Source organism: Mycobacterium sp. NPDC006124, from assembly GCF_040614235.1.
Lineage (GTDB): Bacteria > Actinomycetota > Actinomycetes > Mycobacteriales > Mycobacteriaceae > Mycobacterium.
In genome coordinates, this window is record NZ_JBEXUA010000023.1 from 1 (window position 1) to 43,122 (window position 43,122).

At 68.3% G+C, this 43,122-nt stretch carries 39 protein-coding genes, 1 tRNA gene and 1 rRNA gene; 33 read left to right on the plus strand and 8 right to left on the minus strand.

Annotated features, from left to right (window positions below; translation table 11 throughout):
- The 21 genes from rrf to ABZ195_RS27210 all read left to right on the plus strand — a co-directional run.
- Window positions 1–87 (plus strand): 5S ribosomal RNA (gene rrf / locus ABZ195_RS27110); the annotation flags it as partial.
- Between the two features lie 142 nt (window positions 88–229).
- Window positions 230–1,096, plus strand: a complete 867-nt coding sequence (locus tag ABZ195_RS27115) for a tetratricopeptide repeat protein (RefSeq protein WP_355222990.1) — start codon at window positions 230–232, stop codon at window positions 1,094–1,096.
- Window position 1,097: 1 nt separating this feature from the next.
- A complete protein-coding gene (locus ABZ195_RS27120) occupies window positions 1,098–2,120 on the plus strand; it encodes an HAD-IIA family hydrolase (RefSeq protein ID WP_355222991.1) in 1,023 nt (340 codons plus the stop codon).
- 8 nt (window positions 2,121–2,128) lie between these two features.
- Window positions 2,129–2,296: a hypothetical protein gene (locus tag ABZ195_RS27125; protein WP_355222992.1), complete on the plus strand. Its 168-nt coding sequence runs from the start codon at window positions 2,129–2,131 to the stop codon at window positions 2,294–2,296.
- 7 nt (window positions 2,297–2,303) lie between these two features.
- The gene (locus ABZ195_RS27130; protein ID WP_355222993.1) at window positions 2,304–3,113 is read left to right on the plus strand and encodes a TlyA family RNA methyltransferase; all 810 of its coding nucleotides are present in this window, start codon (window positions 2,304–2,306) and stop codon (window positions 3,111–3,113) included.
- Complete coding sequence (locus tag ABZ195_RS27135) at window positions 3,110–4,042, plus strand: NAD kinase (RefSeq protein ID WP_355222994.1); 933 nt, start codon at window positions 3,110–3,112, stop codon at window positions 4,040–4,042. The genes ABZ195_RS27130 and ABZ195_RS27135 overlap by 4 nt, the downstream gene beginning before the upstream one ends.
- Entirely contained in the window at window positions 4,032–5,792 is a 1,761-nt protein-coding gene (recN, locus tag ABZ195_RS27140; protein WP_355222995.1) for a DNA repair protein RecN, read from the plus strand. The genes ABZ195_RS27135 and recN overlap by 11 nt, the downstream gene beginning before the upstream one ends.
- A 105-nt stretch (window positions 5,793–5,897) precedes the next feature.
- Entirely contained in the window at window positions 5,898–7,082 is a 1,185-nt protein-coding gene (gene steA, locus ABZ195_RS27145; protein ID WP_355222996.1) for a putative cytokinetic ring protein SteA, read from the plus strand.
- Between the two features lie 30 nt (window positions 7,083–7,112).
- On the plus strand, window positions 7,113–8,054 hold the full coding sequence (locus ABZ195_RS27150) for a copper transporter (RefSeq protein ID WP_355222997.1): 942 nt from the start codon (window positions 7,113–7,115) through the stop codon (window positions 8,052–8,054).
- Between the two features lie 108 nt (window positions 8,055–8,162).
- Complete coding sequence (locus tag ABZ195_RS27155; RefSeq protein WP_355222998.1) at window positions 8,163–9,911, plus strand: CTP synthase; 1,749 nt, start codon at window positions 8,163–8,165, stop codon at window positions 9,909–9,911.
- On the plus strand, window positions 9,904–10,527 hold the full coding sequence (locus ABZ195_RS27160) for an NUDIX hydrolase (protein WP_355222999.1): 624 nt from the start codon (window positions 9,904–9,906) through the stop codon (window positions 10,525–10,527). The genes ABZ195_RS27155 and ABZ195_RS27160 overlap by 8 nt, the downstream gene beginning before the upstream one ends.
- Window positions 10,524–11,474, plus strand: a complete 951-nt coding sequence (gene xerD, locus ABZ195_RS27165; RefSeq protein WP_355223000.1) for a site-specific tyrosine recombinase XerD — start codon at window positions 10,524–10,526, stop codon at window positions 11,472–11,474. Before ABZ195_RS27160 ends, xerD begins: the two co-directional genes overlap by 4 nt.
- A gap of 2 nt (window positions 11,475–11,476) precedes the next feature.
- Window positions 11,477–12,646, plus strand: coding sequence for an NAD(P)/FAD-dependent oxidoreductase (locus ABZ195_RS27170; RefSeq protein WP_355223001.1), 1,170 nt, complete (start codon window positions 11,477–11,479; stop codon window positions 12,644–12,646).
- Window positions 12,647–12,744: 98 nt separating this feature from the next.
- Complete coding sequence (locus ABZ195_RS27175) at window positions 12,745–13,644, plus strand: ParA family protein (RefSeq protein ID WP_355223002.1); 900 nt, start codon at window positions 12,745–12,747, stop codon at window positions 13,642–13,644.
- A complete protein-coding gene (locus ABZ195_RS27180; RefSeq protein WP_355223003.1) occupies window positions 13,641–14,453 on the plus strand; it encodes a segregation/condensation protein A in 813 nt (270 codons plus the stop codon). The genes ABZ195_RS27175 and ABZ195_RS27180 overlap by 4 nt, the downstream gene beginning before the upstream one ends.
- A 10-nt stretch (window positions 14,454–14,463) precedes the next feature.
- The gene (gene scpB, locus ABZ195_RS27185; protein ID WP_355223004.1) at window positions 14,464–15,159 is read left to right on the plus strand and encodes an SMC-Scp complex subunit ScpB; all 696 of its coding nucleotides are present in this window, start codon (window positions 14,464–14,466) and stop codon (window positions 15,157–15,159) included.
- Between the two features lies 1 nt (window position 15,160).
- On the plus strand, window positions 15,161–15,907 hold the full coding sequence (locus ABZ195_RS27190; protein ID WP_355223005.1) for a pseudouridine synthase: 747 nt from the start codon (window positions 15,161–15,163) through the stop codon (window positions 15,905–15,907).
- Complete coding sequence (cmk, locus tag ABZ195_RS27195) at window positions 15,904–16,590, plus strand: (d)CMP kinase (protein ID WP_355223006.1); 687 nt, start codon at window positions 15,904–15,906, stop codon at window positions 16,588–16,590. Before ABZ195_RS27190 ends, cmk begins: the two co-directional genes overlap by 4 nt.
- Window positions 16,587–18,017 carry a ribosome biogenesis GTPase Der gene (der, locus tag ABZ195_RS27200; RefSeq protein WP_355223007.1) on the plus strand — a complete coding sequence of 477 codons (1,431 nt, stop codon included), beginning with the start codon at window positions 16,587–16,589 and terminating at the stop codon, window positions 18,015–18,017. Before cmk ends, der begins: the two co-directional genes overlap by 4 nt.
- A gap of 221 nt (window positions 18,018–18,238) precedes the next feature.
- Window positions 18,239–19,156 carry a sulfite exporter TauE/SafE family protein gene (locus tag ABZ195_RS27205; RefSeq protein ID WP_355223008.1) on the plus strand — a complete coding sequence of 306 codons (918 nt, stop codon included), beginning with the start codon at window positions 18,239–18,241 and terminating at the stop codon, window positions 19,154–19,156.
- Window positions 19,157–19,191: 35 nt separating this feature from the next.
- Entirely contained in the window at window positions 19,192–19,965 is a 774-nt protein-coding gene (locus ABZ195_RS27210; protein ID WP_355223009.1) for a sulfite exporter TauE/SafE family protein, read from the plus strand.
- Here ABZ195_RS27210 and mgrA read toward each other — a convergent pair.
- Entirely contained in the window at window positions 19,962–21,032 is a 1,071-nt protein-coding gene (mgrA, locus tag ABZ195_RS27215) for an L-glyceraldehyde 3-phosphate reductase (RefSeq protein ID WP_355223010.1), read from the minus strand. The genes ABZ195_RS27210 and mgrA overlap by 4 nt on opposite strands.
- A 23-nt stretch (window positions 21,033–21,055) precedes the next feature.
- Window positions 21,056–22,552 (minus strand): cryptochrome/photolyase family protein, encoded by a 1,497-nt coding sequence (locus ABZ195_RS27220; RefSeq protein ID WP_355223011.1) that lies wholly within the window; start codon window positions 22,550–22,552, stop codon window positions 21,056–21,058.
- 100 nt (window positions 22,553–22,652) lie between these two features.
- Between ABZ195_RS27220 and ABZ195_RS27225 the strand changes: the two genes are divergently transcribed.
- From ABZ195_RS27225 to ABZ195_RS27240, 4 genes are all read left to right on the plus strand, one after another.
- A tRNA-Pro gene (locus ABZ195_RS27225) sits at window positions 22,653–22,726 on the plus strand.
- Window positions 22,727–22,852: 126 nt separating this feature from the next.
- On the plus strand, window positions 22,853–23,404 hold the full coding sequence (locus tag ABZ195_RS27230) for a YceI family protein (protein ID WP_355223012.1): 552 nt from the start codon (window positions 22,853–22,855) through the stop codon (window positions 23,402–23,404).
- A 374-nt stretch (window positions 23,405–23,778) separates the two neighbouring features.
- Window positions 23,779–24,939, plus strand: a complete 1,161-nt coding sequence (locus tag ABZ195_RS27235; RefSeq protein ID WP_355223027.1) for a GDSL-type esterase/lipase family protein — start codon at window positions 23,779–23,781, stop codon at window positions 24,937–24,939.
- 104 nt (window positions 24,940–25,043) lie between these two features.
- Window positions 25,044–26,414, plus strand: coding sequence for a phosphatase PAP2 family protein (locus ABZ195_RS27240; protein ID WP_355223013.1), 1,371 nt, complete (start codon window positions 25,044–25,046; stop codon window positions 26,412–26,414).
- A gap of 15 nt (window positions 26,415–26,429) precedes the next feature.
- Here ABZ195_RS27240 and ABZ195_RS27245 read toward each other — a convergent pair whose 3' ends face one another.
- Window positions 26,430–26,924, minus strand: a complete 495-nt coding sequence (locus tag ABZ195_RS27245; protein WP_355223014.1) for an LppP/LprE family lipoprotein — start codon at window positions 26,922–26,924, stop codon at window positions 26,430–26,432.
- Window positions 26,925–27,021: 97 nt separating this feature from the next.
- Between ABZ195_RS27245 and ABZ195_RS27250 the strand changes: the two genes are divergently transcribed.
- Together ABZ195_RS27250 and ABZ195_RS27255 are read left to right on the plus strand one after the other, a co-directional pair.
- Window positions 27,022–27,666 (plus strand): GntR family transcriptional regulator, encoded by a 645-nt coding sequence (locus ABZ195_RS27250; protein WP_355223015.1) that lies wholly within the window; start codon window positions 27,022–27,024, stop codon window positions 27,664–27,666.
- A complete protein-coding gene (locus ABZ195_RS27255; protein WP_355223016.1) occupies window positions 27,663–28,895 on the plus strand; it encodes an MFS transporter in 1,233 nt (410 codons plus the stop codon). Before ABZ195_RS27250 ends, ABZ195_RS27255 begins: the two co-directional genes overlap by 4 nt.
- Window positions 28,896–28,904: 9 nt before the next feature.
- On the opposite strand, the gene ABZ195_RS27260 is transcribed toward ABZ195_RS27255, so the two are convergent.
- A complete protein-coding gene (locus ABZ195_RS27260; RefSeq protein WP_355223017.1) occupies window positions 28,905–29,045 on the minus strand; it encodes a hypothetical protein in 141 nt (46 codons plus the stop codon).
- 707 nt (window positions 29,046–29,752) lie between these two features.
- Between ABZ195_RS27260 and ABZ195_RS27265 the strand changes: the two genes are divergently transcribed.
- The gene (locus tag ABZ195_RS27265; protein WP_355223018.1) at window positions 29,753–31,180 is read left to right on the plus strand and encodes a hypothetical protein; all 1,428 of its coding nucleotides are present in this window, start codon (window positions 29,753–29,755) and stop codon (window positions 31,178–31,180) included.
- A gap of 92 nt (window positions 31,181–31,272) precedes the next feature.
- Window positions 31,273–32,046 (plus strand): DUF4239 domain-containing protein, encoded by a 774-nt coding sequence (locus ABZ195_RS27270; RefSeq protein ID WP_355223019.1) that lies wholly within the window; start codon window positions 31,273–31,275, stop codon window positions 32,044–32,046.
- Window positions 32,047–32,050: 4 nt separating this feature from the next.
- Here the strand turns inward: ABZ195_RS27270 and ABZ195_RS27275 are convergent, their stop codons facing one another.
- On the minus strand, window positions 32,051–32,959 hold the full coding sequence (locus ABZ195_RS27275) for a hypothetical protein (protein ID WP_355223020.1): 909 nt from the start codon (window positions 32,957–32,959) through the stop codon (window positions 32,051–32,053).
- Window positions 32,960–33,050: 91 nt separating this feature from the next.
- Between ABZ195_RS27275 and ABZ195_RS27280 the strand changes: the two genes are divergently transcribed.
- Complete coding sequence (locus ABZ195_RS27280) at window positions 33,051–34,385, plus strand: acyltransferase (RefSeq protein ID WP_355223021.1); 1,335 nt, start codon at window positions 33,051–33,053, stop codon at window positions 34,383–34,385.
- On the opposite strand, the gene ABZ195_RS27285 is transcribed toward ABZ195_RS27280, so the two are convergent.
- A complete protein-coding gene (locus ABZ195_RS27285; RefSeq protein WP_355223022.1) occupies window positions 34,333–35,781 on the minus strand; it encodes an FAD-binding oxidoreductase in 1,449 nt (482 codons plus the stop codon). The genes ABZ195_RS27280 and ABZ195_RS27285 overlap by 53 nt on opposite strands.
- A gap of 68 nt (window positions 35,782–35,849) precedes the next feature.
- Here ABZ195_RS27285 and ABZ195_RS27290 point away from each other — a divergent pair, with 68 nt between their 5' ends.
- Window positions 35,850–38,201, plus strand: coding sequence for a Tex family protein (locus ABZ195_RS27290; RefSeq protein WP_355223023.1), 2,352 nt, complete (start codon window positions 35,850–35,852; stop codon window positions 38,199–38,201).
- 634 nt (window positions 38,202–38,835) lie between these two features.
- Here the strand turns inward: ABZ195_RS27290 and ABZ195_RS27295 are convergent.
- Window positions 38,836–39,384, minus strand: coding sequence for a DUF6308 family protein (locus ABZ195_RS27295; protein WP_355223024.1), 549 nt, complete (start codon window positions 39,382–39,384; stop codon window positions 38,836–38,838).
- Window positions 39,385–39,438: 54 nt separating this feature from the next.
- Window positions 39,439–40,665 (minus strand): helix-turn-helix transcriptional regulator, encoded by a 1,227-nt coding sequence (locus tag ABZ195_RS27300; protein WP_355223025.1) that lies wholly within the window; start codon window positions 40,663–40,665, stop codon window positions 39,439–39,441.
- Between the two features lie 750 nt (window positions 40,666–41,415).
- Here ABZ195_RS27300 and ABZ195_RS27305 point away from each other — a divergent pair.
- Window positions 41,416–42,279, plus strand: a complete 864-nt coding sequence (locus ABZ195_RS27305) for an AAA family ATPase (RefSeq protein WP_355223028.1) — start codon at window positions 41,416–41,418, stop codon at window positions 42,277–42,279.
- Complete coding sequence (locus ABZ195_RS27310) at window positions 42,276–42,746, plus strand: hypothetical protein (RefSeq protein ID WP_355223026.1); 471 nt, start codon at window positions 42,276–42,278, stop codon at window positions 42,744–42,746. The genes ABZ195_RS27305 and ABZ195_RS27310 overlap by 4 nt, the downstream gene beginning before the upstream one ends.
- Window positions 42,747–43,122: the final 376 nt, after the last annotated feature.

A 43,122-nucleotide genomic window follows, 5' to 3' on the forward strand; every position in this document is an offset into this window, starting at 1 on the left:
GCCCGGTCCCATCCCGAACCCGGAAGCTAAGCCTACCAGCGCCAATGATACTGCCCCATCGGGTGGAAAAGTAGGACACCGCCGAACACCCATTAGGAATTACCCCCCACGTTCGCGTGGGGGGTAATTCTCTTTTCGCGACCATGCCATTCCATTTGGCATTCTTCGCGCATCGGGAAATGTCGCCGTATCCTCTTGCGGTACGGCGAATAGAACAGGGAAGGCAGACGTGGCTCAGGACACGCAACGCGGAGGCGACGACAAACGGCCTCGGCGTACTCCCAGCGGCGGCGCACCCAGGCACGGGTCGACCGACTCCCGTCGAGGCTCGGCAACCGGTTCCGGATTCGGCGACCGTCGAGGCGCCCCCCGCACCGGCGGTCCCGACCGTCCGCGGCGGCCGGCGTCGGCCACGGAGGATCCGCGCTCCGACAAGGACGCACCCCCCATCCCACCCGACGTCGAGGCCAAGCAACTCGCGCCCGACGTCCGCGGTGAATTGATGACCCTGGACAAGGCCACCGCCGACTACGTCGCCAAGCATCTCGTGGCCGCCGGTGACCTCCTCGACGAAGACCCCGAGCTTGCGTTGAAACACGCACAGGCGGCGCGGACCCGATCGGGCCGCATCGCCGCGGTCCGCGAAGCCGTCGGCATCGCGGCCTATCACTGCGGGGACTGGGCCCAAGCGCTCTCGGAGTTCCGGACCGCGCGGCGCATGGGCAGCAAGTCTCCTCTGCTGGCGCTGATCGCCGACTGCGAGCGCGGCGTCGGCCGACCGCAACGCGCCATCGACCTTTCGCACACCCCGGAGGCCGAAGAGCTCACCGGCGACGACGCCGACGAGCTGCGTATCGTCGTCGCCGGCGCCCGCTCGGACCTTGGCCAGCACGAGCAGGCCCTCGCGGTGCTGTCGTCACCTCCGCTGGATCCGGAGCGTACGGGTCTGACGGCAACCAGACTCTTCTACGCCTACGCCGACACCCTGTTGGCGCTCGGCCGCAACGACGAAGCGCTGCAGTGGTTCATCCACGCCGAGGCTGCGGACGTCGAGGGCGTCACCGACGCCGACGAGAGAATTACGGAGCTCAGCTGACGTGACGACACTTGCCCAGCACCACGATTGTCTACTGCTGGATCTGGATGGCACCGTCTTCCGCGGACAGCAACCCACCGACGGTTCCGTCGAGACGCTCAGTGGCATCGAACCCCGCACCCTCTTCGTCACCAACAACGCCTCCCGGGGTCCCGACGAGGTCGCCAAGAACCTGGTGGCGATGGGTTTCGCGGCCAAGGCCGACGACGTCGTCACCAGCGCGCAGAGTGCGGCGCGTTTGCTCGCGACCCAAATGTCCACGGGGGACAAGGTTCTCGTCATCGGCACCGAGTCCTTGGCCGAAGAGGTTCGCAAGGTCGGCCTCGAACCCGTCCGGAAGTTCGCCGACGAACCCGCCGCGGTGGTGCAGGGCCATTCCCCCCAGACGGGGTGGGCCGACCTGGCCGAGGGGGCGCTGGCGATCCGCGCCGGCGCGCTATGGGTGGCGGCCAACGTCGACCGGACCCTGCCCTCGGAACAGGGACTGTTGCCCGGCAACGGGTCGATGGTCGCGGCGCTCGAGACCGCGACCGACCAACGACCCCAGGTGGCGGGCAAGCCCCAGCCGCCGCTGCTGCTCGACGCGCTCGCCCGTGGCGACTTCGAACGTCCGTTGGTGATCGGCGACCGACTGGACACCGACATCGCCGGCGCCAACGCCGCCGGGCTGCCCAGCATGCTGGTGTTGACGGGCGTCAGCTCGGTCACCGACATGATCTACGCCGACGCCGCCGAACGCCCCAACTACCTGGCGGCGGACCTGCGTTCGCTCAATGCCGACAGCGGCACGCTGCGGGTCGCCCCGCACCCGTCGTGGCGCGTCGAGGTTGGTCCGCAGGACGTGACCGTCTACTGGACCGGCCGTGACGCGGAGGACCCGTTGAGCATCGTGCGCGCGGTGGCCAGCACCGTCTGGGGCTCGAGCGTCGACGGCGTCCGGTTCGCCATCCTCGGTGGCGACCACACGGCTCACGAGGCGCTGGAGCGCTGCTCGCTGGCGGGGCCGTCCGATCAGCTAGCGTGAACGCCGAGATGACGACCGATCCCGATCAGATCCGAGCCAGGGTCGAGGCCCTACTCGCCGAGCTTCCCGATCCTGCTGCCGACGACTCCGAACACGTCGATGTCGAGGGCATCGCGGCACGCCTGGAAGAGGCTCACGACCTGCTGGTCCGGGCGCTGGAATCCGTCGAGAGGTAAGCATCAGGTGACTCGGCGCGCTCGCGTTGATGCCGAGCTGGTCCGGCGTGGCCTCGCCCGGTCCCGCCAGCAGGCGGCGGAGATGATCGACGCTGGTCGGGTGCGCATCGACGGCATGCCCGCCGCAAAACCCGCGACCGCCGTCACCGTCGACGCGAAGCTCACCGTCACCGGGGCCGACGAACGCACTTGGGTCTCGCGGGGCGCCCACAAACTCATCGGCGCCCTGGACGCCTTCGACGTCACGGTGGCCGGCCGGCGATGCTTGGACGCCGGCGCGTCGACCGGCGGCTTCACCCAGGTGCTCCTGGATCGGGGCGCCGCCGAAGTGGTGGCCGCCGACGTCGGCTACGGCCAGCTCGCGTGGTCGTTGCGCTCCGATGACCGCGTGGTGGTGATGGAGCGGACCAACGTCCGCGCGCTCACCGCCGAGGCCATCGGTGGGCCGGTCGACCTGATCGTCGCGGACCTGTCGTTCATTTCCCTGGCGACGGTGCTGCCCGCGCTGGTGTCCTGCGCGTCGGACGACGCCGATATCGTTCCCATGGTGAAGCCACAGTTCGAGGTCGGCAAGGCGCGGGTAGGGCCTGGCGGTGTCGTGTCGGATCCCGAGGTCAGGGCCGACGCGGTCCGCTCAGTCGCGCAACGGGCGGCCGAACTCGGGTGGCATGCCGTCGACGTCACGTCCAGCCCGCTGCCCGGACCGTCGGGCAACGTCGAATTCTTCCTGCGCCTTCGCGCGCAGACCGACCGCCCACTCCTGGGCGAGTACCTGGAGCACGCCGTACGTCGAGCGATCGAAGAAGGGCCACAATGACCGGCGAACGCCAGGTGCTGCTCGTCGTCCACACCGGCCGCGACGAGGCCACTGAGACCGCTCGTCGAGTGGAGAAGGTGCTCAGCGAGAACGGGATTGGGCTCCGCGTGCTCGCCGCCGAGCAAGTGGACCACCAGCCGTTGCACAGCGCGGCGGAGATCAAGGACGCCATCGGCCCCGAGATCCAGGTCGTCGACGCCGACGAGCGCGCGGCCGAGGGATGCGAGATGGTGCTCGTGCTCGGCGGTGACGGCACGTTCCTACGGGCGGCCGAACTCGCCCGCAACGTCGAGATCCCGGTGCTCGGGGTCAACCTCGGTCGCATCGGCTTCCTCGCCGAGGCCGAGGCCGGCGCCATCGACACCGTGCTGGAGCAGGTGATCACGCGCAACTACAGCGTCGAGGATCGCATGACCCTCGACATCGTCGTGCGCGTGGACGGCCAGATCAAGCAGCGAGGCTGGGCCCTCAACGAGGCCAGCCTCGAGAAGGGGCCCCGGTTGGGCGTTCTCGGCGTCGTGCTCGAGGTCGACGGCCGGCCCGTCTCGACCTTCGGCTGCGACGGCGTGCTGGTGTCCACTCCGACCGGGTCGACCGCCTATGCGTTCTCCGCCGGTGGCCCCATCCTGTGGCCCGACCTCGAGTCGATCCTGGTGGTGCCCAACAACGCGCACGCCCTGTTCGCCCGGCCCATGGTCACCAGTCCGAACGCGTCGATCGCCATCGAGGTCGAGGCCAGCGGATACGACGCCGTGGTCTTCTGCGACGGCCGACGCAAGATGGAGGTGCCCGCTGGCGGACGTCTCGAGGTCACGCGGTGCGGCACCCCGCTGAAGTGGATCCGGTTGGACAGCGCACCCTTCACCGACCGACTGGTACGCAAGTTCCAATTGCCGGTCGCCGGCTGGCGGGGGCACAGTGCTCGCTGAGATCAGGATCACCGAACTCGGAGCCATCAGGGCCGCCACCGCCGAATTCGACCGCGGGCTCACGGTGTTGACGGGCGAGACCGGAGCCGGCAAGACCATGGTCGTCACGGGTCTGCATCTGCTGGGCGGCGCCCGGGCCGACGCCAGCCGCGTGCGGACCGGGTCCGAACGCGCGGTGGTGGAAGGCCGGTTCACGACCACCGAACTCGAGGGCACGGTCGCCGAGCGGATCGACGAGATCCTGGACTCCTCCGGTGCCGACCGCGACGACGACGGCAGCGTCATCGCCGCCCGCTCGGTCAGCCGCGACGGCCCGTCGCGCGCCTATCTCGGCGGACGCAGCGTGCCGGCCAAGTCCTTGAGCACCTTCACCACCGAACTCCTTGCGCTGCACGGCCAGAACGATCAGCTTCGACTCATGCGCTCCGACGAGCAGCGCACGGCGCTGGACCGGTTCGCCGACGTCGACGCACCGTTGGCGCGATACCGAACGCACCGTGAGGAGTGGCTGACCCTGCGCCGGGACGTGGCCGACCGCCGGCGGCGGGCGCGCGAGCTGGCGCTGGAGGCCGACCGATTGCAGTTCGGGCTCGGTGAGATCGACGCCGTCGCCCCACAGCTCGGTGAGGACGACGCGCTGGTTGCCGACATCCGCAGGCTCTCGGAGCTGGACGCGTTGCGCGACGCGGCGCAGGTCGCCCGCGTCGCGCTGTCCGGCGAGCTCGACGATCCCGCGCAGGGGTTCTCGGCGATCGACGGCATCGGTCAGGCCAAGTCGGCGTTGCAAGCCACCGACGACGCGGCCCTACGCGCCCTCGGTGACCGGCTCGGCGAAGCCCTCGCGGTCGTCGGCGACGTCTCCGGTGAGCTCGGCGACTATTTGGCCGAATTACCCAGCGACGCAAGCACTCTGGAGGGAAAGCTGGCCCGCCAGGGCGAGCTGCGCAATCTGACCCGCAAGTACGCCGCCGACGTCGACGGCGTGCTGGACTGGGCCGACGACGCGCGCAGCCGGCTGGCCCAGCTCGACGTGTCGGAGGAGGGTTTGGCGGTGCTGCAGCAGCGCGTCGACGCCCTCGAGACCAAGGTCGTGGCCGCGTCCGCCGAGGTCACCAAGGTCCGGACCAAGGCCGCCAAGGCAATGGCCAAGGCGGTGACGGCCGAGCTCGCCGGCCTGGCGATGTCGGGTGCGGGGTTCAGCATCGCGGTCAGCCCGCTGCTGGCCAGGAGCGACGACTCGGCGCCGCTGACACTGCCCACCGGAGAGGTGGTGCATGCCGGCCATGACGGCGTCGACGCCGTCGAGTTCGGCTTCATGCCGCATTCCGGCTCGGAGGCGCTGCCGCTGGCCAAGAGTGCCTCCGGCGGTGAGCTGTCGCGCGTCATGCTGGCCCTCGAGGTGGTGCTGGCCGCGTCGGCGGAGGGCACCACGATGGTGTTCGACGAAGTCGACGCGGGCGTCGGCGGCCGAGCCGCGGTGCAGATCGGCCGGCGGTTGGCGCGCCTGGCGCGCACCCACCAGGTGATCGTGGTGACCCATCTGCCGCAGGTGGCCGCGTATGCCGACGTTCACCTCGTCGTCGACAGTGGTTCCGGGAAGGGCAAGTCGAGCGAGGTGCGCCGCCTCGAGGACGAGGACCGGGTCGGTGAGCTGGCCCGCATGCTGGCCGGGCTGGGGGAGTCCGACAGCGGCCGCGCGCACGCACGCGAGCTGTTGGAGGGGGCGCAGAAGGAAGCGGCGGAGTCCTAGCGGCGAGACGCGATCGTGTTGCAGATGTGACGGAAAGAGACTTCTGAGGCTGGTGGTACGGCGCGCCTCCACCTCAACTTGAGGGTTCGCCGACAGAATCCCCCCATGAAGATGTCAGCGCTCCTCTCGCGTAATGCCGGCTCACGACCCGGTGTGACCGGCACGGCCCGCGTCGATCGCGACATCGACCGCCTGCTGCGACGTGTCGGCCCCGGTGACGTCGTCGTCATGGATGCCCTGGACCTCGACCGCATCACGGCCGACGCCCTCGTCGACGCCAACATCGCCGCGGTCGTCAACGCGTCGCCGTCGATCTCCGGCCGCTACCCCAACCTCGGTCCCGAGGTGTTGGTCGCCAACGGCGTCGTGCTGATCGACGAGGCGGGCCCGGAGATCTTCAAGAAGATCAAGGACGGCAGCAAGGTTCGCTTGCACAACGGCGGTGTCTACTCCGGTGACCGCCGCCTCGCGCTGGGCACCGAGCGCACCGACGAGGAAATCCACGACCTCATGCACGAGGCGAAGAGCGGTCTGGTCTCGCACCTCGAGGCGTTCGCGGGCAACACCATCGAGTTCATCCGCAGCGAGAGCCCGCTGCTGATCGACGGTATGGGGATCCCGGACATCGACGTCGACCTGCATCGCAGGCACGTCGTCATCGTCGCCGACGAGGCCGACGCGGCCGAGGATCTCAAGGCCCTCAAGCCGTTCATCAAGGAGTACCAACCGGTGCTCGTCGGCGTCGGCTCCGGTGCCGACGTGCTGCGTCGTGCGGGCCACCGGCCCGCCTTGATCGTCGGCGATCCCGAGGAGATGAGCGTCGAGGTGCTGCGGTCCGGCGCGCAGGTGGTGCTGCCCGCCGACGCCGACGGTCATGCCAAGGGCCTCGAGCGCATCCAGGACCTTGGCGTGGGAGCCATGACGTTCCCCGCTGCCGGGTCGGCCGCCGACCTCGCCATGCTGCTGTGCGACCACCACGGCGCGTCGCTGATCGTGACCGCCGGCCACAACGCCAGCATCGAGGAGTTCTTCGACCGCTCGCGACAGCAGAGCAATCCGTCGATGTTCCTGACTCGCCTCAAGGTCGGCGAAAAACTGGTCGACGCCAAGGCCGTCGCGACGCTCTACCGCAGCCGCGTGTCCGGCGGCGCCATCGCCCTGCTCGTGCTGGCCATGTTGATCGCCGTCATCGCCGCCCTCTGGGTGTCGCGCGCCGACACCGTCGTCATCGAATGGGTCACCCAGTACTGGAACCAGTTCTCCCTGTGGGTGCAGGGCCTGGTCACCTGACCCACCGGTCAGCCACTTCTCGGAGGTTTCGTGATTTCCCTGCGCTCACATGCCATTTCGCTGGCGGCGGTCTTCCTTGCCTTGGCGATCGGTGTGGCTCTGGGGTCGGGTTTGTTGTCCAACACGCTGCTGGCCGGCCTCAAGGACGACAAGGCCCAGATGCAGAACCAAATCAACGGGCTCACCGACGAGAAGAACGTGCTCAACGAAAAACTGAGTGCGGCAAACGACTTCGACGCTCAAATGTCGCCACGGATCATCCGTGACGCGTTGAAGGGCAAGTCGGTGATGATGTTCCGGACTCCCGACGCCGTCGACGACGACGTCACCGCCCTCTCACGCCTGATCGGGGAGGCCGGCGGCGTGGTCAGCGGGACGATCGGCCTGACCCAGGAGTTCGTGGACGCCAACTCCTCGGAGAAACTGCTGTCGGTGGTCAACTCGCCCATCGTGCCCGCCGGCCGCCAGCTGAGCACCACCTCGGTCGACCAGGGCTCGCAGGCGGGCGACCTGCTTGGGATCGCATTGCTCAACGGGAAGGACCCGGCCGCCGCGGCCGTCGACGACGCGCAGCGCGACGCGGTGTTGACCGCGCTCCGCGACACCGGCTTCCTCACCTACGGCACCGAGCGCATCGGGTCCGCCGACACGGCCCTGATCGTCACCGGGGGCGGGCTGGCCGACGACGCGGGCAACCAGGGCTCGACCGTCGCGCGCTTCGCCGCAGGTCTGGCGCCCCACGGCGTCGGCACCCTGGTCGCCGGACGCGACGGCTCGGCGATCGGAACGGGCGCCGTCTCGGTGGTCCGGTCCGACACCAGCCTCGCCAGTGCCGTCGCCACGGTCGACGACGTCGAGCGGTCCTCGGGCCGCATCACCGCGGTGCTGGGCCTGCAGGAGATGGTCGGCGGCGGCCGGCCCGGGCAGTACGGCATCGGTCGTGGCGCGTCGTCGGTGACCCTGGCCCAGTAACACCCGGCGGTCGGTGGCGGCGCGTCAGACGCCACGCGTCGCCGTCGGTGTTAGGGTGAGTTTCCGTGGGTCGGCAGGCCCCAAGCCACTCGCCACGGAGGTCGCCACTTGCTCAGCCGAACGAATTCGTTACGTAGGCACCCACAGACCACGACCAAGCATCTGTTCGTCAGTGGCGGGGTCGCGTCATCGCTCGGCAAGGGTCTCACCGCCAGCAGCCTCGGTCAGTTGCTCACCGCACGTGGCATCCAGGTGACGATGCAAAAGCTCGATCCGTACCTCAACGTCGACCCGGGCACCATGAACCCGTTCCAGCACGGCGAGGTCTTCGTCACCGAGGACGGCGCCGAGACCGACCTGGACGTCGGTCACTACGAGCGCTTCCTGGACCGCAATCTGTCGGGATCGGCGAATGTGACCACCGGCCAGGTGTATTCGACGGTGATCGCGAAGGAACGCCGCGGTGAATACCTCGGCGACACCGTGCAGGTCATCCCGCACATCACCGACGAGATCAAGCGCCGCATCCTGGCGATGGCCGAGCCCGACGAGGACGGCGACCGTCCCGACGTCGTCATCACCGAGATCGGCGGCACCGTCGGCGACATCGAGTCCCTGCCGTTCCTGGAGGCCGCCCGTCAGGTCCGCCACGAGGTGGGCCGCGAGAACGTGTTCTTCCTGCACGTGTCGCTGGTGCCCTACCTCGCGCCCTCCGGCGAGCTGAAGACCAAGCCGACGCAACACTCCGTGGCGGCACTGCGCAGCATTGGCATCAGCCCCGACGCCCTGATCCTGCGCTGTGACCGGGACGTGCCCGAGCCGCTGAAGAACAAGATCGCGCTGATGTGCGACGTCGACGTGGACGGTGTGATCTCGACCCCCGACGCGCCGTCGATCTACGACATCCCCAAGGTGCTGCACCGCGAGGAACTCGACGCCTACGTGGTGCGCCGGCTCAACCTCCCCTTCCGCGACGTCGACTGGACCGAGTGGGACGACCTGCTGCGCCGCGTGCACGAGCCCCAGGAGACCGTGCGAATCGCGTTGGTGGGCAAGTACATCGATCTGTCCGATGCCTACCTGTCGGTGGCCGAGGCGCTTCGTGCCGGCGGCTTCCGGCACCACGCCAAGGTCGAGATCCAGTGGGTTGCCTCCGACGACTGCGAGACCGATCCCCGTGCGGCGCTGGCGCTGGGCGACGTCCACGGGGTGCTGATCCCCGGAGGGTTCGGCATCCGCGGCATCGAGGGCAAGCTCGGAGCGATCAAGTTCGCGCGCAAGCACGGCATCCCGGTGCTCGGACTGTGCCTGGGCTTGCAGTGCATCGTCATCGAAGCGGCCCGGTCCGTCGGCATCGACGACGCCAACTCCGCGGAGTTCGACCCAGAGACACCCGATCCGGTGGTCTCCACCATGGCCGACCAGCAAGACATCGTGGCGGGGGAGGCCGACCTCGGCGGCACCATGCGCCTCGGTGCCTATCCCGCGGTGCTGGAGGAGGATTCGATCGTGGCCCGCGCGTATGAGTCGACGAAGGTCTCCGAGCGCCACCGGCACCGCTACGAGGTCAACAACGCCTACCGCGACCGCATCGCCGAGAGCGGTCTGCGGTTCTCGGGCACCTCACCCGACGGTCACCTCGTCGAGTTCGTCGAATACGCCCCGGCCGTGCACCCGTTCATCGTCGGCACCCAGGCCCATCCTGAGCTGAAGAGCCGGCCCACCCGCCCGCATCCGCTGTTCGTGGCCTTCGTCGGCGCGGCCTTGGAGTACAAGGCCGCCGAACGTCTGCCGGTAGAGCTCGCGACCCAACGGGCCAACGGCGCCGAGCTGTCAGAGCACGCACACCGTGGCTGACCACGAGTTCACCACCGTCGAGTCCGAGACGCTCTATGTCGGGAAGATCTTCGCGCTGCGCGCCGACGAGGTGGCCATGCCCGGCGGCCGGACGGCGCGCCGCGAGGTCGTCGAACACTACGGCGCCGTCGGCATCGTCGCGCTCGACGAGAACGGCAACGTCGCACTCATCCACCAGTACCGGCATCCGGTGGGGCGACGGTTGTGGGAGCTGCCGGCCGGACTCCTCGACGTCGGCGGTGAGGCGCCGCATCTGAGCGCCGCCCGGGAACTCGAGGAGGAGGCCGGGCTGGCCGCCACCGAGTGGACCGTCCTGGTCGACGTCATCTCGGCGGCGGGCTTCAGCGACGAATCCGTCCGCATCTATCTCGCGACGGGTCTGACCGACGTCGGCCGGCCCGAGGCCCACGACGAGGAGGCCGACCTCGAATTGCAGTGGTTCCCGCTGACCGAGGCCGTCGACATGGTGCTGACCGGCACCGTCGTCAATTCCCTTGCCGTGGCGGGCATCCTGGCCGCCAGCACCGTCGACCGCGACGGCCGCCGGCCGCGCTCCGTCGATGCTCCGTGGCGCGACAAGCCGACCAGGTTCGCCGCCCGGCAGGCCAACGGGTGACCACCGCCGTTGGTGCCCTCGACGGCCAACTCCAGGGGTACCTGGACCACCTGACCATCGAACGCGGAGTGGCCGCCAACACGCTGAGCTCGTACCGGCGAGACCTGCGGCGCTACCTGGCCCACCTGGCCGCCCGAAACATCGACGACGTCGCCGACGTCACCGAGGAGCACGTCACCGACTTCCTGGTGTCCCTGCGCGTCGGCGACGAGGACCTGGGCACCACGCCGCTGTCGGCGGTGTCGGCGGCGCGCACCCTCATCGCGGTCCGCGGATTCCACCGGTTCGCCACCGCCGAGGGATTGACCGCCGCCGACGTCGCCCGTGCCGTCAAGCCTCCGACACCCACCCGACGCCTGCCCAAGAGCATCAGCGTCGACGACGTCGTGGCGCTGCTCGAGGGTGCGGGGGGTGACGGTGAGACCGACGGTCCGCTGTCGTTGCGCAACCGCGCCCTGCTCGAGGTGCTGTACTCCACCGGCGCGCGGATCTCCGAGGCCGTCGGTCTCGACGTAGACGACATCGACGTGCAGTCGCGGTCGGTGCTGCTGCGCGGCAAGGGCGGCAAGCAACGGCTGGTGCCCATCGGCCGACCAGCGGTCAGCGCACTGGACGCCTACCTGGTCCGCGGTCGCCCCGAACTGGCCCGCCGCGGCAAGGGTGCCGCGGGCGCCATCTTCCTCAACGCTCGCGGCGGCCGCCTGTCTCGGCAGAGCGCCTGGCAGGTGCTGCAGGACGCCGCCGAACGGGCCGGCATCTCCGCGTCGGTGTCACCGCACACGCTGCGGCACTCGTTCGCCACGCATCTGCTCGAGGGTGGTGCCGACGTGCGCGTGGTGCAGGAGCTGCTCGGCCACGCCTCGGTCACCACCACACAGATCTACACGCTCGTCACGGTGTCGGCGCTGCGGGAGGTCTGGGCCGGTGCGCACCCTCGAGCGCGCTGACCGTGACCGCACCCGAGAACTCCGTCGTCGTCGTGGGCGCCGGCACCGCGGGCCTCGCGGCCGCCCTGTGCCTGAGCGATCTGTCGATCCCCTCGGTGGTACTCGAACGCGGCGACGCGGTCGGGGCGGCGTGGCGGTCGCGATACGACGCGTTGCGGCTCAACACCGGCCGCCGGTACTCGCATCTGCCAAAGCGGCCCTACGCCAAGGGAACTCCGCTGTATCCGACCCGCGACCAGGTCGTCGCCCACCTCGAGGCGCACGCCGGGGAACGCGGCATCGAGATGCGGCTCGACACCCCCGTCGAACGGATCGTCCGCCGCAAGCCCAGCGGCTGGGGCGTGCTCACCCCCGACGGCATCGTCGGCACCGCGCACGTCGTGGTCGCGACCGGCTACCTCCGCAGCCCGGTCCTGCCGGACTGGCCGGGGTCCGCGTCGTTCCCCGGAGCGGTGCTGCACTCGTCGACCTACCGCAATCCCGGGCCGTTCCTGGGCAAGCGCGTCGTGGTGGTGGGCGGCGGTTCGTCGGGGCTGGAGATCGCGCACGACCTCGCCGCCGGGGGCGCGGCCAAGGTGTGGCTTTCCATCCGCACCCCACCGAACCTGCTGCCGCGACGAGGGCCGGGCGGTCGGTCCAACGACCTGGTCTCCCGACCGCTCTACCACCTGCCGCCCCGACTGGCCGACGCGCTGGCGCGGCGCGCGCGGTTGGGCGCCTTCGGCGACCTGGGCGACGTCGGCCTGCCAATCCCGGCCGAGGGACCGTTCAGCCGCGCCCACCGCCTCGACGCCTCGCCGACGGTCGTGGACGCGGAGGTGGTCGAGGCCATCCGTGACGGCGCCGTCGAGGTCGTCGCCGCGGTCACCGCGTTCGACGGGCCGTCGGTGGTGCTGACCGACCGCACCCGCCTCGACGCCGACGTGGTGGTCGCGGCCACCGGCTATCGACCGGGGCTGGAGTCGCTCGTCGGCCAGCTCGGGGTGCTCACCGACGCCGGCAGGCCCAGGGTTGGCGGCGACGTCGCGGCCGAGCCGGGGTTGTGGTTCCTCGGAATGTGGTCGCGGCCCTCGTTGATCGGGTACACGTCAACGCAGGCGGAGCGAATGGCGGCGAGGATCGCCAGAGCCGTCGCCGAGTCGAACCGCGTCAAGCGGAACAAGCTCTTCTAGCCGGCCGCGCGGGTCTGGCGTACGCAGCGTTCCCATCCCGTTAAACTCCAAGCGATGTTCGCCAAGCCCGAAGGATGCCTGACCGGCGGCGGTCCCGAGTGACCGACGACGCTGGTACCGCCGACGGCCCAGGCGCCTCGGACGCGGCAGGCGGCTCCGACGCGGTCGGCCTCACGGGCCGCCCACCCCGGCCCATCCCCGAGCCCAAGCCGCGAAGCGTGCACGGCCCGGCCAAGGTCATCGCGATGTGCAACCAGAAGGGCGGCGTCGGCAAGACGACCTCGACCATCAATCTCGGTGCCAGCCTCGCCGAGTACGGCCGCCGGGTGTTGCTCGTCGACCTCGACCCGCAGGGCGCGCTGTCGGCCGGCCTCGGAGTGCCGCACTACGAACTCGACCACACCGTGCACAACCTGCTGATCGAGCCGCGGGTGTCGGTGGAGGACGTGCTGATCAAGACCCGCGTCAAGGGTCTGGACCTGCTGCCCAGCAACATCGACCTCTCCGCGGCGGAGATTCAGCTGGTCAACGAGGTGGGGCGGGAGCATTCGCTGTCGCGGGCCCTGCACCCGGTGCTGGACCGCTACGACTACGTGCTGATCGACTGCCAGCCGTCACTGGGCCTGCTGACGGTCAACGGTCTGGCCTGCGCGGACAGCGTCATCATCCCCACCGAGTGCGAGTACTTCTCGCTGCGCGGGCTGGCGTTGCTCACCGACACCGTGACCAAGGTCAAGGAACGACTCAACCCGAAGCTCGACATCGGCGGGATCCTGATCACCCGCTACGACCCGCGCACCGTCAACTCGCGCGAGGTGATGGCGCGGGTCCTGCAACAGTTCGGCGATCTGGTGTTCGACACCGTCATCACCAGGACCGTCCGCTTCCCCGAGACCAGCGTCGCCGGCGAGCCCATCACCAGCTGGGCGCCCAAATCGACTGGTGCACAAGCCTATCGGTCGCTGGCGCGTGAGGTCGTCGACCGGTTCGGCGCGTGAGCTCGCCGGTTCCGCAGGAGTCGTCGAAGGCGGGCTTTCAGGTCCGGCTGACCAACTTCGAGGGACCGTTCGACCTGCTGCTGCAGCTGATCTTCGCCCACCGGATGGACGTGACCGAAGTCGCGCTGCACCGGGTGACCGACGACTTCATCGCCTACACCAAGCACATCGGTCGCCAGATGGAACTCGACGAGACCACGGCATTCCTCGTGATTGCCGCCACCCTCCTGGACCTCAAGGCGGCCCGGTTGCTGCCCGCCGGCGAGGTGCAGGACGAGGAGGATCTGGCGCTGCTCGAGGTTCGCGACCTGCTGTTCGCCCGGCTGCTGCAGTACCGCGCGTTCAAGCACGTGGCGGTGATGTTCGGCGAACTCGAGGCCGCCGCGCTGCGAAGCTACCCGCGCTCGGTGTCACTCGAAGACCAGTACTCGGACCTGTTACCCGAGGTCATGCTGGGTGTGGACGCCGACAGCTTCGCACAGATCGCCGCGACGGCGTTCACGCCGCGGCCCGTCCCGACGGTCGGCCTGAGCCACCTGCACGTCCAGGGGGTGTCGGTGCCCGAGCAGGCGCGGCTGTTGCTGGGGATGCTCGAAGACCGCGGAATCGGCGAATGGGCGTCGTTCTCGGACCTGGTCGCCGACTGCGAGGCGACCATCGAAATCGTTGGCCGGTTCATGGCGCTGTTGGAGTTGTTCCGGGCCAACGCGGTAACATTCGACCAGCCAGAACCGCTTGGAGTGCTGCAGGTTTCGTGGACCGGGGATCGCCCGACCAGCGAATACCTGGCGACGGCGGTGGAAGAGTGAGAAAACGTAGATGACCGACGACCACCCCGAAGCCGACCATGCCTCCGATCTGGGGGTCGACCTCGCGCTGGAACCCGCGCTGGAGGACGACCAACTCGGCGCCGTCTTGGAGGCGCTGCTGCTGGTCGTCGATGCACCCGTGACCGTCGATGCCCTGTCCACCGCGGTCGACCAGCCAGCGCACCGGGTGGCGGCCACGCTGCGCGTGATGGCCGACGAGCTCACCGCCCGCGAGAGCGGCATCGACCTGCGCGAGGCCGGCGGCGGGTGGCGGATGTACACCCGGGCGCAGTACGCGCCGTACGTCGAGCGACTCCTGCTCGACGGCACCCGCTCGAAGCTGACCCGCGCTGCGCTGGAGACGCTGGCCGTGGTGGCCTACCGGCAGCCGGTGAGCCGCGTGCGGGTGAGCGCCGTGCGTGGCGTCAACTGCGACGCGGTGATGCGCACGCTGCTGGCCCGCGGTTTGATCACCGAGGCCGGTACCGACTCCGATACCGGCGCAACGACTTTCGCGACCACTGAGCTGTTCCTCGAACGACTGGGACTCTCCACGCTGGCCGATCTGCCCGACATCGCCCCACTCCTGCCAGACGTCGACGTCATCGACGACATCACCGAGTCCTTGGCCGACGAACCCCGGTTCGTGAAACTCGGTGTGGTACCCAACAATCAATCGCTGGCCTTCGACGTGGACAAGGACTGACATGGCCGACGAAGACGAAGGCACCCGACTGCAGAAGGTGCTGTCTCAGGCGGGAGTGGCATCGCGTCGCGTCGCCGAACGCATGATCCGCGACGGCCGGGTCGAGGTCGACGGACACGTCGTGACCGAGATGGGCACGCGCGTGGACGCCGACAACGCCGAGATCCGCGTCGACGGCGTGAAGATCCGCCGCGACGACACGATGGTCTACCTCGCGATCAACAAGGAACGCGGGATGCACTCGACGATGTCCGACGACCAGGGCAGGCCCTGTGTCGGCGATCTGGTCGAGTACCGGGTGCGCGGTCACAAGAAGCTCTTCCACGTGGGCCGCCTAGACGCCGACACCGAGGGATTGCTGATCCTGACCAACGACGGCGAGTTGGCACACCGCCTGATGCACCCCTCCTACGAGGTGCCCAAGACCTACCTGGCCACCGTCGTCGGATCGGTGCCGCGGGGTCTGGGCAAGAAGCTCAAGGAGGGCATCGAACTCGACGACGGTCCGATCCACGTCGACGACTTCGCCATGGTCGACGCGGTGCCCGGCAAGTCGCTGGTCTCGGTGACGCTGCACGAGGGCCGCAAGCGAATCGTGCGGCGAATGCTGGCCGCGGTCGGCTTTCCCGTCACCGACCTGGTGCGCACCGACATCGGCACGGTGACCCTCGGCGAGCAGAAGCCGGGCAGCATCAGGGTGCTCACCAGCAAAGAGGTCGGCGAACTCTACAAGGCGGTGGGAATGTGAGTGCCCCCCTGACCATTGCCGTCGACGGTCCGGCGGGCACCGGAAAGTCCTCGGTGTCAAGAGGTTTGGCAAGGGCCCTTGGCGCGCGCTATCTGAACACCGGTGCGATGTACCGGATCGTGACGCTGGCCGTGCTACGAGCCGGTCTGGATCCCGACGACGCCGCGGCCGTGGCCGAGTTGGCCTCCGGCGTCGACCTCGCCGTCGGCTTCGACCCCGACGAGGACCTGTACTTCCTTGGGGGAGAGGACGTCTCGGTCGAGATCCGCGGCGACGCGGTGACCAAGGCCGTCTCGGCGGTCTCTGCGGTCCCCGAGGTGCGCACCCGACTGGTCGAGCGGCAACGCGAACTGGCCGACGGCACCGTCGCCGTGGTCGTCGAGGGCCGCGACATCGGCACGGTCGTGCTGCCCCACGCCGACCTGAAGGTCTACCTGACCGCCTCGCCGGAGGAGCGGGCCCGGCGCCGCAACGACCAGAACGTCGACGCCGGTCTGCCCGGTGACTACGACGCGGTACTGGCCGACGTCGTGCGCCGTGACCACCTCGACTCGACCCGCGCCGTGTCGCCCCTGCGCGCGGCCGACGACGCGGTCGTGGTCGACAGCAGTGACATGACCCAATCCGAAACCGTGGCAAGGCTTCTCGACTTGGTCGAGCAGCGGGCTGGAGCCCCCAGATGAGTGAGAACGACGTAGCGGACGGCACCTGGTCCGACGAGAGCGACTGGGAGCTGCCACCCGAGGGCATCGAGGTTGGCGACCTCGAAGCCGAGTTCGCACCACCGCCGGTGGTCGCGGTCGTCGGCAGGCCCAACGTCGGCAAGTCCACGTTGGTCAACCGCATCCTCGGCCGACGCGAGGCCGTCGTGCAGGACATCCCGGGCGTCACCCGCGATCGGGTGTCCTATGACGCCAACTGGCTGGGACGCCGGTTCATGGTGCAGGACACCGGCGGCTGGGAGCCCGACGCCAAGGGTCTACAGCAGTTGGTGGCCGAGCAGGCGACCGTCGCCATGCGCACCGCCGACGCGATCATCCTCGTCGTCGACTCGGTGACCGGTGCGACGAGCGCCGACGAGGCCGCCGCCAAGCGCCTGCAGAAGTCGGGCAAGCCGGTGTTCCTGGCGGCCAACAAGGTCGACAACGAGAAAATGGAGTCCGAGGCCGCACTGCTGTGGTCCCTAGGACTGGGGCAGCCGCATCCGGTCAGCGCGATGCACGGCCGCGGCGTGGCCGACCTGCTCGACGCCGTCCTCGAGGTGTTGCCCGAAGTGTCGGAGATGGGCTCGGGCACGGGCGGTCCGCGGCGCGTGGCGCTGGTGGGCAAGCCCAACGTCGGCAAGAGTTCGCTGATCAACCGGCTCGCCAACGAGGAGCGATCGGTGGTGCACGACGTCGCGGGCACCACCGTCGACCCCGTGGACTCGCTGATCGAACTGGGCGGCAAGCTGTGGCGCTTCGTCGACACCGCGGGTCTGCGCCGCAAGGTCGGCCAGGCCAGCGGGCACGAGTTCTATGCCTCGGTGCGCACCCACGGCGCGATCGACTCGGCCGAGGTCGTCATCGTCCTCATCGATTCGTCGCAGCCGCTGACCGAGCAGGATCAGCGGGTGCTCTCGATGGTCATCGAGGCGGGCCGAGCGGTGGTGCTGGCGTTCAACAAGTGGGACCTGATGGACGAGGACCGGCGCTTCCTGCTGGACCGCGAGATCGACCTGTCCCTCGAGCAGGTGCAGTGGGCGCAGCGGGTGAACATCTCCGCCAAGACCGGCCGTGCCGTGCAGAGGCTGGTGCCGGCGCTGGAGAGCGCGCTGGCGTCGTGGGACAAGCGCATCACCACCGGGCAGCTCAACACGTTCCTCAAGGAGCTGGTCGCCGCGACGCCGCCACCGGTGCGCGGTGGCAAGCAGCCCAAGATCCTGTTCGCCACCCAGGCGACGGCACGGCCGCCGACCTTCGTGCTGTTCACCTCGGGCTTCCTGGAGGCGGGCTACCGCCGATTCATCGAGCGCAAGCTGCGCGAGAAGTTCGGATTCGAGGGTAGCCCAATCAAGATCAACGTGCGGGTGCGCGAGAAGCGGTCGGCTGGCGGGAATCGAAAGCGCTGACTCGTTGTCTGTAATGTGAGTCGAGTTGGCGTGGCGAGGGGAGTGGACGATGGCTGAACGGGCCTTCCGTACCGCACCGTCGTGCCTGTGCGCCCTCGAGCCGTTCTGGCCCTCCCGGCGTTTCATCGCCTTCGACGAATGGTGTCGTAAGCGCGTCTGACTCGCGCCCATGTCACCCCCGGCGGTCGTCACCGCCATTCGATCGAAAGCAGCCGGACCTCGTGCGTTCGCTCATCATCTTCACCCTCGTCGGCGTCGGCGCCCAACTCGTCGACGGCGCGCTCGGCATGGCGTTCGGCGTCACGGCGTCCACCCTGCTGGTGCTCAGCGGGGTCGCCTCGGCTCAGGCCAGCGCCGCGGTGCACCTGGCCGAGGTCGGCACCACGCTGGCCTCGGGCCTGTCGCACTGGAAGTTCAAGAACATCGACTGGGGCCTGGTCGCGAAACTCGGCGTCCCCGGCGCGATCGGCGCATTCCTGGGTGCGACGGTGCTGTCGTCGCTGTCCACCGAGGACGCCGCTCCGGTGATGGCGGCGATCTTGCTGGCCATCGGCGTCTACGTCCTGCTGCGGTTCTCCCTGCGCACCCCGCCCGCGGTCGCGGCCGGTACCACCAAACACGGCGTGAAGTTCCTGGCGCCGCTCGGTCTGTTCGGCGGGTTCATCGACGCCTCCGGTGGGGGTGGCTGGGGGCCGGTCACCACCAGCACGCTTCTCTCCGGCGGCAAGACGGCGCCGCGCACCGTCATCGGCTCGGTGAGTGCGTCGGAGTTCCTGGTGTCGGTCTCGGCCTCGTTGGGCTTCCTGGTCGGGTTGCGATCGGAGTTCTTCGACAACCTGCCCATCGTGCTGGGCTTGGCCATCGGTGGCGTGGTCGCCGCACCGTTCGCCGCGTGGCTGGTCAGCCGCATCAGCCCGGCGCTACTGGGAGCGGGTGTCGGCGGGGTCATCGTGCTGACCAATTCCCAGAAGTTGGTGGCGTACTTCGGGTTGACGTCACCATGGTCGACGGTGCTCTACGCGACGATCGTGGTGGCCTGGGCGGCGTTCGTGCTACTGGCCTGGCGCACGTCGCGGGCACCGGCCTTCGCGCCGCCGGCCGCGGTGGCCGAGCCGCAACCCGTGCTCGGCGCGCGCTGACGGGCGTCCGCAGGCGGCCCGTTAGGGTGTGACCGGTGTCCGTCGCCCACATGATTTTGATTGCCCTTGCGGGTGTCGGAGCCGGCGCGATCAACGCGGTCGTCGGCTCGGGCACCCTGATCACCTTCCCGACGTTGGTGGCGCTGGGCTATCCGCCCGTGACGGCGACGATGTCCAACGCAGTCGGCCTGGTGGCCGGTGGTGTCTCGGGAACGTGGGGTTATCGGCGTGAGCTTCGCGGGCAGTGGAAACGGTTGAAGTGGCAGATCCCAGGATCCCTGCTCGGGGCGGCCCTGGGGTCGTGGCTGCTGCTGCATCTGCCCGAGAAGGTGTTCGTCGCGGTCGTACCCGTCCTGCTGATCGGCGCACTGCTGCTCGTCGTCTTCGGCCCGAAGATCCAGGCCTGGGCCAAGAAGCGCTCCGGTGAGGAAGACGCACCGGTGTCGCGGGGACGGATGGTCCTTCTGGTGTTGGGAACCTTCGCCGTCGGCATCTACGGCGGGTACTTCACTGCGGCGCAAGGCATTCTGCTCATCGGGGTGATGGGCGCCCTGCTGCCCGAGTCTATGCAGCGGATGAACGCGGCGAAGAACCTGCTGTCGCTGTTGGTCAACGTGGTGGCCGCGGCGGCCTACACCCTGGTGGCGTTCGACCGGATCAGCTGGCTGGCGGCGGCGTTGATCGCCGTCGGCTCGCTGGTGGGCGGGTTCCTCGGCGCGCACTACGGACGGCGGTTGTCGCCCAACGCCCTTCGGATCATCATCGTGATCGTCGGGCTGATCGGGCTGTACCGCTTGCTGGCGGTCTAGACGTCGGAGCTCTCCCGCCACAGGTCGATACCGGAGTCCGACGCGTACTCGTCGATCTCGGTGAGCTCGTCGGCGGTGAACTCCAAATTGTCCAGCGCGCCGAGGTTCTCGTCGAGTTGCTCCACGCTGGACGCGCCGATGAGTGTCGAGGTGACCGCCGGATCCCGCAGCACCCAGGCCAACGCGAGCTGGGCCAGGGACTGCCCGCGCCGCTTTGCGATGGCGGCCAGCCCGCGCAGCTGCGCGAGCACCTCGTCGGTCACCAGGTCGTCGTCGAAGGTGGGCCGCGCGGTCGCGCGGTCGACGTCGGCCGCGGCCCGCTCCAGGTAGCGGTCGGTCAGCAGGCCCTGGCCGAGGGCGGTGAACGCGATCGCGCCCATGCCGGCCTTGGTGAGCTCGTCGGTCAAACCGCCTTCGATCCACCGGTTCAGCAGTGAGTACGAGGGCTGGTGGATGACCAGCGGGGTGCCGAGGCGCTGCGCGATGGCCGTAGCTTCGGCGGTCTTGGCCGGCGAATACGACGAAATGCCCACGTAGCGAGTCTTTCCCGCGCGGACCGCTGTGTCGAGGGCGCCGATGGTCTCCTCCAGCGGGGTCACCGGGTCGATGCGGTGGGAGTAGAAGACGTCGACGTAGTCCAAGCCCATGCGGTCGAGTGACTCGTCGAGGCTGGCCAGCAGGTAGGCGCGGCTGCCGAGCTGACCGTACGGACCGGGCCACATGTCCCAGCCGGCCTTGGTGGAGATGATCATCTCGTTGCGGTACGGCTTGAAGTCCCGGCGCATCATCCGGCCGAAGTTCTCCTCGGCCGATCCGTAGGGCGGGCCGTAGTTGTTGGCCAGGTCGAAATGGGTGATGCCGCGGTCGAAGGCGTGGCGCAGCACCTCGCGAATGACGTCGAAGGGCCGGTTGTCACCGAAGTTGTACCAAAGGCCCAGTGAGATGGCCGGCAACAGCAGGCCCGACGTTCCGACGCGGCGATAGGGCATGGCGTCGTAGCGGTTCTTGGCCGCCACCCAGGGGTCGTGGGTGAAGGGAACGTCGGTGATGGCGAGGTCGTCGGACATCTCTCGATCCTAGGCCCGTCGACTCAGAAGTCTTGGCGATCTGCCTCTTGTTCGAGGACGGCGTCGAGGTCCTTGAGCCGGTCCATGTTCGCCACCACCCGTTGGGTTCGGTTGTTCTTGGCGAGCATCTCGCGGTGATCGTTGACGAAGTTCCAGTAGCCAGCGGTGAAGGGACAGGCGTCATCGCCGACGCGCTTCTTGGGGTCGTATGCGCAATCGCCGCAGTGGTTGCTCATCTTGTTGATGTACGCGCCGCCCGAGGCATACGGCTTGGTGGCGAGCAGACCGCCGTCGGCGTGTTGACTCATGCCGACCACGTTGGTGGGCATCACCCAGCGGAAGCCGTCGACGTAGGCCGTGGCGAACCACTCGGTGAGTTCAGCGGGTTGATAGCCGCGCTGCAGGGCGTGGTTGCCCAGCACCATCAGACGCTGGATGTGATGGTTCCAGCCACGGTCGCGGACGCCCATCAGGGCGTGCCGCAGGCATTCGGCGGTGACGGAGTCGGCGTCGAGGTTGGTCCACCAGTCGGGCAGTTTCCGTTGTGCGCCAAGGGCGTTGTTCTTCTTCGTGTAATCCGGGCCGAAGTGCCAGTAGAGGTGCCACATGTATTCGCGCCAGCCGAGGATCTGCCGGATGAAGCCCTCGACGGCGGCCAACGGCGCCGTGCCGTTGCGGTAGGCGTTCTCGGCGGCCTCCACCGCCTCGAGGGGATGCAGCACGCCCAGATTCATCGGCACCGACAACAGCGAATGCGACATGGCCCAGTCGCCGCCCATGATGGCGTCCTCGTAGCGGCCGAACTCGGGCAACCGGTGCTCGACGAACCGCTGCAGGGCGCGCTTGGCCTCGGTAGGGGTCACGGCGAAGAGGCGGGGGCCGTCGACGCCGACGGTGTCGAGATCCATGGCGTCCAGGTCGCGGCGCACCTGGTCGTCGATCTCGTCCTCGCGCGGTTGGTATGGCTTCGGCAGGCCGAGGGTCGTCTGCTTCTTCGGCGGGGATTCACGGTTGTCCTCGTCGTAGTTCCACCGGCTGCCGACGGGTTCGCTGCCGTCCATCAGGACGTCGAAGCGGCGGCGCTGATCCCGGTAGAAGTCCTCCATCCGAAACCGTGTGCGATTACCCGCCCAGTGCTGAAAGTCCTTGCGCGGCAGGGCGAACGTCGGGGTGGGCAGCACCTCGGTGACCAGGCCCTGCTTCTGAAGGCGGTGGACGAACCGCTCGGCGGCGTGCGAGGTCGGTTCGTGCACCAGCACCGGGCGGCCGTACTGCTCGAGGGCGTCGACGTAATTGTCGGACTTGAGCAGGGTGGCGCGGTCGCCGAGGTCACGTTCGGCGTGCCGGAGCCCGGAGACCACCAGGTGCAGCTTCTGTCGGTGATAGCGGCGCTTGCGTAGCGCGGCGGTGGCCTCGACCAGCAAGATCTCGCGGTGGGCGTGCTCGCCGCCGTAGACGGCCGGCCCCAGTTGGTCGGCGAAGAGCCAGAGGGGAGTGTCGTCGCGCGTCGTCGGGGCCACGCCTCCTCTATACCCCCGGGTGCCGACGCCGACGCGGTTTCGGGTGCGGGTGCCCGCTGCTGTAGCATTTCGACGGCTGCCGGTGAACCCGGCAGAGCCACGGGCTGTGGCGCAGCTTGGTAGCGCACTTGACTGGGGGTCAAGTGGTCGCAGGTTCAAATCCTGTCAGCCCGACAGTGTGAAACCCGCTCTGACCTCGGTCGGAGCGGGTTCTTTCGTCCTCAGGAATTGGTGTGGCTTGGAGATGGCCGCGCACTAGCGTCCCAATGGGTCCAGAAGGTGGACGGATACAGTCAGCGCGTGAGTTCGACATCGTGGACGCTGGACGCCTCGCTCGGTCAGTTGCTCCTGCACACGCGTGCCGCGGGTCCGGGTGCTCGGTTCGGCCACGATCTGACGATCGCCATGCAGGCGTGGGAAGCCACGGTGTCGTGGGTCGACAACGGTGCGGCCGCAATGGAGCTGACGGTCGAAGTGTCCTCATTCGAAGTGCTGAAGGGTTCGGGCGGGGTGAAGTCCCTGTCGGGCCCGGAGAAGGCAATCGTGCGGTCGAATGCCTTGGGCGCGCTCGAGGTGAAACGTCATCCGATCATCGGCTTCCGGTCCGACGACATCGAGAAGTCCGACGACGGCTACCGCCTCACCGGGTCGCTCGACATTCACGGCACGACCAAGCCGCGGACTGTCGACCTGCATACCGAGGACCTCGGCGACGCGTGGCGGGTGAGCTGTGAGTCGGTGGTCCGGCAGACCGAGTTCGGCGTCAAGCCGTACTCACTCTTCATGGGCTCGCTTCGGGTCGCCGACGACGTCACGGTTTCCTTCACCGCGAGCTGGGCCAAGGACGACTGAGGGTCACACAATCGGCTGGCGCCACCCGTGCGACGGCGGGCAACGGCCGTGCGCATCCGATGTGTCGCGCGCCGGGCGCCGAAACTTAAGTGCGGCAAGCAATCCGGCGGGTGCCGAGAGCATCGTCAGCATCACCAGAAGGGTGAGCAAGTTCGCCATGCTCAACGAATATCCGCCCAAACCAACGACCTCGACAGTGGCAGTGAAGCCAGGGTAAGTTAATATCCTGCCAACTTCGGTACGGCGGCGCGCCGACCGAAACCGACCACAGTCCCACTCGATCCGACTGACCCGAGGCGAGACCGATGCCGACCGATCAACCGCAGCGCAGCGACGAGCGACCAACGGAGCCTCGGCCATCCGTGACGCCGCCGATGCGCGCGCACGTCGTCGACGCCGAGTTGTTCCGTGGCATGGCGGAGCTCGAGCGCACCGATGGAGGATGGTTGCCGCATCGTCTCCCAGCGTGGGCCCGCGCACAGTCCACGGACCCGCAGTTGGCCTCGGCGGAGGCGCAACCCGCCGGTGTTCGGCTGACATTCCGAACTCGTTCCACGACAATCGAACTCGATCTCTTGCGTACGCGGGTGAGATTGTCCGGTGTGCCGGACCGGCCGGAGGGCACGGTCGACCTGACGATCGACGGTCACCTCGCCGGCCAGGCCACGACTACCGGCGGCAACGTCCTTCAGGTGGACATCATCTCGGGGCAGGCAGAGGTTCAACGGGGAACGCCGGGGACCGTGCGCTTCGACGGTTTGCCCGAGCGCAGCAAGGACGTCGAACTCTGGTTGCCCTTTCACGAGCGCACCGAGATCGTCGCGCTTCGCACAGACGCGGCGATCACACCCTTGCCGCCGAGGGACCGCCCGGTGTGGTTGCACCACGGCAGTTCGATCAGCCAGGGTTCCAACGCTGCCAGTCCGAGCACGACCTGGCCCGCTGCCGCCGCCACGCTCGGCGGAGTGGACCTGGTGAACCTCGGCCTCGCGGGCAGTGCCATGCTCGACCCCCTCACGGCACGCACCATGCGCAACACACCAGCAGACCTCATCAGCGTCAAGATCGGCATCAACCTCGTCAACGCCGACGTGATGCGCGTGCGCGCCTTTGGTCCCGCGGTTCACGGCTTCTTGGACACGATCCGCGACGGCCACCCGGACGTTCCGCTGCTCGTGGTCGGGCCGCTATACTGCCCGATACATGAAACCACCCCAGGGCCAGGAGCTTTCGACCCGGTGGCACTCGCCGAGGGTAGGGTGAGGTTCGTCGCGACCGGGGATCCGGCCGCGGTGAATCGGGGCAGCCTGACGTTGACCGTCATCCGGGAGCAACTGGCCACGGTGATGACGGTCCGGGCCGCAGAAGACCCGCACCTGCACTACCTCGACGGTCACGATCTCTACGGTCCCTTGGACACCGACGACCACCCACTGCCCGACAACCTCCATCCCGACCCGGCCACGCACCGGTTGATCGCCGAACGCTTCGCGCGCTTCGCATTCTCGGCTGACGGACCCTTCGCGCGCCGTTGACTTCGCCGCGTCAAAGGGGAACGTGCGGGCGGCACGCAAAATTCACTTGGTCGGCCGCAGTTAGTCCCTAGGATTCGGGCTGCCCCCAATCAGAGGAGTCGACGATGAAACTGCGTGGATGTCTGCTCGTCTTGATCGTCAGCGCCGGCGCGCTGCTGAGCCCCGGCACCGCATCGGCCCAGGGCTCGTCGAGTCTGGCCGTGCTTCGCGGGCTGGCGCCGCTGACCACCCTGAATGGCACCGAGGCCGGCCGGGCTGCCCTGGCGTCGAATCTCACCGTCACCGGGGCGATTCAGAACGGGATCGCCAACCAGCCGACCTTGCTGCCGTTCGCCGATCAGCAGCAGCAGGCGCTGCGCGACGCCTTCATCACCGACGGCAACGCCTATCAGCTGGCCGACGGTCTGGGGACGTCACTCGGTGGCGCCTATCAAAGGTTGACCTCCTACACCCGCGACCCCGACGGTGAAGAACGCTTCACCAACGTCAGTCCGGCCGTCGCGGAGGTGATCGCCTACGCCTCGGACGTCACCAAGACCGACTCCAATGCGGGCAAGTACTTCTTCGCCAACGGGACCACCGACGGCAAGAGGCCCGTCTCGGCAGAGGCGCTGGCAATCCTGCAGAAGGCGGGCGGGGTCACCGACGTCTTCGGCAAGGCCTACGACCTGCCGGCGGGCACCGAGGGGGCCGACGCCTACGGCAACTCCCGACCGTTCCAGACCGAGCCGCACCTGCTGACCTACGACGGTCTGGACTTCCTCGGTGCCCCGTCGGACAATTCGGCCTGGCTGCGCGGGCCGGAGCAGAATTTGGTCGACAGCCCGTCGTTCCCTAGCGGCCACACCACGTACGGCTACACCGAATCGCTGATGCTCGCCCTGCTGGTTCCCGACCGTTATCCGGAGATGATGGTGCGCGCCGCCGAGTACGGCAACGACCGCGTCATCATCGGCGCGCACTACGCCATGGACGTGCTCGGTGGACGGACGCTGGCCACCTACGACTTGGCGCACCTGCTGGCGAACACGGCGGGGTACGTCGGTGTCGACCGGGACGGCGTGCGCATCGACGACTTCCGCCAAGCGCTGGCCAAGGCGCGAACCGATCTCACCGGCGCCCTCGCCGGTGCGTGCGGGAACGCCGTGGAAGTATGCGCCAGAGATGACCAGAGCCGGTTCGCGCGGCCCGAGGACAACGCTCGATTCGTCGACACCACCCAGACATATGGCCTGCCAGCAGTATTCGGCCAGAACGTAGGGGCCGCCGTGGACGTCGGAAAGGTCGCGCCGGAAGCCGGATACCTCCTCACCGCCGCATATCCCTACCTCTCACTGGACCAGGCCAACGCCATCCTGACGGCGACTCTTGGGCCGGGTGGCGGCTTCCTCGACGACGGCAGCGCCTTCGGGGTGTACTCGCGCCTCGATCTTCATCGCGCGGCGCAACGAGCCATCGAAGCAGCGCCCAGGTAGGCGGTCCCCACTGGATCAGACCGACGGCGGCGCGGGGTCCAGCATCGCGACGTGGTCGCCCTGCCACTGGTAGCGGACGCTGCTGACCGAGGCCGGTGCACACGCGTTGCACGCACCGGGCACCTCGTAGTCCAGGACCACGGTGTCGTCGGTGGTCCGGTCGGGGTCGAAGCTGGTGAAGCCGTAGGCCTTCGACGTCGCCGTTCCGAGATAGCGACCGTCGTGGAACATCAGCGCTGTCACGGGGGAACTTCCCGTCGCCTGCGTGACGGTCACCAGTGCCGTCGAGAGCGTGGCGCACGGGTTGAAGTTGCCCTCGATGGACGCCGGTTCGGCCGACCAGGTCCAGTCGGTGCCCGGATACGGAGGCAGCGACCGCACCGCGGTGCTGATCTGCGGCGCCCCCAGGTCGACGCCGCACGCACCGGGGGGTGCGGCGTTCGCGGACGCGGGAGCTCCCAGCGCTACCAGACCTGCGCCGGCCGCCGCCCCGAGGGCCCGTCGGATCATCGCTGCCTCCTTCACTCGTCACCACCGTATCCCCACCGACTGTGACGTCGCCCGCACCATGCATGCAAGCTTGCATGCATGGTGTTAACGTCGTCGGGTGACCAGTTCGGAGACGTCGAGCGCCCAGCGCGCGTATGAGGTCGCCAAGGATCAGATCCTGTCCGGAGGCGTCCGCGGGGGCCAACTCCTCAGCGAGGTCGAGATGGCGGCGCAGCTGGGCGTGAGCCGCACTCCCGTGCACGAGGCTTTCCTGCGCCTGGCCGCCGAGGACCTCCTCGAACTCCTGCCCCGGCGCGGCGCGGTCGTCGTCCCCATCTCGGCCCATGACTCCACCGACGTCCTGGAGATGCGTCTCGCACTGGAGACCGCCGCAGTCCGTCGCCTGTGCCGGTCCGCGGACGCCGTCGAAGCTCTCTTCACCGACCTGACCGCGCTGATCGCCCTGCAGCGCGAGGACGCGTCCGTTGGCGACGTGCAGCACTTCGCCGCTGCCGACGACGCCTTCCACCGACGCATCGTCGAAGTGGCCGGAAACGCCGTCGCCCAACGGTTCTACTGTTCGATCAGCGAGCGTCAGCGCCGCATGATGGCCGACGCCGCCCGCTCGGAGTCCACGCGGCTGGCCGCCCTGATCGACGAGCACGACGAACTGGCCGCGGCGATTGGCGCGCGCGACCTGAACCGCTTCGAGTCCGCACTCGTGCTGCACCTGGAGGCGACCTACCGGGTGACGATCGGATGACCAGCACCATGTCGTCGACCGCCCTGGCCACCCCGACCCGGCGCGCCTGGATGGCGGTGGCGTTCGCCGCCTTCTGCATCGGTTGGGGCGGTAACGAATTCACGCCGCTGCTGATCGCCTATGCGCAGCAAGCGGGATACTCGCGCGTCGACGTCGACGTGTTGCTGGGCGCGTACGTACTCGGGCTGGTGCCCGGCCTGCTGCTCGCGTCGACGGCGTCGGACCGGCACGGTCGCCGGCCCGTCATGGCCTTCGGCATCGTCGCGTCGGCGATTGGCAGCCTGACCCTGGCCGTCGGCGATGTCGCCGGATTCGTCGCGCTCTTCGGCGGGCGACTGCTCAGCGGTCTCGCCATCGGGATCGCCATGGCCGTCGGCTCGGCGTGGATCACCGAACTGTCGCGACCGCCCTACGACGACGCCGCCCCGGGGGCGGGCGCCCGCCGCGCGTCGATCTGCCTGTCGCTCGGTCTCGGCGCCGGACCGGCATGCGCGGGCCTGCTCGCCGCCTTCGCGCCGCTGCCGCTGGTGCTCACCTACGTCGTGCACGCCGCACTGTGCATTCCAGCGTTGTGGGCGTTGATGTCTCGAGCCGTCGAGACCCGGACCGAGACGTCGAACCGGAGCCTGATGCAGGGGTTGCGGGTGCCCGCCGCCGCGCACCGTCGCTTCACCCACGTCGTGGTTCCCATGGCGCCGTGGATCTTCGGTTCCGCCGCGATCGCCTATGCCATCGTGCCTGCACTGGTGGCCGACGAACTCGGCCACTGGGCACTTCTCTACACCGCCGGGCTCACCGTCCTGACGTTGGCGTGCGGGGTGCTGGTCCAGCCGATCGCCCGGCGCCTGGACGACGTGTCGAGCGCCCGCGCGGTGGTCGTGTCCATGGTGCTCATGACCGTTGGCATCCTCGCCGCCGTGATCACCGCGCTCACCCGATCGCCGGTCGTGGCCGTCCTGGTCGCCATGCTTCTGGGCAGCGCCTACGGAATCGCCATCGTCTCAGGACTCTTGGAGATCCAACGCATCGCCGAACCCGACGAACTCGCGGGCATCTCGGGGATCTACTACTCGCTGGCCTACGTCGGGTTCCTCCTTCCGGCCGCGCTCGCGGCTCTAGCGCCCTACGTCGGCTACCCGGCCATGCTGACCGGGCTGGCCGTGATGGCGGCGGCATGCGCGGTGCGCTGCGGCTCGGGCTGGTCCAAGCACCTGGCCGCGACGGGATAGGTCCTGCGGTCAGTCGGCCTCGGATGGCTGCCGGTAGTCGACGAACGCCGCGACGGCGGTCCTCGTCGCCCACCACAGCGCTGCGTCGCGGTCGCCGTCGCCGTGCCGGCCGCATTCGTCGTCCATGTTTCTCCGGTGGGTCCTGGTCATGATCAAATCCCTCGTCCGGGTCACTTCCGCCGGTGGTATCCGGCGATGGGACAACCCTGTCGCCGCGAGCGCCCGAAGTCTGTCGGCCGACTGGTGGAGACGGCGGGGGAGTCGTGGGTCCGCTGATCGGAGGAAGACGCGGCAGCGGACCACGCCTGCCCGCCTCCCATACGGACGATCCTAAAGCCTTCGTAGACCACGCTCGTACACGATTTCTGCGCAGGTCACGGGACTGCGCCGACCTCGAACTGACGGCGCTTGGCGCCGTGCCCCACGGCTTTACGCCGACCGTGAAAGCCCTCGAGATGCCGAACCGTTGACGGCGAGGTAGTTTCCATTTCGCGGGGCTGCGGTGACGTTGCCTGCGGCCCCGCCCCTTGATTTCGCCAGCTCAGACCGCCTTGCACCCGCTGTTCGCCGGCAGCAAAGGTCAGCCGGGCCACATCACATTGCTCATCAGTTTGCTGAAACGTCAATTGGTGTACCCATCCGTTGCGAAGGCGGCCCGGGCAGATTGCGTCCGACCGACTGTCTTCGTAAGGCATGGGGTGAGGCAATCCGATACGCCTGCTAGGGGAGGACGGGCTCATCGCTCCCCCTTGCCGCTTGGGCTTACAGCCGATGCCCGGTGCGTATACGCTTCGTCGGTCGAGGACCGCTGAGCAGAGTGCGTAGTCCTCGCGACGAGCGGATCCGAGGGGACTGCCATGGGGCGACACAGTAGGTCGGCATATACGCCACGGCACGCTGCCGACGACGGTCCCGGCGCGGCCAGCTACGTGGGCCGGGTAGGCGCACTCGCCGTCGCCCTTGGCATCGGCGCCGCCGTGGCTCACGGCGCCGGTGTCGCCTACGCCGACGAGGGCGCGTCCGACTCGTCATCGTCGGCCGGTCCGTCTCACTCCTCGACGACGGCATCATCTTCGACCACGGCGTCGTCGTCTACCGCCTCGGCCGCTGAGACCACCGACGGCAGCCACGTGGGCACGGACTCGCCCTCCTCGTCGGTCGGCGCTGCGAAGGCGATCGTCACCTCCCGCGTCTCCGGAACGGCGACCACCAAGCCCGGCAAGCATTCGTCGCCCACCTCGACGGTCGACTCCACCGAGACCACGACCACGCCGAAGTCTCGCAACGACACGGGCACAGCCGACGCGGAGGCCACGACCGCGGCGACCGCCACCGTCGTCACCGCCTCGGCGGTGGCACCGAGCAAGGGCTCGTCGTCGTCCACGACGCGCACGGGCGACGCCCCGGTGGCTCCGGCCCCGGACGTCCTCGGGGCCCTTCAGTTGGTGCGACGCAACACCGAGACCGCCGCCCTGGTCAAGCCCGCCGCCGCGGTGACGACGACGGCGCAGCCCAGCGTCGCGGCGGTGCCCAGCCCCACCGACGTCGCACATACCCCGTATGGCGACGTCAGCCCCTGGCTGCTTCAGCCGAACGGGCAGATCGCGAACTACGGCGGCGTTCCGCACGACGGCAAGACCGTCCTGGAGACGGTCAACGTCATCATCCTGGACCCGTCGTCGACGAGCACCGCCGAATCCGAAGCCCGCCTCGACCAGGCCATGACGCGCGCGGGCTTCCCGGCCCAGCCGATTCACACCACCGGCTTCCTCGGCGTCATCGACGGCAGGACCTACGGTCAGCAGCCCGCAGGATTCCTCCAGGCGTTCTCCGACAACTTCTTCCTGTTCCCCAACGACCACGGCCGGGTGTTCGGACCGGCACCGGCGACCACCGGCACGGGGTACGTCTACACCGGCGCCTTCAGCACCGAAACGCTCAACCCGGCCAATCCGTTCACCCACGCCTACGTCTCCTCCGACGTCGCACGCACCGAACTCGCCCGTCGGCTCGTCGCCAGCGGCGCCGCGACGGTCGTCGGCTACGTGCCCCTGGGCAACGCCTACGACGACGGGACCTTCACCACCGGTGACCACGACGGGTACGCCGTCGTGCTGCAGCTGACCCCGAGCGTCGTGGCGGTCCTCCCGGTCGGTGGGGTCCTCGGCGGTGCCTGCGGCCACGTCGACGACCTTCCCGGTCCGGTGGCGCGGCAATTCGTGACCGGCCTGTGCGTCTTCGCCGCGCAGGTGTCGACGGCGCTGGGGCTGCGTTCGGTGATTTGACGCGTCCGAAGGGTCCCGCTGTCCATAATGGCGGGGTGGACGGCTAGCGTCTGCGCGACTGGGGGGCGCGGCTCGTGATTTGGCTTCTGCAGATGCCTGCGCCGCTACTGGGGTTCCTGGCCATCGCAGTGGTCGTGGGAGTCTCCGTCGGCGGGCTGCTGGTGTTCCGAAAGTTGGTGTCGCACACAAGACTCGAGAACGCCAATCTCGTCTCCGGGCAGGTGTTCCAACTGGCCGGGGTGCTCTACGCCGTGTTGGTGGCGTTCATCGTGGTCGTGGTGTGGGAGCAGTTCGGTGACGCGGAGGACGCCACCCAGGCCGAGGCCAGCGCCATCGCCGAACTGCTACGGGATTCGGTGGCGATCCCCGTGGCGTCGCGGACCGAGGTGCAGCAGAGCCTGCTCGTCTACACCCGCGACGTCATCGACGACGAGCTGCCCCGCATGCGGCGTGGGGAGACCGTCGAGGAGGAGTCCGGCCCGATGACCGACGTCTGGTCGGCCTACCTGAGCGTGCAACCGCAGAGCCGCAACGAGATTGCGTTCTTCGACCATGACATCGTCAAGCTCAACGACCTCAGCGCCAACCGCAAGCTGCGGGTGTCGGCAGGCGATGCGGCGGTGCCCGGAGAGCTGTGGGTGCTCCTGCTCGGCGGCGGTGCGGTGGTCATGGCCTTCACCTTCCTGTTCGGCACCCGTGACCTGGTGCTGCACGCGTGTGCCGTCGGCCTGACCGCGGCGTTGATGGGCTTCGTGATCTACCTGATCTTCGCCCTCGAGCATCCGTTCGTCGGTGCGCTCTCGGTGAGCCCGACGCCGTACGTCAACGTGCTGCAGACGTGGGAGCACCAGCGCCCCACGCCCTGAGCCGTCACCCGCCGAAGGTGGACACTCCCGAGGGCGTCACTTCGAAGGCGTGCACCCCACCGTTCAAGAAGGCCACGCACGCCACCCCGCCGTAGATCGCCATGCAGGTCGAGCCGATGCCGTGAACGCGGTACCCGACGGGCAGTCGCTTCACCGGACCCGGGTACGCCGGCGTGGTGAACTTCGGGGCGTCGGTGCGACGGATGCCGGCTGGGCCGGGTACCTGGGCGTACACCTCGTTCTCGCCGCCGAGCACGAGCGGTAGCGGCCCGTCACAACCCATTTCACCACCGCTGAACACGACGATCGAGCACGTGAGGCCGGCGTCGACCGAGAACACGGGGAAGAGGTTCTTCGCGCCCTGGCCGACGATGTAGCTCTCGTCGCCCAGGACGAAGTCGTTGGGGTCGGGGAACCCCGGCGGGAGGCCGGCTGTGGCGGGACCGATGCCGGTGGTCTTGGGAGACACCACCATCCACTGCGCGACGGGCTGACCCTTGGTGCAGGCGGTGAACGAATCCGCGCCGACGGCACATTCGAAGTCGCCGAAGACGATCTTCTGACCCGCGCGCAGCACCGGCGCAGCGTTCCCGGTCGACTTCACGAATCGGTGGTTGGCCGTGGCGATCAGGCCACGGGTGCTGGTGTCGGGGCCCAGGCCGATCTCGTTGACGTCGGCCGGGGCGCCCGGCAGCCGTCCGTCGCACCCGGCGATGCCGCGGTCGGGCAGCATCGCGCAGAGAAGCCCGTCGGGGGTCTGGAAGTACACCTCGTTGCCCATCACGTACGGATAGGTGGACACCGTGGTGTAGCCGCTGAGGTCGGGCGCCGTAGACGCGTCGGCGCCGGCGGGGGCGGTGGGCGAGGCGAGCACGCCGAAGGCAACGGTCAGGACGATCAGTACGAGGCGCATCACCGAGCAATGTAGGCGAATCGGGCCCGGTGACCCAAAGTCGCGTAGTCCTACTCAGTCATCACGGCCGGTCGGGCGGCATGCTGGAGGCATGGCTCACACCGCCTCGTCCTCGCACGCACCCACCGTCGCCGACGACTCCGCCCCCGTGCGCGACCGCGCCGTCGACGTGGCCCGGCTGGCCGCCCTGGTGGTGGTGATGTTCGGGCATTGCGCGCTGCTGCTGGCCACCATCGACGCCGGCGGCTTGCGCATCGGCAACCTGCTGGGCACACTGCCCAGGCTCCAGCCGGTCACCTGGATCGTGCAGGTGATGCCGCTGTTCTTCCTCGCCGGCGGTGCGGCGGGCGCTTACGGTTGGCGGCCCGGGACGGCGTGGGGCACGTGGCTGTTCACTCGCTCGCAGCGGCTGTGCCGACCGGTGTTCTGGTATCTGGCGGCGTGGGTGGTCGGCCTGCTGGTCACCCGGGTGGTGCTGGGCGCTGAGTCCGCGGCGGGGTTGGGTCGCGAGTCGGTCGCGCTGCTGTGGTTCCTGGGCGTCTACCTGGTGGCGCTGGCCTTCGTGCCGGCGCTGACCCGGCTGCGGTCCGGGCGCGGCGTCGTCCTCGTGGTGCTGGCCCTGCTCGTCGCGGCCGCGGCCAACGACGCCATTCGGCTGGCGGCCGGCTCGCCGATGGCCGGGGTGGCCAACTTCCTGTTCGTGTGGCTGATTCCCGTGGTGATCGGCGTGGGGTATGCCCGCCAGCTGATCATTCGGTGGGCGGCGCTGGCCGTGGCCGCGGTCGCCTTCGCCGGCGCGCTGCTCGCGGTCGCCGTCGGCCCCTACGAGGTGTCCCTGGTGGTGACCGGAGTCGAACGATTGTCCAACGTGTCGCCGCCGACGCTGCTGCTGGCGCTGCACTGCACCTGGATGTCGTTCCTGTTCGTGGTCGCCGCCGGAGCGGTCGGGCGCTGGGCCCGGCGGCCGCGGGTCTGGCGGGCCGTCGCCCTGGGTAACGGGGGAGCGATGACGCTCTACCTCTGGCACATTCCGGCGATTGCCGTGGCGACCTTCGCGCTGCACGCCGTCGGCATCGACGCCTACGACGTGCATGCCTCTGGCTTCTGCGGTCACCTCGCGCTGCGTGCGGTGGTGTTCGCCGTGGTGATGGCGGCCGCGTTCGCGCTGCTGTCGCCGCTGGAGCATCGCCGGTTGCCGTGGTGGGACGCCAAGGCCCGAGCGACGGGCGCGAGGTCGGTGGCCGCCGGGGTGTTCGTCTGCGCGGCGGGTGTCGCGGTGCTGCTGATGGCCAAGGACGGGCTCGGCGACGTCGAGGGATGGTCCTCACTGGGCTGCTTCGTGGCAGCCGTGATGGCCGCCCGGCTGTGCGCCGTCACCAATTCGGGCTCGGAAACATCCGTCCCGTCGGGTCGTACCGCTGGCTGATCGTCCGTAGCCGCGCAGTGTTGGCACTGAAGTAGCGCTGCGCCGGCGTCGACGGTTCGAGGTAGTTGACGTACCCGCCGGCCGAGTGGTCGCCGAGTGCGCCATGGGCAGCGGTCAGCCAGGTGTCGGCGGCGTCGACGAGGGCCTGGGTAGGGGTCTCGACGTACCACTGCACCGATGCGGCGTGGCGCCGCCACGGGAACGCGCTGGCGTCCGGGGCGACGTCTTGGATTGCGCCGTCGAGGGATTCGACCACCGCGGTCGCCGGCGCCAGGTCACGCGGCCACGCCGTCGTCGCGGTCACCAGGGCCGTTGCCGCCGCCGGTGTCATCTCCGCGACGACGTCGGTGCCCGCGACGAACGCCCGCGGCCGCACCGCGTCGGCCCCGCCGCTGAAGTAGGAGACGAACGCCGGGTGGTCCAGGGTGCGGACGCTGCGGCTGACCGAGGTGACGCCGACCGCGGCGGTGACGTCGTCGGCCAGGCCCGGTCCCGCGCCGGGCGGGGTGGCCAGCACCACCGAGCAGCGTCCGGAGTCGGGGCCGACGGTCAGGTTGACCATGCTCCAGACCTCACGGTCGGCGGTGGTGAGCCAGCCGTGCCAGCCGACGACGGCATCGGCGGCGGCCTCCTCCGGGAAGACGAGGGTGACGACGTCGCGGTCGGTGGTCGGGAACGTGGCGAAGGTGAAGGCGGTGACGACGCCGCAGTTCGCCCCGCCGCCGCGCAGCGCCCAGAACAAGTCGGGGTGCTCGTCGGCCGAGGCGGTGACGATCTCCCCGGCGGGCAGCACGACCGTCGCAGACCGCAGTGCGTCGCAGGTCAGTCCGTAGCGGCGGGCGTCGGCACCCAGCCCGCCGCCCAGGGTCAGCCCGGCGACGCCGACCGACGGGCAGCTGCCGGTGGGGATCGAGCGCCCGCGCGGGCTCAGAGCCGTCTGCACTGAGGCGATGTCGGCGGCGGCGGGCACGGTGACCAGCCCGGTGCCGTCGTCGTAGGTGATGTCGGCGGGCAGTCCGCGCAGGTCGAGCACCATCGTGCCGGCCGCGGTGGACGCGCCGACGTAGGAGTGCCCTCCGCTGCGGGCGGTGACCACGAGAGCGTTCTGCGCGGCGAACGCGAGGGCGCGCTGCACGTCGGCGGTCGAGGCGGGCCGGACGACGGCTATCGGCGCCGACCCGGCGAAGCGGGTGTTGAACACGGTCTTGGCGGTGGCGTAGGTCGGGTCGCCGGGCAGCACGACGAGGTCGCCCAGCTCGGCCCAGCGGGGCACGGGGGGAGAGGGCGTCGTCGGGGTGGTGGGGGCCTGGGGCGACCCGCAGGCGCCGAGCATCGCCGTGGCCGCCACGCCGAGCGCGCCACGCACGAACGCCTGCCGGGAGAGCTCTGTGGTCATGGCCTCCTGATTCGACCACACGGCGTTGCCCGCCGGGTGGCGTCGGGCGCATTGGGTAGGGTCTCGGCGTGACTCAGAGCCCTGCCGTCAAGTCCGTAAACGCCCGCCTCGCCGACGAACTCGCTGTTCGGGAGGCCCAGGTGGCCGCGACCGTGCGGTTGCTCGACGAGGGTGCGACGGTGCCGTTCATCGCCCGCTACCGCAAGGAGGTGACCGGCAGCCTCGACGACGGGCAGTTGCGCCTGCTGGAGGAGCGGCTGGCCTATCTGCGCGAGCTGGACGCGCGGCGCACCGCGGTGCTGGCCTCGATCGAGGAGCAGGGCAAGCTCACCGACGAACTGCGCACGGCGCTGCTGACCGCGGACACGAAATCCCGGGTCGAGGACATCTACCTGCCGTACAAGCCCAAGCGGCGAACCAAGGCGCAGATCGCCCGCGAGGCGGGTCTGGAACCGCTGGCCGAGCGGTTGCTTGCCGATCCGACGGTGGTGCCGGAGACCGCGGCGGGGGAGTTCCTCTCCGAGGAGGTGGCCGACGCCGCCGCGGCGTTGGACGGGGCGCGCCACATCATCATCGAGCGGGCCGCCGAGGACGCGGAGCTGGTGGGCGCGGTGCGCGCCAAGTTCTGGGCCGACGGCGCCGTGCGGACGTCGTTGTCGACCTCCGACGCGGCGAAGACACCTGCAGCGCAGAAGTTCCGAGACTACTTCGACTTCTCCGAGCCGCTGGAGAAGATGCCGTCGCATCGGGTGCTCGCGGTGATGCGCGGGGAGAAGGAGCAGGTGCTCTCGGTCACCCTCGACGGCGGTGACGAGGAGGTCTACCACGCGATGGTGGCCCAGACCCTTGGGGTCGACCTCTCGGCGAAGAGTCCGGCGACGCCGTTCCTGGCGACGACGGTGAAGCTGGCGTGGCGGGTGAAGCTGATGGTGTCGGCGGCGGTGGACGCGCGGGTCAAGCTGCGCCAGCGCGCCGAGCTGGACGCGGTGTCGGTGTTCGCCAAGAATCTCAAGGACCTGCTGCTCGCGGCGCCGGCGGGCACCCGCACCACCCTGGGGCTCGACCCCGGCTTCCGGACCGGGGTGAAGGTCGCCGTCGTGGACGCGACGGGCAAGGTGCTCGACCACTGCGCGATCTTCCCGCACCAGCCGCAGCAGAAGTGGGACGAGGCCAAGGCGGTCCTCGGTGCGCTGATCGCCCGCCACGGCGTGGACCTGATCGCCATCGGCAACGGCACCGCGTCGCGCGAAACCGACGCGCTGGCAAGCGAACTCATCACCGACATCACCAAGTCGGGCGCCAAGGCGCCGGTGAAGGCGATGGTCAGCGAGGCGGGCGCGTCGGTGTACTCGGCCTCGGCATACGCCGCCCACGAACTGCCGGACTTGGACGTGACGATCCGCGGCGCGGTGTCGATCGCGCGGCGACTGCAGGACCCGCTGGCCGAGCTGGTGAAGATCGAGCCGAAGTCGATCGGGGTCGGGCAGTACCAGCACGACATCACCCCGGGGACGCTGGCGCGCAGCCTGGACGCGGTGGTGGAGGACGCGGTGAACGCCGTTGGCGTGGACCTAAATACCGCGTCGGTACCGCTGTTGGCGCGGGTGTCGGGGGTGACCGACACGATGGCCGAGGCGATCGTCGCGCACCGAGAGTCGACGGGGCCGTTCCGCAACCGCAAGGCGCTACTGAAGGTTCCGCGGTTGGGGCCCAAGGCCTTCGAGCAGTGCGCGGGGTTCCTGCGGATCACCGACGGGGAGGATCCCCTCGACGGGTCGGGGGTGCACCCGGAGGCCTACCCGGTGGTGCGGCGCATCCTGGACCGCGCGGGCGTGACGTTGGCCGAGCTGATCGGCGATTCACGGACTCTGAAGTCGTTGCAGCCGGCCGACTTCGCCGACGACCGGTTCGGCATCCCGACGGTGTCCGACATCCTCGCCGAGCTGGAGAAGCCCGGGCGCGACCCGCGGCCGGCGTTCTCCACGGCTACGTTCGCCGCGGGGGTGGAGAAGGTGGCCGACCTCAAGCCGGGGATGGTGCTCGAGGGCGTGGTGACCAATGTGGCTGCGTTCGGTGCGTTCGTCGACGTGGGCGTGCACCAGGACGGTCTGGTGCACGTCTCGGCGATGTCGGACCGCTACGTCTCCGATCCGCACGAGGTGGTGAAGTCGGGACAGGTGGTGAAGGTCAAGGTGCTCGAGGTTGACGTGGACCGGCAGCGAATTGGGTTGACATTGCGGTTGAAGGACACGCCACAGCAGCGTGGGCCGGCCAAGGGTTCCGGGCCGAAGGGGGCCGGGCCGAAGGCGCGGGGCGAGCGGGCGAACCCGAACCCGCGCAGGGATTCTGGTCGGCGTGAGGCGGCGCCGGCTGCGGGGTCGATGGCGGAGGCGTTGCGGAATGCGGGGTTTGGGCGGTAGGGAGGCCCACGCCCGAAGGGACGACTAGCAGACTTCCGATTTTTCCTGCGTTGGGACACGAATTCGTAGAGCGTGTCGTCGTCGGCCACCGCGCTGGGGCGCCGACACTGAAGCGGGCAAGGTCTGCGGATCCGTCATGTGGGTGGATTGCTTTTGGCGCCTACGAATTCCGTTGCGCTCGGAACGTTTTTGGTGGTGCCGGTCGCGATGTTTGGCGCGCGGATCAAGACCTCACCGCCGGCAGTTCACGCGCGATTCAGTTGCCCCGCTGAACGCGGTGCCGACCCGACGGCGGCTTAGGGCTTTGCGCGGGATCTTGACGACGTCGAAATGAATTGCATGACGACAACCGTGTCTGAATGGCGTTCCTACAAGCCGTCATCCGAGTACCGGAGTGCTCCCTTGCGCTCGGCCGGTCAGCTCACTGCTCCAGCTTCATGCCTCGAGTCCACAGGAGTACGTCAAGTAGTCGGAGCGGCTGTTGGTCGACAACCAGGTCGTGTCCACTTGCTCGATCGCTTAGAGAGGTAAGCGCGTCGCGAAGCGCCGCATCGGTGGGCGATGTAGGCGAAAGCTTGAATGTCGCTGCTAAACGACCCCAGGCGCCCCGTTTTCAGATGCTCGGTGGATCCGGCTAGCTGCTGGCCGCCTGACAAGTATCGGCACACGACGTTGTCTCGAACAGAAAAGAGCGCGGGCTGCTTCCGCGCACAAAGTTGGCGGCGAACACCCAGTGGTTCGACTGCCGAGATTCGGTCGCCAACAGCGTTCTGAAATGGTGCTGTAGGTCCGACATCGCCCGCAGCACGTCCGGGGCCACGTCACCGAGCGCGACATCCGGAGAGACAGCGGCCAAGAGTCGTTCTGTGCGGCCAACGACAGCGTCGTCCGAGATAAGGAGTCGACCCTGCCGGTTGGTGACGGTGATACTGAGTCGGCTCACGGCGTAGAGGTCGGCGGCATGAACTGAGCCCGGGGGATTAGGCTCGACGTCGAGAAAACTGGTGCCGGCATATTCGCTCGCCGTGTCATAGAACCTGGCCAATCGATCGATCGCATCCGGTGCAGTGATCGCTTGCTGGGCGCGCTGCAGGATGTCTTCGAGTACCGCTTCCGAAAGCGGTACCCAGTCTGCTGGCAGTTCGTAGGTTCCGCCATCTGCATAACGGCCTGGGTCGCCCATTACTCGAACTTGGCCTAGCCGTTTCAGCGAAATCCGGACACCGAGAACGCGTGCTCAGATGAGCGACTCGATGGTGGACTGCCCCTGCTTCAAGACCTCGTCGGCGAACTCGATCCGCGCCTCCCGATCCGCGCCTCGACTGGCCATGAGTTCTTGCACGTTGATGGCAGCTATCGACAACTGGCTTGCGGCGACTCGAATGAAATCCTGATACCGCTGCTGGTCGTCAGGAGACAGCGAATCCCAATTCAGCGGTCCCGCCCCAAGTTGGCTTTTCCACCGCTTCAAGGCGTGGCCACCGTGCACGGCTATGTAATCAAGGGTCTTCGCCGCACGCGGAATGACGTCCACGAACGCATTGAATCCCCTTCTCGTTGCGGCAATCTCACGATCTGCCTCGTCGAGTTTCTCCGCGAGCTCTTGTTGCTGCTTACGGCTCCGCCTGACCATCCAGACCAGACCTCCTAGCGTGAGCAAGAGCGCCGGCGCCGCGACGATCCCGACGAGTACTGCCGTGCCCCCAGCGACCCCCGCACCCCCGGCGGCAAGCGTGCCCCCGCCCAACAATGCCAACGCAGCGTTACTGGCAGCGGCCCCCGAGAGCCCCGCGATAGCCGTTCCCGTCGATGCAGATCCCAACGTCACCGCAGTCAGGAACGTGCCGTAAGCAGCGGCCCCCCCGGCAGCAGCGCCAGCGACGGCACCTCCTGCACCGCCTGCAAGCACATGAGCAATCCCGAAAGAGGTGAATTGCAAACGATATTGCGCTTCGGCTTGCGCGTCATCGACATCATCGACCTCAAGACCTTCGGGATCGGGCTGCGGTGCGCCGTCGATCTGGCCAGCTATCTCGACGAATTTCATGAAGAAGTCGTCGCGCGCACGATCATGCGCCTCGTTGAACTCATCCCCAAGCTTTGTGATGAGTGTCGTTCGGGTCTCGACTTCTTGCTGAATGCGCCTGACTCGATCCTTGATGCGCTCCTCGCCGGCCGCTCTACCGTCCTCACTTGGCGGCACACCTCCGTCCTGAGCCAGCTGGAGTGTCCGCCCCCTAGCCGCGTCCTCCAGTTGGGTGGGAGTCAACCCCAGCGCGAGGGCAATTCCCGCGAATCGTTCCTGCCCAGGGCGAGTTAGCCCGTTCTCGATGCGGGAGATCGAGACACCGGCGCCGAGCTTGTACCCAGCCGCAACGCCCAGATCGTCCTGGGTCAACTTGGGTTTCTTGGCCTCGCGATGCTCGCGAATGACCTGCCCCAGTGCCATGAGTGAAGACTCCATAGCGGCACCTTAGCGTAATAAGTGGCCTTAGCGTCTTGACTCAAGCTAATTTAGTGACTAACTTTCTCGTTGCGAGGTCGAGTGGCCTCCTTTACCGGAAGAGGTTTCGCCATGGCTCGTATCAATACCGCAGTTCTGATCGTGCAGGCCGCGGGCCGCGCGAATTTCGTTCGTCAGGACCCCGCGGTCGTGAAGGCTGCGAAGCAAGCGGCGGTGGATCTCGCGCAAGCTGGACGGTCGGCCAACGGCCTCGTCCAAGAAACTCTTAACTCATGGCGGCGATCGGGCGGAGGGAACCACGAAAGGTTCGCGTGAACAAGCGGCGATCTCGAAACTAGACGCTCACCTGGTTGGTTGGCGTGTGGCGGTTGGCTAGACACGACCGACACAGGGTGGCCATCAAGAGCATGCTTCGCGAGCTCAGCACTGAGCATCAAAATCATCGTCTGCACACGAAAGGACGAGGTTGTCGGGTGGGCAGCACCCTGGTTCCGATAGGACACAAGATAGTCGCGTTGATTGCGCCCTAAAAGTTCGATCATCGGCGAAACATCAAGCATTAAAAGCTTCGTCAGCTGCGACCGACCCCGCGCGTGAAAGTGACGTGCCCGAACCCGGGATCCGGGTAGACCTGACGTCCCTTTAGGCTGCTCGATTGCGCGGCATGCGCGGGTGGGCACGCCCGTGCCGGGCGGGCAGATTGATAGGGGCGGCGACGACCGCCCTTCCGGCGAAACAGGGGAAATTAGCTTGGCGCGCGTCATTTCGACCATCAACCTCAAGGGCGGCGTCGGGAAGACGACCACGACCGTTGGCCTCGCCGAGTTCCTCTCCGCCGAGTTTGGCAAGAAGGTGCTGGTGATCGACCTCGATCCCCAGACCAATGCCACCATCGTCCTCATCGGCGAAGAACGGTGGAGGGAACTGAACGCGGCGGGCAGGACGCTGGTGTCGCTCTTCGCCGACGCGCTCGACCCCGAGGGCCCGCACAGCCGCTTCGACTTGCACGCCACCATCCAGCGAGGGGTTAGTCCGGTTAAGCAGGTGACGACCGTCGACTTGTTGCCGTCGTCCCTCGACTTGATCGACGTGCAGGACCGGTTGGCGTCAGTGCCTCCAGGGCAGTTCTTCTCCAACAATCCGACAGACCTGCTCCGCCCGGCAATCAAGCCCATCCTGAATGACTACGACTACGTGCTCATCGACTGCCCACCAAACCTTGGCATCGTCACGCTGAACGGGTTGCGGGTCAGCGACGGCTACATCATCCCGACGATCCCGGACATTCTGAGCACCTACGGCATCCCGCAGATTCAGAACCGAACGAAGTCCTTTGCGGACAGCATTGGCGAGACGATCCAGGAACTGGGCATCGTGATCACGAAGTACCGCAGCGCGTCGACCGTGCACACGAACACCGTCAAGCGACTGTTGTCCGATCCGAATTTGCCGAACGTGTTCAACACCAAGGTGGCCGACGGGAATGCGATTGCTGCCTCGGCCGAGTTCGCTCCCACGTCAACGCTGCGCCAGAAGTACGGATATCAGGGTGGCTTCGAGGCAATGCGCGATCTGGCGATGGAATTCATCATTGCAGCGGACACGATCAAATGACGGAGCCCACGACGGAGGTGGCAGCAGCTGCCCAAGCGCTAGCCACGCTCAGAACGACGCGGCCCGAGTTGGCCGACGCGCTTGCGCGGGTGGCCCGCGCAATCGCGGACGAAGCTGTGCGATCACCAGGGTTCGCCGGGGCGTTGACGACCGCGCTGTCTCCCACAGCCATTGCCGGTGTGTCTGCAGTTTCTGAGGCGGTTTGTTCTGCGTCCACTCCTGCCAAGCGCTCGAGGCGTCGTGAGCCGGGCGTCGTCGACCCCTTCGCCGTCTACCGCGACAGCGAGGAGGGCGGACTGCGAGCCAGCCTCGGCGAACTCGACGTGGAGCAACTCAAGGACATCATCGCCGAACACGGCATGGACCATGACCGCCTAGCGATGCGGTGGAAGACGCCGAAGAAGCTCGTCGACCGGATCGTCGAAAAGGTCGTCGCAGGTGCCGCTAAGGGCTCGGCGTTCCGATAGCGAGTGCATGTTTTTAGCCGGCTTCTCGTCGACGACGACCCGCATGCGCCGCAAGAGCTTTGATGCTGCAGGCGCTCAAGCCGACACGGCCACAGCCGGCAGGACGACGAGCGAACCGTCGCGCTTCCTTGCGATTTCGATCGCGACATCCTCCGGTGCAGATGAAACCTGAACGGTGTGTCCCAGCTCGCGCAATTGGTAGATCGCACGCAGCAAGTCATCGATCTCACCTGGCGAGAATACGAAATCTCTTAATCCGTGCGTGCGAGTCAGTTCGAGGCTGGGTCTGCTGCACCATTAGGTGACAGTTTCGGTCACGCGGCCTGACTGGCCGGTGTGGTCATGATTGCTTCGTATTCGATCGGGGTCAACCGGC

Coding starts and splice junctions, on each gene's coding strand:
- ABZ195_RS27285 (WP_355223022.1), bottom strand. CDS start 35,781: ATGACCACAGAGCTCTCCCGGCAGGCGTTCGTGCGTGGCGCGCTCGGC.
- ABZ195_RS27270 (WP_355223019.1), top strand. CDS start 31,273: ATGCCTGCGCCGCTACTGGGGTTCCTGGCCATCGCAGTGGTCGTGGGA.
- ABZ195_RS27260 (WP_355223017.1), bottom strand. CDS start 29,045: ATGACCAGGACCCACCGGAGAAACATGGACGACGAATGCGGCCGGCAC.
- ABZ195_RS27240 (WP_355223013.1), top strand. CDS start 25,044: ATGAAACTGCGTGGATGTCTGCTCGTCTTGATCGTCAGCGCCGGCGCG.
- ABZ195_RS27235 (WP_355223027.1), top strand. CDS start 23,779: ATGCGCGCGCACGTCGTCGACGCCGAGTTGTTCCGTGGCATGGCGGAG.
- ABZ195_RS27310 (WP_355223026.1), top strand. CDS start 42,276: ATGACGGAGCCCACGACGGAGGTGGCAGCAGCTGCCCAAGCGCTAGCC.
- ABZ195_RS27125 (WP_355222992.1), top strand. CDS start 2,129: ATGACGACCGATCCCGATCAGATCCGAGCCAGGGTCGAGGCCCTACTC.
- ABZ195_RS27245 (WP_355223014.1), bottom strand. CDS start 26,924: ATGATCCGACGGGCCCTCGGGGCGGCGGCCGGCGCAGGTCTGGTAGCG.
- ABZ195_RS27275 (WP_355223020.1), bottom strand. CDS start 32,959: ATGCGCCTCGTACTGATCGTCCTGACCGTTGCCTTCGGCGTGCTCGCC.
- ABZ195_RS27295 (WP_355223024.1), bottom strand. CDS start 39,384: ATGGGCGACCCAGGCCGTTATGCAGATGGCGGAACCTACGAACTGCCA.
- ABZ195_RS27300 (WP_355223025.1), bottom strand. CDS start 40,665: ATGGAGTCTTCACTCATGGCACTGGGGCAGGTCATTCGCGAGCATCGC.
- mgrA (WP_355223010.1), bottom strand. CDS start 21,032: ATGTCCGACGACCTCGCCATCACCGACGTTCCCTTCACCCACGACCCC.
- ABZ195_RS27135 (WP_355222994.1), top strand. CDS start 3,110: ATGACCGGCGAACGCCAGGTGCTGCTCGTCGTCCACACCGGCCGCGAC.
- ABZ195_RS27255 (WP_355223016.1), top strand. CDS start 27,663: ATGACCAGCACCATGTCGTCGACCGCCCTGGCCACCCCGACCCGGCGC.
- scpB (WP_355223004.1), top strand. CDS start 14,464: ATGACCGACGACCACCCCGAAGCCGACCATGCCTCCGATCTGGGGGTC.
- der (WP_355223007.1), top strand. CDS start 16,587: ATGAGTGAGAACGACGTAGCGGACGGCACCTGGTCCGACGAGAGCGAC.
- ABZ195_RS27280 (WP_355223021.1), top strand. CDS start 33,051: ATGGCTCACACCGCCTCGTCCTCGCACGCACCCACCGTCGCCGACGAC.
- steA (WP_355222996.1), top strand. CDS start 5,898: ATGAAGATGTCAGCGCTCCTCTCGCGTAATGCCGGCTCACGACCCGGT.
- ABZ195_RS27190 (WP_355223005.1), top strand. CDS start 15,161: ATGGCCGACGAAGACGAAGGCACCCGACTGCAGAAGGTGCTGTCTCAG.
- ABZ195_RS27265 (WP_355223018.1), top strand. CDS start 29,753: ATGGGGCGACACAGTAGGTCGGCATATACGCCACGGCACGCTGCCGAC.